This is a genomic window from Streptomyces sp. NPDC044571 (assembly GCF_040647115.1).
In the GTDB taxonomy this organism is placed as follows: Bacteria; Actinomycetota; Actinomycetes; order Streptomycetales; family Streptomycetaceae; genus Streptomyces.
This window is the reverse complement of record NZ_JBEZBN010000050.1, coordinates 1-47,017: the sequence shown is the minus strand read 5'-3', so window position 1 is coordinate 47,017 and position 47,017 is coordinate 1. Positions and strand designations below refer to the sequence as shown.

The 47,017-nt window shown below is 72.6% G+C and carries 40 protein-coding genes; 18 read left to right on the top strand and 22 right to left on the bottom strand.

Annotated elements, in window-relative coordinates:
* Positions 1 to 91 precede the first annotated feature (91 nt).
* The 3 genes from AB0B01_RS24130 to AB0B01_RS24120 form a co-directional block, all read right to left on the bottom strand.
* Entirely contained in the window at positions 92 to 376 is a 285-nt protein-coding gene (locus tag AB0B01_RS24130; protein ID WP_361722719.1) for a transposase, read from the bottom strand.
* Positions 377 to 694: 318 nt separating this feature from the next.
* Positions 695 to 952: a hypothetical protein gene (locus AB0B01_RS24125; protein ID WP_361722716.1), complete on the bottom strand. Its 258-nt coding sequence runs from the start codon at positions 950 to 952 to the stop codon at positions 695 to 697.
* A gap of 234 nt (positions 953 to 1,186) precedes the next feature.
* Positions 1,187 to 1,840, bottom strand: coding sequence for a TetR/AcrR family transcriptional regulator (locus AB0B01_RS24120; protein ID WP_361722713.1), 654 nt, complete (start codon positions 1,838 to 1,840; stop codon positions 1,187 to 1,189).
* 125 nt (positions 1,841 to 1,965) lie between these two features.
* On the opposite strand from AB0B01_RS24120, the gene AB0B01_RS24115 reads away from it, so the two are divergent.
* Positions 1,966 to 2,916 (top strand): alpha/beta hydrolase, encoded by a 951-nt coding sequence (locus AB0B01_RS24115; protein WP_361722710.1) that lies wholly within the window; start codon positions 1,966 to 1,968, stop codon positions 2,914 to 2,916.
* Between the two features lie 75 nt (positions 2,917 to 2,991).
* Positions 2,992 to 4,101, top strand: coding sequence for a DUF5954 family protein (locus AB0B01_RS24110; protein ID WP_361722707.1), 1,110 nt, complete (start codon positions 2,992 to 2,994; stop codon positions 4,099 to 4,101).
* A gap of 22 nt (positions 4,102 to 4,123) precedes the next feature.
* Here AB0B01_RS24110 and AB0B01_RS24105 read toward each other — a convergent pair whose 3' ends face one another.
* Together AB0B01_RS24105 and AB0B01_RS24100 are read right to left on the bottom strand one after the other, a co-directional pair.
* Complete coding sequence (locus AB0B01_RS24105) at positions 4,124 to 4,987, bottom strand: class I SAM-dependent methyltransferase (protein ID WP_361722704.1); 864 nt, start codon at positions 4,985 to 4,987, stop codon at positions 4,124 to 4,126.
* Positions 4,988 to 5,006: 19 nt separating this feature from the next.
* A complete protein-coding gene (locus AB0B01_RS24100; RefSeq protein WP_361722701.1) occupies positions 5,007 to 5,510 on the bottom strand; it encodes a DUF3887 domain-containing protein in 504 nt (167 codons plus the stop codon).
* A 204-nt stretch (positions 5,511 to 5,714) separates the two neighbouring features.
* On the opposite strand from AB0B01_RS24100, the gene AB0B01_RS24095 reads away from it, so the two are divergent.
* Positions 5,715 to 7,268, top strand: coding sequence for a hypothetical protein (locus AB0B01_RS24095; protein WP_361722698.1), 1,554 nt, complete (start codon positions 5,715 to 5,717; stop codon positions 7,266 to 7,268).
* 65 nt (positions 7,269 to 7,333) lie between these two features.
* Here the strand turns inward: AB0B01_RS24095 and katG are convergent, their stop codons facing one another.
* The 9 genes from katG to AB0B01_RS24050 form a co-directional block, all read right to left on the bottom strand.
* Positions 7,334 to 9,523 (bottom strand): catalase/peroxidase HPI, encoded by a 2,190-nt coding sequence (katG, locus tag AB0B01_RS24090; protein ID WP_361722695.1) that lies wholly within the window; start codon positions 9,521 to 9,523, stop codon positions 7,334 to 7,336.
* Between the two features lie 274 nt (positions 9,524 to 9,797).
* Complete coding sequence (locus AB0B01_RS24085) at positions 9,798 to 10,232, bottom strand: hypothetical protein (protein ID WP_361722692.1); 435 nt, start codon at positions 10,230 to 10,232, stop codon at positions 9,798 to 9,800.
* 245 nt (positions 10,233 to 10,477) lie between these two features.
* A complete protein-coding gene (locus AB0B01_RS24080; RefSeq protein WP_361722689.1) occupies positions 10,478 to 10,837 on the bottom strand; it encodes a hypothetical protein in 360 nt (119 codons plus the stop codon).
* 232 nt (positions 10,838 to 11,069) lie between these two features.
* Positions 11,070 to 11,504, bottom strand: a complete 435-nt coding sequence (locus AB0B01_RS24075) for a hypothetical protein (RefSeq protein ID WP_361722686.1) — start codon at positions 11,502 to 11,504, stop codon at positions 11,070 to 11,072.
* Positions 11,505 to 11,721: 217 nt separating this feature from the next.
* On the bottom strand, positions 11,722 to 12,876 hold the full coding sequence (locus AB0B01_RS24070) for a substrate-binding domain-containing protein (protein WP_361722684.1): 1,155 nt from the start codon (positions 12,874 to 12,876) through the stop codon (positions 11,722 to 11,724).
* Positions 12,877 to 12,887: 11 nt separating this feature from the next.
* Positions 12,888 to 13,961, bottom strand: a complete 1,074-nt coding sequence (locus tag AB0B01_RS24065) for an ABC transporter permease (RefSeq protein WP_361722681.1) — start codon at positions 13,959 to 13,961, stop codon at positions 12,888 to 12,890.
* Complete coding sequence (locus AB0B01_RS24060; protein WP_361722678.1) at positions 13,958 to 15,481, bottom strand: sugar ABC transporter ATP-binding protein; 1,524 nt, start codon at positions 15,479 to 15,481, stop codon at positions 13,958 to 13,960. The genes AB0B01_RS24065 and AB0B01_RS24060 overlap by 4 nt, the downstream gene beginning before the upstream one ends.
* Before the next feature lie 169 nt (positions 15,482 to 15,650).
* Positions 15,651 to 18,422 (bottom strand): SpoIIE family protein phosphatase, encoded by a 2,772-nt coding sequence (locus tag AB0B01_RS24055; protein ID WP_361722725.1) that lies wholly within the window; start codon positions 18,420 to 18,422, stop codon positions 15,651 to 15,653.
* A 118-nt stretch (positions 18,423 to 18,540) separates the two neighbouring features.
* Positions 18,541 to 19,476, bottom strand: coding sequence for a cyclase family protein (locus AB0B01_RS24050; RefSeq protein ID WP_361722675.1), 936 nt, complete (start codon positions 19,474 to 19,476; stop codon positions 18,541 to 18,543).
* A gap of 193 nt (positions 19,477 to 19,669) precedes the next feature.
* Between AB0B01_RS24050 and AB0B01_RS24045 the strand changes: the two genes are divergently transcribed.
* On the top strand, positions 19,670 to 20,824 hold the full coding sequence (locus AB0B01_RS24045; RefSeq protein ID WP_361722672.1) for a PP2C family protein-serine/threonine phosphatase: 1,155 nt from the start codon (positions 19,670 to 19,672) through the stop codon (positions 20,822 to 20,824).
* 541 nt (positions 20,825 to 21,365) lie between these two features.
* Here the strand turns inward: AB0B01_RS24045 and AB0B01_RS24040 are convergent.
* On the bottom strand, positions 21,366 to 21,800 hold the full coding sequence (locus AB0B01_RS24040) for a hypothetical protein (RefSeq protein WP_361722669.1): 435 nt from the start codon (positions 21,798 to 21,800) through the stop codon (positions 21,366 to 21,368).
* A gap of 291 nt (positions 21,801 to 22,091) precedes the next feature.
* Positions 22,092 to 22,802: a GNAT family N-acetyltransferase gene (locus AB0B01_RS24035; RefSeq protein WP_361722666.1), complete on the bottom strand. Its 711-nt coding sequence runs from the start codon at positions 22,800 to 22,802 to the stop codon at positions 22,092 to 22,094.
* Positions 22,803 to 22,989: 187 nt separating this feature from the next.
* Here AB0B01_RS24035 and AB0B01_RS24030 point away from each other — a divergent pair, with 187 nt between their 5' ends.
* From AB0B01_RS24030 to AB0B01_RS24015, 4 genes are all read left to right on the top strand, one after another.
* Entirely contained in the window at positions 22,990 to 23,673 is a 684-nt protein-coding gene (locus AB0B01_RS24030; RefSeq protein WP_361722663.1) for a DUF6215 domain-containing protein, read from the top strand.
* Positions 23,674 to 24,167: 494 nt separating this feature from the next.
* On the top strand, positions 24,168 to 24,947 hold the full coding sequence (locus AB0B01_RS24025; RefSeq protein WP_361722660.1) for a CAP domain-containing protein: 780 nt from the start codon (positions 24,168 to 24,170) through the stop codon (positions 24,945 to 24,947).
* Between the two features lie 524 nt (positions 24,948 to 25,471).
* Complete coding sequence (locus AB0B01_RS24020) at positions 25,472 to 27,592, top strand: PIG-L family deacetylase (RefSeq protein WP_361722657.1); 2,121 nt, start codon at positions 25,472 to 25,474, stop codon at positions 27,590 to 27,592.
* Positions 27,593 to 27,828: 236 nt separating this feature from the next.
* Positions 27,829 to 28,263, top strand: coding sequence for a hypothetical protein (locus AB0B01_RS24015; protein ID WP_361722654.1), 435 nt, complete (start codon positions 27,829 to 27,831; stop codon positions 28,261 to 28,263).
* A 55-nt stretch (positions 28,264 to 28,318) separates the two neighbouring features.
* Here AB0B01_RS24015 and AB0B01_RS24010 read toward each other — a convergent pair whose 3' ends face one another.
* Positions 28,319 to 29,797, bottom strand: coding sequence for a hypothetical protein (locus AB0B01_RS24010; RefSeq protein WP_361722651.1), 1,479 nt, complete (start codon positions 29,795 to 29,797; stop codon positions 28,319 to 28,321).
* Positions 29,798 to 30,071: 274 nt separating this feature from the next.
* On the opposite strand from AB0B01_RS24010, the gene AB0B01_RS24005 reads away from it, so the two are divergent.
* Together AB0B01_RS24005 and AB0B01_RS24000 are read left to right on the top strand one after the other, a co-directional pair.
* On the top strand, positions 30,072 to 31,616 hold the full coding sequence (locus AB0B01_RS24005; protein ID WP_361722648.1) for a hypothetical protein: 1,545 nt from the start codon (positions 30,072 to 30,074) through the stop codon (positions 31,614 to 31,616).
* A gap of 93 nt (positions 31,617 to 31,709) precedes the next feature.
* Positions 31,710 to 32,111, top strand: coding sequence for a RidA family protein (locus tag AB0B01_RS24000; protein WP_361722645.1), 402 nt, complete (start codon positions 31,710 to 31,712; stop codon positions 32,109 to 32,111).
* Between the two features lie 42 nt (positions 32,112 to 32,153).
* Here AB0B01_RS24000 and AB0B01_RS23995 read toward each other — a convergent pair whose 3' ends face one another.
* Positions 32,154 to 32,483: a hypothetical protein gene (locus tag AB0B01_RS23995; RefSeq protein ID WP_361722642.1), complete on the bottom strand. Its 330-nt coding sequence runs from the start codon at positions 32,481 to 32,483 to the stop codon at positions 32,154 to 32,156.
* A 322-nt stretch (positions 32,484 to 32,805) separates the two neighbouring features.
* Positions 32,806 to 32,913 (bottom strand): hypothetical protein, encoded by a 108-nt coding sequence (locus AB0B01_RS23990; RefSeq protein WP_361722722.1) that lies wholly within the window; start codon positions 32,911 to 32,913, stop codon positions 32,806 to 32,808.
* Positions 32,914 to 33,253: 340 nt separating this feature from the next.
* On the opposite strand from AB0B01_RS23990, the gene AB0B01_RS23985 reads away from it, so the two are divergent.
* Positions 33,254 to 34,381, top strand: a complete 1,128-nt coding sequence (locus AB0B01_RS23985; protein ID WP_361722639.1) for a hypothetical protein — start codon at positions 33,254 to 33,256, stop codon at positions 34,379 to 34,381.
* A gap of 161 nt (positions 34,382 to 34,542) precedes the next feature.
* On the opposite strand, the gene AB0B01_RS23980 is transcribed toward AB0B01_RS23985, so the two are convergent.
* Positions 34,543 to 35,100 carry a pyridoxamine 5'-phosphate oxidase family protein gene (locus AB0B01_RS23980; protein ID WP_361722636.1) on the bottom strand — a complete coding sequence of 186 codons (558 nt, stop codon included), beginning with the start codon at positions 35,098 to 35,100 and terminating at the stop codon, positions 34,543 to 34,545.
* 240 nt (positions 35,101 to 35,340) lie between these two features.
* Here AB0B01_RS23980 and AB0B01_RS23975 point away from each other — a divergent pair, with 240 nt between their 5' ends.
* The 5 genes from AB0B01_RS23975 to AB0B01_RS23955 all read left to right on the top strand — a co-directional run bounded on the left by AB0B01_RS23975 (position 35,341) and on the right by AB0B01_RS23955 (position 39,600).
* Complete coding sequence (locus AB0B01_RS23975; protein ID WP_361722633.1) at positions 35,341 to 36,573, top strand: cytochrome P450; 1,233 nt, start codon at positions 35,341 to 35,343, stop codon at positions 36,571 to 36,573.
* Between the two features lie 22 nt (positions 36,574 to 36,595).
* On the top strand, positions 36,596 to 36,898 hold the full coding sequence (locus AB0B01_RS23970) for a hypothetical protein (RefSeq protein WP_361722630.1): 303 nt from the start codon (positions 36,596 to 36,598) through the stop codon (positions 36,896 to 36,898).
* Between the two features lie 167 nt (positions 36,899 to 37,065).
* Complete coding sequence (locus AB0B01_RS23965; RefSeq protein ID WP_361722627.1) at positions 37,066 to 38,280, top strand: glycosyltransferase; 1,215 nt, start codon at positions 37,066 to 37,068, stop codon at positions 38,278 to 38,280.
* A 164-nt stretch (positions 38,281 to 38,444) separates the two neighbouring features.
* A complete protein-coding gene (locus tag AB0B01_RS23960; protein WP_361722625.1) occupies positions 38,445 to 38,879 on the top strand; it encodes an ester cyclase in 435 nt (144 codons plus the stop codon).
* Positions 38,880 to 38,964: 85 nt separating this feature from the next.
* A complete protein-coding gene (locus AB0B01_RS23955; RefSeq protein WP_361722622.1) occupies positions 38,965 to 39,600 on the top strand; it encodes a hypothetical protein in 636 nt (211 codons plus the stop codon).
* A gap of 236 nt (positions 39,601 to 39,836) precedes the next feature.
* Here the strand turns inward: AB0B01_RS23955 and AB0B01_RS23950 are convergent, their stop codons facing one another.
* Complete coding sequence (locus tag AB0B01_RS23950; RefSeq protein WP_361722619.1) at positions 39,837 to 41,063, bottom strand: M20 family metallopeptidase; 1,227 nt, start codon at positions 41,061 to 41,063, stop codon at positions 39,837 to 39,839.
* A 237-nt stretch (positions 41,064 to 41,300) separates the two neighbouring features.
* Positions 41,301 to 42,395: a glutamate--cysteine ligase gene (locus tag AB0B01_RS23945; protein WP_361722616.1), complete on the bottom strand. Its 1,095-nt coding sequence runs from the start codon at positions 42,393 to 42,395 to the stop codon at positions 41,301 to 41,303.
* A gap of 301 nt (positions 42,396 to 42,696) precedes the next feature.
* On the opposite strand from AB0B01_RS23945, the gene AB0B01_RS23940 reads away from it, so the two are divergent.
* A complete protein-coding gene (locus tag AB0B01_RS23940; RefSeq protein WP_361722613.1) occupies positions 42,697 to 44,478 on the top strand; it encodes an N-acetylglutaminylglutamine amidotransferase in 1,782 nt (593 codons plus the stop codon).
* Between the two features lie 70 nt (positions 44,479 to 44,548).
* On the top strand, positions 44,549 to 46,903 hold the full coding sequence (locus tag AB0B01_RS23935; RefSeq protein ID WP_361722610.1) for a prolyl oligopeptidase family serine peptidase: 2,355 nt from the start codon (positions 44,549 to 44,551) through the stop codon (positions 46,901 to 46,903).
* The last annotated feature ends 114 nt before the right edge of the window (positions 46,904 to 47,017 follow it).

Sequence of the window (47,017 nt, the reverse complement as noted above, 5' to 3'; positions counted from 1 at the left end):
CAGGCACAAGATCATCCGACACATCCAGAACCTTGCCGCCCGTCAGCCCAACTGCCAAGCCCCTGAGCCAAACTCATTCTGAAATGATCAGTTAGGACTTGTCCGGCCGATCATGTGACAACGGGCGTTGTGGCAGGTGGCGGGAGCACGGGCAGGACCAGCCCGTTCTCGCGCCAGCGGCGGAAGAAGGCGTGGACCCGGGCCCAGTCGGGCAATCCGCGGGCATCGCCCGCCAGGAAATCCCGTCCGCCATCAGGTAGCGGATCGCGTCGCGCATCTGGCGGTGGCAGTAGGCCTCGGGCTGCCCGCCCCGGCCCTCCAGCCAGGACGGCGTGGGTAGCAAGGGCCGCACCGCCGCCCATTCCGCGTCCGTCATGTCCGACGGATACCGACGCTGCCGACCGGGATGATCGGCGGCGTTGCCGTACGCGTGCGCGAGGCAATCGCACGACCAGGCGAGTTGAAGTCGACAGGCGCAACCGCGTGCACATGGGACAACAGGACCTCCTGGTACTGCTCGGTCGGATTCGCATCCCCGAGCTACCGAGAGGCCCTGCCCTCATGCGCGTACAGCCGGAAGATCACCCCTGAGGGAGCCTGTTCGACCCGCATGGCCCATGATCGGTTGCGATAAAGCTACTGAGACGGGCGCCGAAGGCGGCGGCGACGCCGGAGTGGGCGGTCGGGTACTCGGTTACTCGGGCGTGGGCTTTCCGGTCAGGGCCTTGGTGACGGTCTGCGAGCTGAGCCCGGTGGCCCGGACCAACTCGCCGCGGTCGATGCCGCAGCGGTGCGCTGCCCGCATAGCCGCGTTGCGCAGGGCCACGTCCGGGCGGAAGCGGTGCTGGGCGAGTCTGCTCTGCACGGCGCCGGCGAACCAGACCAGGAACCGGCCCTGCCAGGCGGTGAACGGACTGCGGGAGGTGGGGGTGGGTGTTGCCGGTGCTGCCAACGGGCGTCCCTTCGGTCGGTGTCTGCCCTTCGACGGTGACGGCAGGGGCGGCTCTCGGCCAGAGCGAGAACGAGCCGCCTGCGATGGGGCACCAGGCAGTCGTGGGGCAGTGGCGCACCTCAAGGGGTGCCCGTTGGTGCCCCTCGTCCCACGAGCCGTGGCTCTACGTGCATCTCAGCCTCGCTGCGCTCGGCCTCGCCGTGCGGGTCGGCGAGGCGCCCGGTCCCGCCGTGGTCACGCAGGCGGTGCGGCGTGGGCGCAGGGGGCGCGGTGGGCTGGGCGGTCGGTGGCGGTGAAGATCCGGTCCAGGTGGTGGTGCAGGACCCTGACGGCCGACTCCGGCTCCCGTTGCCCCACGAGGATGCTGGTGCCCATGGTCGCCGTCATGGCGAGCAGGCTGATGGCTTCGGTGCGCGCGTCGACGTCGGGGTCGGCCGCGCCGGTTTCCTGGGCCTGCCGGAGCAGGCCGGTCAGGGCGTCCTCGGCGGCCTCGGGGTTGTCGATGAAGGGCTGCGCCGCGAGTGCCTCGTCGGTGACGGAGAGGATCGCGTACGAGCTGTAGAGGAGGTGGAAGGTGCGGCTCTCCTCGTCGGTGGGGAGGGAGGCGAGGAGGAGCGCCTCGACCGTCGCGCGCTGACCGGGATCCTCCCCGGCGGCTCGCAGCCGGGCGCCGACGCGTGCGGTGAAGCGGTCGGTGAGGTGCTGGAGCCCGTAGAAGAGCAGTTTCTCCTTGGTCTGGAAGTAGTACTGGACGAGGCGGAGTGACACGCCTGCTTCGGCTGCGACATCGCGCATGCCGACGGCGTGCAGTCCGCGCCGCCCGGCGACCCGGATGAGTGCCTCGGCGATCTGGGTGCGCCGTTCCTCGTGGTCCACGCGCTTCGGCATGTGCCGTGCCTCCGCCTGTCGGTGCCGCCTTTGCGTCCGGCCGGTCCGGACCTCCTTATGGTACCGCCGTACCATCATTATGGTACGGTCGTATCACGACGAACGGATCTTCCCGGAGGTGCCCCGTGCCCGAGAACACGACCCGAGTGCGCCGCGACATCGGCCACTATGTGAGCGACGAGCTGCGCGACCGCTACTTCGCAGCCTGCGACGCGCTCTTCGCGAAAGGTGCACCGATCCGCTCCGAGACGGACGTCGAGACGAGCTTCGGCACCACGCACGTCTACCGCTACGGCCCCACCGACGCGGCAGCCGAGTCGCGCACGCCCGTGGTCCTGATCCACGGTTCGGGAGGCTGCTCCGCGCAGTGGTACCCCAACACCCGTGCGCTCAGCGCCGACCGCCCCGTCTACGCGCTCGACACCCCCGGCGACCCCGGCCGCAGCGTCCACCGCGAACCGATGTGGCAGCCCGAGCGCGCGGCCCAGTGGATGGACGAGGCCCTCGACGCCCTCGGCCTCGACAAGGTCCACCTCGTCGGCTCCTCCTACGGGGGCTGGCTGGTCATCAACCAGGCCCACCGCCGGCCCGGTCGGCTCGCCTCGGTCACCGCCCTCGACCCGGGCGGCCTGGAAAAGGTGGGACTGCGCTTCTTCGTCTGGATCTTCGCCAGTCTCTTCGCCACCTACGCCCCCAAGGCCTGGCGCCCGCGCCTCGCCAAGTGGCTGGAACAGCCGGTGATCACCGTCCCCGAGCTGCGCGCATGGATCCAGGCGGGCGTGCGGGCCTTCCGGATCCGCCGTCCCGCGCCGCTGCCGCTCACGGACGCCGAACTGGGCTCCATCCGGACGCCGTTCTACCTGATCATGGGCAAGCGCAGCCTGCTCGTGCACCCGAAGCGGCAGCTGGAGCGCGTACCGCGCGTGATCTCCGGTGCCCGCGCCGAGATCATCGCCCAGACCGGCCACGGCCCCCAGATCGACCACCCCGACCTGGTCAACGCCCGGATGCTGAGCTTCATGGAGGACATCGACTCCCTCGACCCGGCCGCGGCCCAGGGTGCCGTCGGCTCGTAACACCTGCGGGCCGGAAGCGTCGGTGGAATCGGCGAATCCGGAGCGATGCCGTGCCGTGATCGGCAGGATGGGGGCATGGACCGTGGGGATGTGGGGCCGGGCAGGTCGCGGCCGGTGGTGGTGCGGGTGCCGGTGGAGCCGGTGGAAGCCGCAGTGGAAGCCGACGCGGTCGACGCCGTGTCGCGCGCGGGCGATGTGGTGGTGCGCGGCCCGCTGTTCGGGGTGGCGGCGCAGAGTGCCGGGGACGCGCCGAGGTGGCGGGTGATGGTCGCCGTGACGGCGGGTTGCCCGCAACAGGCGCGCGACGGGCTGAACTCGCTCTTGTGGTTCCGCGCGAAGGACGACGCGCACGACAGGGCGGAGCGGCGCGCTCTGCTGGCGGCGGTCGCCCGGCTGGAGAGCGAGCGGGTCGACGAACTCGACGTGGCCGGGACCCGGTACCGGGTCGTACGCGCCGAGGAGTACGCGGGCGCGGGCGCAGGCGGCATGGAGGAGCCCCGGCCGACCGACCCGGAGCCCCCCGTCCCCGACTGGGACCGCGCCGCCAAGGGACCGGAGATCGATGACGGCCTGGTCCTGGACCCGGACGCGCCGGTCACCCCGACCCAGGCCCTGGAACAGCTGGCGCTGCGCGGCCTGTGCTACACCGGCGCGCGGTTCCCGGAAGACGTGCGCGCCGACGCACGGCGGGCGCTGGAGACCCACCCGGACGTCCTGCTCCTGCCGCCGACGTTCACGGTCGTCGAGCAGGCCGCGAGCAGTTGGGCGCCGGTCAGCGGACCCCACGCGACCGCGCACGCCGCCCGCAAGTCGCTGGACTTCGCGCTGACCTGGATGTGGCCCCGTATGCGCGGCCACATCCCCGAGGGAGCCGACCCGCACGCCGACGCGCGTACCTGGGCCGCAGGCGGCGGAAGGGGCGGTGCAACGGGAGGCGGCGCCGCGGCGGACCGGCGGGCCGCCGAGCTGGCCGCGTACGCCCATGCCGCCGACACGCTCCGGGCCGGGCGCGTCAACCAGCTGGAATTCCAGGGCGCCGTGTACCAGATCGCCCGCACCCGGCGCCTGCTGCGCTGGGGCCCCGACGGACCCGAGGGCCCGCGCCCGTCCGATGCCAACAGCCAGGACCCCACACGCATCCACCTTCCGCTCGACGAAGACGGCCGCGTCCTCCCCGAAGACTGATCGAGCACTCGACCGGTGTCCGCTATGCGTCGGCGGGAACGTCGGGGCCCTCCGCCCCGGGCCGGCGGCACCAGGCCGTGATCATCCCGGGTGACAGGTCTGCGCAGTCGGGAGAATCGAGGTACCGGATCGCCTCGTCGATGTCCGCGTCGTCCACCAGCCCGGTCGCGTTCATCGCCTCTCTCCCGCGGTTCCACGTCTCCACCCAGAAACGGCTGATGGCGCTCCCCGGGAGGAGGGGCGGCACATGGATCTCGGCGGCCACGGACACCAGACCGAGGTCGTGCATCAGCTGCGGGTAGCGCGGGGTCCAGGAGATGTCGGTGCCGATGGTGTCGCGCAGCCCCTGCCACAGGGCCTGCATGGCCCGGGTGTACGGGCTCGTGGGCGCGAGGTCGGTGGTCAGGTCGACCGCATCGCCGAGCACCAGGACTCCGCCGGGTACGAGCAGCTCGCCGAGGCGCGCCATCAGCTGCCGGCGGGCGGGCAGGTGCATCAGTACGAAACGAGCGTGGACCAGGTGGAACCGCCCGGGGTCGAACCCGGGGGCGCTGATGTCCGCCTCCAGGACGTCGAGTCCGGGCTGCGGACGGCCTGAAAGGAAGCGGACGTCGCGGTCCACCGCCAGGACACGCGTGACGCCGAGCTCCCCCAGCAGCCGGCGGGCGATGCTGCCGGTGCCCGCTCCCACGTCGAGGCTGCTCCATCCGGGCCCCGCGCCCAGCTCGCGCAGCCGGGCGATCGTGACGTCGTCGTAGGCGAGGGCGCCGAGGTCGATGCGCTCGTCCTCGCCGGCCTGGTCGGGCGGGAACACCGTCTCGCCGTACTGCCCTGGCGTGGAGGCGCTCCCGGGCGCTTCACCGCCGGTCGGAACAGGTGGGTACATCGGTCGGCCACCGCCTCCGCTACGGGATCGGCACTCCGGTCTTGAGGAACCACAGACCGGCGATGCTTCCGTTCTTGTGGAAGTTCAGGCGGAACTCGCCGGCCTGGCTTTCCATCCGCAGCGGCACGTTGACCACGGTGGAGTCGCCGCGTGCGACGTCCTCGGGATCCCCGTGCGACTGGTAGCGCCCGAACGTGGCCTGGTACGTCTTCCAGGCCGCCGCGAGGGCCTCTGGCGTCAGCAGCTTGCGTACCGTCGGGTCGAAGTGGGCTGTGGCCGCAGTGAAGTCGCCGCTCACGATGGCGTCGAGCGTCTGAACGGCGATCCGGTCGTACGGGGTCTGAGCCGGGGACACCGCCCCGGCGGGGCGCGTGACCGCCGTGACCGCCGCGGGTGCGCGGCTCCGTACCGCGGCGGACGCGGAACCGCCGGCCGGCAGCAGCACACAGGCGGCCAGCGTGGCCGTGGCCATCGCCTGGAGGAGTGCCCGCTTGCTGTGGGGCGTCGGGCCGTTGTCGGGCATCGGGACCACGACCTTCTCCCGCGGAGGGTCCGGACAGGTCCATCTTGCTCCGCTCACTCCGCCCCCGCACGCCGGGGAACAGGCCCGCCGGCCGCCCGCTCGCGACGGCGTCTCCACGCGTGCCCCCCGGCGTCGGCCGCCCGGCTACTGACAGCTGCCCGAAGTGAGGAGGACAATAGGGGTAGTTGACGTCAGGGGGGTCTGATGGGCCGGGCAGTGCGGTGGGGGACGGCAGTACTTCTGGCAGGTCTGGCTGTCTGGTACGGCTCGTACTACACCACGATCGTGGTCTGGGAGCTACGGAAGATCTTCGCCTGGTTGTCCGCGCCGCTGTTGGCCGCCGCGTCCGCCGCGGCCCTGTGGACGGCAGTGCACCTGCTCCGCAGGAAGCGGCGCGGCGCCGGTGCGGGCGGGGGCGGGGCCGGGGGTGGCGCGGCGGTGGCCCTCGGCTGGCTGGGCGGCCTCCTGGGGCTGGGCATCGCGGTCTGGTGGCTGGTGTACGGCGCGTACCTCCAGGACCGGGTGTACATGCGCGACGTGCAGATCGTCTCCGAGGCGGTCCCCGAACTGGTGCCCCGCGCGCCGTACCTGGTCGGAAAGGCACAGGCCGCCCCGCATCTGGGCGATGTGACCGGCGAGATCGCCGACGTCACGTACCTGCCCGACGCCGACCGGTTCGCGACCATGGTCGAGCGGCGCGGCTGGCTGTCCGGATACGAAGTCGGCCTCGTGCAGGAGATCCCGCTCGGAGGCAACAGCCGCAACCAGGAGCGGTGCGCGTTCGACGTGGAGAGGGCCGACGCACGGATCGGCGGCTGGTTCACCCACAACCTCGGCCGCAGGATCTCGGCCCAGAAGCGCTGGGTACGCTTCGAGGCGTCGGACGCCTACGTGACCTGCACGGGCGATACCCCGATCGTGGTCGTCCCCCTCAAGCGCCAGACCGGCTTCCTGCTGGTGACCGAACGCCCGGCCGGAGTCGCGCTCTACAACGGGCGGACCGGGCAAGTGACGGTCACCACCGACACGGCAGCGGTGCCCGGCCCCTCCTATCCGATGAGCCTCGCGTCCCGGCAGCGCGAGGGGACCGCCGCGGTCGGCAGCTTCAGCGACTGGTGGTTCGAGCGCAGTGGCTGGGACGCGTCGGAGGACGGCGCCAACGAAGGCAACGAATCGGAGTTCACGCTGCGGTACCGCGACCAGGCCGGCGGCAGCGCGTACGTCACCCCCCTCACCCCGCAGGGGGAGGCCAGTTCCGTCGTGGCCGTGTCGACCGTACCGACCCGTCATCAGGGCGGGGGCCTCGCCCCGATGACCGTCCACCGGCTCAGTCCGACCTGGTCGTCGCCGAAGGCGCTCGTCGAGCTGGTCAAGGCGGAGTACCGGGACGTCTGCTGCTACAACGAGGACCGGGTCTTCGAGGTCGTTCCCACCGGCGGCAGTACGTGGACCGCCACCATCGGCAGCGAGCAGAACATCCGCTACCGGGTGGAGGGCCGGGGCCAGGTCGCCGGCCGGGAGGCGACCTGCCTGAAGACGGCTGAGGGAGCACTCATCAGCTGTGCGTTCGCGGCGCCCGGGTCCCCGGAGGAAGCGGAACTCAAACGCAGGGAGCAGGAGAAACAGAAACCGAAGGGCGAGGGCGCCGCGCCCCCCGGGGACGTCGACCTCCACGGGTACACCCCCGAGCAGCTCGCCGAACTGCAACGGCGCCTGTCCGAGGAGGTCGTGCGCCGGCTGAAGAACGGCGGGACCTGACGCCCGGCGGCGGGCGCCCGCCCGGGTCCGGGTCGGCCGGTCAGCGGCCGACCCGGACAACGTGCTCAGGCAAGGTCGAACCGGTCGAGGTTCATGACCTTGTCCCACGCCGCCACGAAGTCACGCACGAACTTCCCGCTCGCATCCTGGCACGCGTACACCTCCGAGATGGCGCGGAGCTGGGAGTGCGAACCGAAGACGAGGTCGACGGCGGTGGCGGTCCACTTGACCTCGCCCTTGGCGCGGTCCCGGCCTTCGAATACGCCCTCGATCGACTCGGACACCTTCCACTCCAGGCCCGAGTCGAGCAGATTGACGAAGAAGTCATTGGTCAACGTCTCGGGCCGGTCGGTGAAGACGCCGTGTGCGGACCGCCCGAAGTTCGTGTTCAGCGCCCGCATACCGCCGATCAGAACCGTCATCTCGGGCGCGGTCAGGTCCAACAGGTTGGCCCGGTCGAGCAGGAGGGTCTCCGCGGCCAACTTCTCCCCGGTCCGGAGGTAGTTGCGGAAACCGTCTGCGGTCGGTTCGAGCACGGCGAACGACTCCACGTCGGTCTGCTCCTGCGAGGCGTCCGTGCGCCCCGGTGCGAAGGGGACCGTGATGTCGTGCCCGGCGCTCTTCGCCGCTTGCTCCACGGCCGCGCACCCGCCCAGGACGATCAGGTCGGCGAGCGAAACCCGCTTCCCGTCCGACTGCGAGCGATTGAACTCCTGCTGGATCCGCTCAAGGCCCTGGACCACCTCGACCACTTCGGGCCGGTCGTTCACCTCCCAGTCCTTTTGCGGCGCGAGCCGGATCCGCGCCCCGTTGGCCCCGCCGCGCTTGTCGGTGGCGCGGAAGCTGGCCGCCGAGGCCCAGGCCGTGGTGACCAGTTGGGAGACGGACAGTCCCGATGCGAGGATCTGGCGCTTGAGGGCGGTGATGTCCTCCTTCGCGACCAGCTCGTGATCGACCTTGGGGACCGGGTCCTGCCACAGCTGCGGCTCGGGAATCCAGGGGCCGAGGTAGCGCGAGACGGGCCCCATGTCGCGGTGCAACAGCTTGTACCACGCCTTGGCGAACTTGTCCGCGAGCTCGGCGGGATTCTCGTGGAAGCGCTTCGAGATCGGCCCGTAGACGGGGTCCACCTTCAGCGCGAGGTCCGTCGTCAGCATCATGGGGGCGTGCCGCTTCGAGGGATCGTGAGCGTCGGGCACGGTGCCCTGGGCCGCGGGATCCTTGGGAGTCCACTGCTTCGCACCGGCGGGGCTCGTCGTCAGCTCCCAGTCGTACGTGAACAGGTTGTCCAGGTAACCGTTGTCCCAAGTCGTCGGCGCGGTGGTCCATGCGCCTTCCAGCCCGCTGGTGAGCGCGTGGGGGCCCACGCCGCTGCCGTAGGTGTTCTTCCAGCCGAGGCCCTGCTGCTCGACGGGGGCGGCCTCGGGTTCCGGACCGATGTACTCGGCCTGGACCGCACCATGGCACTTGCCGAACGTGTGGCCGCCGATGATGAGCGCGACCGTCTCCTCGTCGTTCATCGCCATGCGCCCGAACGTCTCGCGAATGTCCCTGGCGGCGGCCATCGGGTCCGGGTTGCCGTTGGGGCCCTCCGGGTTCACGTAGATCAGGCCCATCTGCACGGCGCCGAAAGGACCGGTGAGTTCCCTCTCGCCGCTGTAGCGCTCGTCTCCGAGCCACGTGTCCTCGGGTCCCCAGAAGATTTCCTCCGGTTCCCAGATGTCCTCCCGGCCGAAGCCGAACCCGAACGTTTTGAACCCCATCGATTCCATGGCGCAATTGCCGGCGAAGACCAGGAGGTCGGCCCAGGAGATCTTCCGGCCGTACTTCTGCTTGACCGGCCAGAGCAGGCGGCGCGCCTTGTCGAGGCTCGCGTTGTCCGGCCAGCTGTTGAGGGGCGCGAAACGCTGGGCACCGGATCCGCCACCGCCCCGGCCGTCGGCAATGCGGTAGGTGCCCGCGGCATGCCAGCTCATCCGGATGAACAGCGGACCGTAGTGGCCGTAGTCGGCGGGCCACCAGTCCTGCGACGTCGTCATCACCTCGAAGACGTCCTGCTTCAGCGCGTCGACGTCGAGGTTCCTGAACTCGTCCGCATAAGTGAAGTCCTCGCCCATCGGATTGGACCGGGGCGAGTGCTGGTGGAGAACCTGAAGGTCCAGCTGGTTCGGCCACCAGTCCCGATTCGTCTTCGGCCGGGTAGCCGTGGGGGTCGGGGAGGGGATTACCGGGTTCTCGCTCTCGCTGCCAGACACGTCGGTCCTTCTTCCTGTCTCACTGATTCCTCTGCTGGCCTGCTTGCCCTTGTGCCCATGGTTGCGCACCGGTGTCTCCCCGCTGAGAGAACACGCAGGGCGACTCGCGCAACGACACTCGAAGTTATTGTCTTAAGTAAGCAGGGTTTGGCGGGGAAATCCGGCGCCCGGCATGCGGACGCCGGAGAGGCTGTGGGCCTCTCCGGCGTCCGCTGTGTCGGGTGGTTTACGGGAATTGACTCCTCGGGGGGCGCAGGGTCCGGGCCGGCGGCCGTCACTTGCCGAACTGGGCCTTCAGGGCGTCCTTGAGCTGCTTCTTGACGAGCCCCTTGTTGGTCTTGTTCACGGTGCCGCCGGTGCCCTTGCCGTCGCCGCCCACGGAGGTGGCGTCGCCCTGGTTGATGGCGTCGGCGCTGGCGCTGCCGCCGGTGGCGGCGCCGGTGGTGATGGTGCACTTGCCCTTGCAGATGCCGACACCGGAGTTGGCGGTGCCACCGGTGGCCGTGCCGCCGACCGTGGTGTTCTCGGCGTTGGAGCCGCCGCCCGTGCCGATGCCGTCGGCGCTGTCGTCCTGGACCAGGGCGACCGCGTGCTGCGGGGCGGCGACCGGGGCGGCCATCGCGGTTGCGGGGAGGGCGATGCCGCCGCCCAGCAGCGCCACGGAAGCTCCGGCCAGGACGATACGACGGGTCGAGAAACGCTGGAACATGGGAATTCTCCATTCGGTGTAAAAAGAGGGTCTGGACACCGTCCCGGGAAGGGTCGGCGGCAATTTTCGTCCTCGTTTTCTCCGGTGGTTTCTCCCGGTGAGGGCGTACTTCAAATAAACCCTGTGGGCCGACATGCGTCACGCCACTCGAATACGTGGCTTGACGCCGAGAATCGATCTTGGTAAAGCGAGCGTCCCGGCAGTTCGCCCGGCGGTGCCGGGCGATGCCGAAGGCGGGCAACCGGTCACCCCGGACCAGTGCGGCCGAGCGGCGCAGCGCGGTGGCCGCAGACGCCTCCTCCAGGGCCACGGCGGCCGGGGCCAGGCCGTCCCGGGTGCCGAGCCATACGGCCGGCGGCACGGCGGTCGGCAGCAGCACCGGCAAGAGGGCGAGCGGCGCGGCCGCGCTCTCCCGTCACGGCCTCCTTGAGGACCGCCTGGCAGAGCGCGGCCGGCGCCGCCATGCCCGACATGCCCATGGCGAGAAGCAGAACGAACAGCGTGCAGGCCGCGACGATGAGCACGACGTGTTCGGACGCCGGGTCCTCGCCGTACGGCGGATCGAAGGCGGCCTCGATGTCCCGGTACACCGCGGCCACGGCCATGCCCACGGCCATGCCCACGGGGAGGGCCGGCGAGGGCCGGGCCCGCCAGGGTGATGGCCTGCACGGCCGTCATGACACCGGCCGGCTGCTTTCGGTGGCGGCGGATGGTCGCGAACGCGCCGGGAAGTCGTGGCCCGGCTGGGGATGCCGGGGCGTGCGGATGCCGGAGAGGCCATGGCCTCTCCGGCATCGTCGCGGTGTGTAGGGGCTCAGCGGGTGGTCGGCTCAGCCGTCACTTGCCGAGCTTGGCCTTCAGGTTCTCCTTGACCTGGTCCTTGATGACCTGGGCCTCGGTCTTGCTCACGATGCCGCCGGTGCCCGTGCCGTCGCCGCCCACGGAGGTGGCGTCGCCCTGGTTGATGGCGTCGGCGCTGGCGCTGCCGCCCGTGGCGGCGCCGGTGGTGATGTCACATCCGCCCTCACAGTTGGAGACACCGGAGTTGGCGCTGCCGCCCTTGGCCTCGCCACCGACGGTGGTGTTCTCGGCGTTGGAGTCTCCGCCGGTACCGATGCCGTCGGCGCTGTCCGCGGGGGCGAGGGTGACGACGTGCTGCGGGGCGGCGACCGGCGCGGCCATGGCGGTCGCCGGCAGTGCGATGCCGCCGCCCAGCAGCGCCACGGAAGCTCCGGCCAGGACGATACGACGGGTCGAGAAACGCTGGAACATGGGAATTCTCCATTCGGTATGAGAAAAGGGGGTTTCGTGAAATTTCCCGGGGAAAGGGCCGGGCTATCGGTTCGGCCTCGTTGTCTCCGGTGGTTTGTCCCGGTGAGGGCGTACTTCAAATAAACCCTGTGGCGGGACGTGCGTCATGCCCCTCAAGTACGTGGCTTGACGCCGAAAATCGATCTTGCTAAAAGCCCCCGGTCCCCTGCCCCGCCGGCTACTCCCCGCGCCAGATCCGCTCGTACGCCTCTCGGTAGCCCTTCGGGTCCCAGGACGTGGCCCCGCCGCTGTTCTCGGCCGTCACCACGTGCACGGGTGCGACGTACCCGCTGGCGGGACGGCCGGCGAAGGCGCGGTTGAACTCGTCGATGATCTGCCAGCCCTGCTGGTTCAGGGGCTCGGGGACGGTGGCCGCCTGGTGGCGCCGGCTGTTGATGCGCTGGAAGGCGGAGGGGTCGCCGTCGCCCGCGCCGATGTTGAAGGGCGGCCCCTCGCCGGGGCGCCCGGCGGCACGCAGCGCCGGGGCGGCGTCGGCGAAGTAGAGGTCGTTGATCGCGATGGAGTGGGTCCACCGGTTCCGGAAGCGGGACACCAGGGAGGAGACCTGCTGCGGGGTGCGCTGGCTCGCGTCCGGGATGGGGATGTTCTCCGTGGCCAGCAGCCTCACCCCGGGGCACTCGGCGAGCGCCTGCTTGATCAGCTCGGACTTGTTGCGGGCGAAGGGGATGGAGTCGTCGGTGAAGACGACGACCCCGGCGCCGCCGTCGGACCCGGCGATGACCCAGTCCGCGCTGATCCCAGCCACCTCCGCCACCTTCGTGGTGATGTTGGTGAAGAGCCGGGGGCGGCTGCTCGGTCCGGGGGAGGTGACCGCGTGCCAACCGACCAGCGGAATGCCCGCGGCCTCGGCCCGTGCCGTCTGCTGCGCCGTGAGCAGGGGGTCGAAGCCGCCGATGGCGATGCCCGAGGGCTTGAGGGTGACGGCTTGGCTGAGCGCGGCCTGGATGCCCGCCGGGGTGCCCTCCCCGTCGATCACCCGGACCTGCCAGCCCATGGCCGCCGCGGCTTCCCGGATGCCCTGGGCGACTCCGGCGACACCGGGGTTGGTCATGGTCTGGGCCACGTAGACGACGCTCTTGCCGGGAACCGCCGCCGGGCCGGTCGTGGGGCCGTTCCAGGAGAGGTCGGCACGCTCGGCCTGCCCCACGGCCTCCTTGGCCTTGGCGAGTACGGCCGGGCAGCCGGCGCCCGAGGGCGCGGTCGGGGGAGACGCCGAGGTCTGCGAGGGGCCGCCTCCGCAGCCGGCGAGGAGAGCGGTGGCGGCCGCCCACAGGGCCGCGGCCGCGAGGACGCTGGTGCGGTTCGGGTACACGGTGCTCCTGACTAGGGGTGCGCTGGTGGCTGGGGGGCGCCGTCGTCCGCCTCCGGCGCCGACGGCCCGCCCGGCCGGCCGGGCGGGTCCCGGTCCGGGGTGGCCTGCGCCCGCAGCCGCCGCCGCGCCGTGTAGCCGGCCAGGCCGACCGCCACCAGGAGCGTGCCGCCGTTGAACAGCGGGGTGGCCCAGAACCGGGCACCGAGTTGGCCGATACCGGCGAGTCCGACGGCGAGCACGCTGACGGCCACGAGGGTGCCGAGCGCGTTGGCGCGCCCGGGCTTGATCGTGGTGGAGCCGAGCAGCGCGCCGACGAAGGCGGGCAGCAGGTAGTCCAGGCCGACACTCGGGTTGCCGATCTGCTGCTGCGCGGCGAGCAGCACCCCGGCGATGCCCACGACCAGCCCCGATCCGGCGAAGGCGTAGACGGAGTACCTGCGGGTGGGGATGCCGAGGATGTCCGCGGCGCGGGGGTTGGAGCCGATGACGTACAGGTACCGGCCGAGCGGCAGCCGTTCCAGCACCACCCACAGGACGAGGACGGCGGCGAGCACGTAGAAGGCGGGCACCGGCAGGCCGAGGAACCGTGCGTCGTACAGGCCGGTGAAGGCGGCCGGCAGGCCGTCCGGGCCGGGCACGATCCGGCTGCCGTCCGTGAGCCATCCGGTGAGGGCGTACATGACGCTGCCGGTGCCGAGCGTGGCGATGAAGGAGTCGATCCGGGCGAATTCGACGACGAGCCCGTTCAGGGTGCCGACCAGCGCCCCTCCGGCGATGACGGCGAGGCAGGCGAGCGGCCAGGGCGTCCCCTCCTCGACGACGAGGTGCATCACCAGGACGTGCGCCAGGCCCAGCCCGTAGCCGATGGACAGGTCGAACTTGCCGGCGGCGATGGGGATCGTCGCACCGAGCGCGAGGAGCGCGGGGATCGACTGGTTGGAGAGGATCGAGGACACGTTGTCCCGCGTGGGGAAGGTGTCCGGCAGGGCCGCGGAGAAGACCAGGAAGAGCAGGGCGGTCAGGCCCAGCAGCCCGTAGCTCCCGAGGATGTGATGCCCGCGCCCGCGCGGGGACCGGTGGGTCACGGGGCCGTCGTGCTTCCGGTGATCGCGGGCATGGCCGAGGCGGCGCGGGTGAGTTCGGCAGGCGTCAGGGCGGCACCCGCCGGTTCGGCCGCCACGGATCCGCGTACGAAGACCAGGGTGCGGTGGCAGAGGTCCGCGACCTCCTCGAAGTCGGTGGACACCAGCAGGATCGCGAGGCCCTCGGTTGCCGCGTCGTCGAGCAGCCGGTGGATCGCCGCCTTGGCGCCGACGTCCACGCTCGCGGTCGGCTCTTCGAGGATCAGCAGCCGCAGACCGCCCCGGAGCCACCGGCCGAGGACGACTTTCTGCTGGTGGCCGCCCGACAGGGTGGCGAGGGGCGCCTCGCTGTCGCGGGGGCGCACCGAGAACCGTGCGATCAGGTCGGCGGCCTCACGCCGCTCCCGCCGGGGACCGAGCCAGCGCCACGCCGGGACACCGGACGCCCGGGGGTTGGCCAGGAAGTTCTCCCGGACCGTCAGATCGGGGAGGCAGCCCTCCTCCTGGCGGTTGGCGGCGACGAATCCGACTCCCCGGCCGAGGGCGGCGGCCACCGAACGGGGACGGTAGGGGCGGCCGTCGAGCAGTGCCCGCCCCCCGAGCAGCGGCAGCGCACCGGCGAGGGCGCGCCCCAGGTGCATGTGGCCGGCGCCGGTCAACCCCACCATGCCGAGGATCTCCCCGGGCGCCAGCTCCAGGCTGACGGGCCCGGTGTGCCGGGTCGTCACGGCGTCGAGACGCAGCACGGGAGTACGGTCGCGGGGCACGGCAGTGCCCGGCCCGCGCCCGGCCGGTGCGGCAGCGCCAGGCTCACGCCCGGCCGGTGCGGCGCCCGCGATGTCATGGACCAGACGGGCAGGGCCGTACCCGGCGAGTGGCCCCTGGCTGACCAGGCGGCCGTCGCGCAGGACGGCGAACGCGTCGGCGACCCGGTACACCTCGTCGAACCGGTGGCTGACATACAGGATGCCGTGCCCCCGGTCGCGCAACGTGTGCAGGACGTCGAAGAGCCGGGCGCAGTCCGCGGCGGGCAGCGTGGCGGTCGGCTCGTCGAGGACGAACAGCTCCGCCCGTCGCGCGAGGGCGCGGGCGATGGCCACCAGGGAACGCTCGGCCGGCGCGAGGTCAGCGATGCGGGCCTCGGCGTCCAGGTGTCCGGCGACGATCCCGAGGGCCTCGGCGCAGCGCTCCCGGGTCTGCCGCCAGGAGATCAGGCCGAGGCGGCGCGGGTAGCCCGTCCCCAGGGCGATGTTCTCGGCGACCGTCATCGACTCGACCAGGCCGAGGTCCTGGTGGATGAAGGACATCTTCCCGGTGGCGGCCTCGGACCCGAGCCGGTGCCCGGCCACCGTCACCTCGCCCTCGTCGGCCTGGTGTACCCCGGCGAGCACCTTGATGAGCGTGGACTTCCCGGCCCCGTTGGGGCCGAGGAGGGCGAGGACGCTGCCCCTGTGGAGGTCGAGGCCGACGTCGTCCAGCGCGACGGTTCCGCCGAACCGCTTGCCGAGGCCTTGTATCCGCACGAGCGGTTCACCGCCGGAACTCCGGGGCGGGAGGCCCGTCGAGGTGTCGGAAGGGTCATGGGCGTCATGCACGGACGTCTCCGGGGGCGACCTCGGATCTCCCTCACGGGAGGGTGGGACAGAAAGGATGCTACTGGGAGTCAAGGGACATTCATGGATGTGGCGGATATCAGGCCGCGTCCAGGGCGCATTCGGCCCAGATGACCTTGCCCTGGGGGGTGTAGCGGGTGCCCCAGGCCTGGGCCAGCTGCGCGACGAGGAACAGGCCGCGTCCGCCCTCGTCCGTGCTGGCCGCCCTCCGCAGGTGCGGGGCGGTACTGCTGCCGTCGGAGACCTCGCAGATCAGGACGCGGTCGCGGATCAGGCGCACCTGGATCGGCTCGGTGCCGTAGCGGACCGCGTTGGTGACCAGCTCGCTCAGCATCAGCTCGGCGGAGAACGCGAGTTCGTCCAGTCCCCAGTGCGCCAGCTGGCGTGTGGCGGCGGTGCGGACGTCGGAGACCCGCGCGGGATCGGCCGGCAGGTCCCATACGGCGATCCGGTCGGCGGGCAGGGTGTGGGTACGGGCGACGAGCAGGGCGATGTCGTCGGAGGGGTGCTCGGGCGCCATGGCGTCGATGACCGCCTGACAGGTTTCCTCGGGGCTCCGGCCCGGGTGGGCCAGGGCCCGCTGCAGCTGGTCGAGGGCGACGTCGATGTCGCGGTGGCGGTCCTCGACGAGCCCGTCGGTGTACAGGATGAGCGTGCTGTCCCGGGGGAGCTCTATCTCGGCCGTTTCGAAGGGCAGGCCGCCCAGGCCCAGCGGGGGCCCGGCGGGCAGTTCGGGGAAGGTCACGCTGCCGTCGGGGTGGACCAGCGCCGGCGGGAGGTGGCCGGCCCGGGCCATGGTGCACTGCCGCGAGATGGGGTCGTAGATGGCGTACAGACAGGTGGCGCCCACGATGCCGCTGCTGCCGGTGGCCTCGTCGCCGCCCTCCTCCCGGTCCAGGCGCACCAGCAGGTTGTCCAGGTGGGTGAGGAGCTCGTCGGGCGCGAGTTCCAGTTCGGCGAAGTTGCGTGCGGCGGTCCGCAGTCGCCCCATGGTGGCCGCCGCATGCAGGCCGTGGCCCACGACGTCGCCGACGAGGAGGGCGACGCGGGTGCCGGACAGGGGGATGACGTCGAACCAGTCGCCGCCCACTTCGAATTCGGCGGGCAGATAGCGGTGGGCGACCTCGACGGCGCCCTGCTCGGGCAGGCCGCGCGGGAGCAGGCTGCGCTGCAGGGCCAGGGCCAGCGTGTGCTCCCGGGTGTAGCGGCGGGCGTTGTCGATGCACAGGGCCGCGCGGGCGGCGAGCTCCTGGGCCAGCCGGCTGTCGTCGTCCCCGAAGGGGGCGGGGTCCTGTGCGCGGTAGAAGCTCGCGATGCCGAGCAGGACGCCCCGGGCGAGCAGCGGGACGGCAATGAGCGAGTGCACGCCGTGCCCGAGGATCCGGCGGGCGCGCTCGGGGCTCTGGGCGATCCAGCCGGCCGAGGACTGCAGCTCGGCTTCCAGAACCGCGTGCCCGCCGGTCAGACAGCGCATGTGGGGAGTTCCCGGGAGGAGCTCCACGTGCTGTCCGGCCGGGTAGAAGGGGCAGTCCTCGCGGATGCCGTGGACCACCGTGCGGTGCAGCTCGGTCCCCGGATCGGCGGGCTCGTCCCCGCGCAGCACCGCATCGGGCAGGTCGACGGTCACGTAGTCGGCCAGGCGCGGGACCGCCGTCTCGGCGAGTTCCCAGGCGGTGCGGCTCACGTCCAGGGTGGTGCCGATACGGCTGCTGGCCTCGGCCAGCAGCTCCAGGCGGCGCCGTGCCTCGATGGCGTACTTCCCGACTTCCGGCTCGCCCACCAGCACCAGGCCCCGGACCGTGCCGGGCCGGGGCTCGGGCGGCTCGGCCGGCCCCGGCAGGGGTTGGACGGGCGGGTGCTGGGCGGGCGGCGGTCCGGAGCGGGGCGAGAGGGGGAGGTGGTGCACCGGCGGCGTGTCGCTGCTGAGCACCGCCTCGACGACCATGCCCGCCACCCCGGAACGGCTCGTGACCGGGCGGCTCAGCAAGGTGGCCTCCCGGCCGTGGGGGAGCGCCACCTCGACGGCGGCCCGCCGTGAGGCGGAGATGAGCTCGGTCGCCTTCTCCTTGAGGACCGTCTGGTCGTGCTGGTCCAGCTCAAGATCGACCAGTCGGTCCAGCTCGGGCGGCCCGGCCGGGGCGGTCGGCCCGGTGTGGTGCCCGTCGCCGGCGGCCCGGCCGGCCCGGGCACGCCGTTCGGCGTCGAGGTACGTGCGCAGCAGCCCGCGCTCACGCGCCGAGCTCTGCTCCATCAGCCGTCGCTCGATCGTCTCCGCCGCCCGGCGGACCAGCACCGTCAAGGCCGCGCGCTCGTAGGCGTGCGGGTACCCGAAGCAGAGCACGCCCACGATGCGCCCGCTGAGCTGGTCGCGGATGGGGACGGCGCAGCAGGCGTTCGCCTGGGAGCGTTCGGCGAAGTGCTCGGCGCCGTAGACCTGGATGAGGCGCCGCTCGGCCAGCGCGAGGCCGATGCCGTTGGTCCCGGCGTAGCGCTCGGCGAAGACGAAGCCGGGCACGCTCTGGATCGGGGGCAGGCTCCGGGCGAGGGAGGGATCACCGAAGCGGCGTTGCAGCACCGCGCCGTTCGCGTCGGCGACCGAGATGTTCATCTGGCTGCCCGAGAACCGGGACTGCAGCTGGTCGAGCACGGGTCCGGCCGCACGGACGAGCCGGCTGTCCGGATCGAAGTCGTCCGTGAAGGGGAGCTCCGTCTGGTCCGGGGACAGTCCCAGCAGCCGGCAGCGCAACCACGAGTTCAGGATGGGACTCCTGACCCCGGTCCCGACCGACTCGCCCACGAGGAATCGCTCACGGGAGCGTGCGGGGCCGATCTGTCCTCCCGTGACCGCCATCTGCATCACTTCCCCTTGCCGGTGCGCCTCGGCCGTATCGGCATGATCGCTCGGGTCCGTGTTGTGAAGTCGAATATGCGCGTTCCGAGTATATTCCTGGCGATTTGCCGCTTCACGGTCACAGGAGGGCGACCGGATTGACGGGCGACCCCGTCCCGCCGGGCACGTTCAGGGGCGTCACGACGATCATGAACTCGTACCGTCCGGCTTCGGCGCACGCGGCGGACAGCGCCTCCAGATCCAGGTTGTCCAGCAGCGGCACCCCCATGGCCGCGACGGCGAGCGTGTGGACGGGGGAGTGGAGGCCCTCCACCGGGGAGGGGCGTACGTCGCTGTCCCCGTCCGCACCGAGCAGACCGATCTCCCGCTCGGCCAGCAGGGGCAGCGCGTCCACGTGGAAGCCCGCGCTCGCCGCGTCGACGTCCCACGGTCCCAGCTCGCGGCGGCGCCGGAACCGGCCGGAGCGCAGCAGCACCGCGCACCCGTCGTCGATCCCGACGCCGAGGGCCCGCTCGGCGGCGAGGACGTCACGCGCGTGGACCGCCTGCCCGGGCTCCAGCCAGTCGACGCCGAGGACGGCGGGCAGGTCGAGGAGCACGCCCTTGGCGGCGAGCGGACCGAGCGCCGCCACCGAACCGAAGTGGGCGCCGCCGGAGCCGATGACCTCGCGTGCCGGGTGCCCTTCGTAGAGCCTGCCCCGGTAGGCGATGTGGGACAGCGCGTCGAGGTGGGTGACGCCCTTGCCGTGGTAGTCGACGGCGAGGAAGTCCTTGTGGGTGGCCGGTTCCGGGGGCTCCACGTCGCCGAGGTCGGACATGTAGTGCAGGGCGGGCCTGGTGTTGTCGGGGCCGGGCCGGGTGTTCCAGGGCAGCCCCAGGGGCACTGCCGTACCGTCCCGGACCAGCGTGGCGGCCCGCCGCACGTGGTCCGGGGTGACCCGGTTCCAGGCGCCCCGGTCGGCCGGGGCCCAGCGGCCCCACGTACGGAGCGAGGCGAAGAGGGCGTCGAATTCCTGACGGGAGACCCGGGGGGCCTCCGCCGGCTGGCTGCTCATGGGGATGCGGCGCTCCAGTCGTGAAAGGCGTCGGCGGGCCGGCCCGCCGTTTCCGCATCCCTACCCGGTCGGGGCGGCGGCCGGTCGCCCGCACCCGGACCGGTGAACCGGTGAGGGGTGACCGCGTCGGGGGAGGGGCGGCCGTCTGTCCGGTGAGTGGCGGCCGTGCGCCCCGGCGAGGCAGGCTGTACTCATGAGAGCGCCCTTGCGCTCGCCCCCGGGACCGGGAGCCGGCGGCGACCGCCAGCTCCTTTACCTCCTCGCGGAGTGCGTGCCCTTCGCGGTCGCCCTGCTGGTGCTCCTCATCGAGCTGACGCCCGCGCACGTGCTGTACACCGGCCCCTTGCTGGTCGCGACGCCCGCTCTGGCAGCCGTGACGATGGGTCCCAAGGGCACGCTCGCGGCGGCCGGGGTGGCCGTCGTCGTCAGCGCGATCACGGCCACCCACAACAACGCCTGGGGCGGCCAGCAGGTCTACACGAACTTCCTCGCCCTGTTCCTGGTGTCGGTGGCGAGCTTCATGACGAGCAGCGCCGCCCGCACGCGTCAGGAGAACGAGCTCAACCAGCTCCGCCGTATCGCCGTGGCTGCCCAGGAGGTCCTGCTGCGGCCCGTGCCGGCCCGCCTGGGCCCCGTACGGGCAGCCAGCATGTACATGGCGGCCGAGCAGGGGGCGCAGATCGGCGGCGATCTGTACGACGCGGTCCAGACCCGTTACGGGATCCGGATGATCGTCGGGGACGTTCGGGGCAAGGGGCTGCCCGCCGTACGGGCCGCCGCGGTCGTGCTCGGTGCGTTCAGGGAGGCCGTGCACTACGAGGAAGACCTGGTGGAGGTCATCAACCACTGCGGAGCGGCCCTGCGGCGGGACGCCGTCATCGCGGGCACGCGCGGCGGTGAGGACGCCCTCAGGGAGGCCTTCGTCACCGCGCTCGTGGCACAGATGTCGGACGGCCCCGCCATCGAAGTGATCAACCGCGGTCATCCGCCGCCGCTCCTGCTGAGCGACGGCACCGTGCGGCCCTTGATGCCCACCACCCCGCTGCCGCCGCTCGGTCTTGAGGAGTTCATCAGCGGTCCTCCCGGGCAGCTGGACAGCTATCCGTTCACGCCGGGGGACCGGCTGCTGCTGCACACCGACGGCGTCATCGAGGCCCGTGACCGCGACAACGCCTTCTTCGACCTGCCCGCCGCCATGGCGGCGATGGGGGACCACAGCAGGCGGGCGTTCCTGGAGGGGTTGCGGCAGGCTCTGCTCGGCCATACGCAGGGCTGTCTGGTGGACGACGTGGCGGTCATCCTGGTCGACCGGATCGCAAGCGAGGACGAAGCGGAGGCGCCCTACTAGGGGGGTTCGGCCCGGCGTCTTCCGGTAGCGCGGCGGGAGTGGACGCCCTGGCGACGGGCGCTCTGGGTGACTCGGCGCTCAGGACGGCGTCCCGGGCTGGGCACGGCCCTGGATGGGCACGGCGTCCTCGATCGGCCCGAACGGGCTCGGAACGCGAAACGACCTACGAAACGGGCTCCCTGCGCCGGTATTGTCCGGATCAGGTGGTGGGGGTCGCCTTCGGGTCTTCCGACCGTCTGGCCTCTCAGCCCTACCGGTGACGTCGGCCACGGCGGAGAACCTACTTCCGCCCCAGTCGGCTACTCCGGTCGAACTCCCTCGCTCGCCTCGTAGGCCTATGGCAAGCATAGCCCGCCGACGGCGGATGAAACCTCCTCTACCGGGATTTTTCAGACATCTTTGGCCGTGGTCCACGGGTTGGGTGATCCACGGCCACGGCCACGGCGGCGCGCGGAGGCCGGAGAGGCTGTGGGCCTCTCCGGCATCCGCTGTGCGGTGGGCTCGCCGGGACGTCGGCGGGGAGTCAGGGGGGTGTCGGCCCTCACTTGCCGAGCTTGGCCTTCAGCTGCTCCTTGACCTGGGCCTTGAGGACCTTTGCGTCGGTCTTGTTCACGATGCCGCCGGTGCCCGTGCCGTCGCCGCCCACGGAGGTGGCGTCGCCCTGGTTGATGGCGTCGGCGCTGGCGCTGCCGCCGGTGGCGGCGCCGGTGGTGATGGTGCACTTGCCCTTGCAGATGCCGACGCCTGAGTTGGCGCTGCCACCGGTGGCCGTGCCGCCGGCCGTGGTGTTCTCGGCGTTGGAGCCGCCGCCCGTGCCGATGCCGTCGGCGCTGTCGTCCTGGACCAGGGCGACCGCGTGCTGCGGTGCGGCGACCGGGGCGGCCATCGCGGTTGCGGGGAGGGCGATGCCGCCACCCAGCAGCGCCACGGAAGCTCCGGCCAGAACGATACGACGGGTCGAGAAACGCTGGAACATGGGAATTCTCCATTCGGGATAAGAAAAAGGGGGTTTGTGTGACGTCCCGGGGAAAGGGCCGGGCTATTGGTTCGGCCTCGTTGTCTCCGGGGGGTTTGTCCCGGTGAGGGCGTACTTCAAATAAACCCTGCGGCGAGACGTGCGTCATGCCCCTCGAATACGTGGCTTGACCCCGAAAGCCGATCTTGGTAAAAGGCCGTGCCCGCGACGCCGCCGACGGTCTCGGGGCTGCGGCAGCTCGCGCTCACGCCCATGCCGAAAGCCGCGAAAGCCTTCACGGCGAGGGTGCTGCTACTGCGCCAGGCCGTTGCCGGGCCGGCGGTCCTCGCGACCAGTGCGCTCACCGGCCGACGGGCCGGGCCGCGGGGCCGGGTCGCGCCACATGGGCCAGAGGGGCGGTCCGCCGTCCGGGAGCCGGATCTCCCGTGTGACGCGGAAGCCGAGCCGTTCGTAGAAGGGAACGTTCGAGGCCTTGCTGGACTCCAGGTACGCGGGCTGCCCGAGCCGGTCGCAGTGGGCCGGCTGTTCCTGCACCAAGGCCGAGCCGACCCCTGCTCCCTGCACCGCCAGATCGGTCCCCAGGGCCGGCAGATACCAGTGCGGGGCGTCCGGATGGGCCTCGTGCAGGGTGTTCTGCACCTCGGCCGCCCGTCCCATCCGCCGTACGCCGAAGACGCGGGCGTACCGCGGCAGCGCCGCCAGCGCCTGGAGCGCGGAGGCCGCCCAGCGACCCGGACCCGACCACAGGGCGGCCGCCGGCAGCCGTCCGTCGGCGGTCGCGGCCACACGCACCGCGCCGGCCCGCGGCCGCTGCTGCCGCTGGGCCAGCTCGAAGTACAGGGCGACTCTGTGCACCCGGTCGGACGGGTCCGGGATCATCCACCCCATGACCGGGTCATCGGCGAAAGCGCACGCCAGGAGCGCGGCGACCGTGCTCGACTCGGCCGGACGCGCGCGCCGGATCCCGTATCCGTCGGCCGGCAGCGCTGCGCGTGCGTACATGCGGCCACGGTAGGCAGCGCGACCGGGCCGGGGCTGGCGCCCGCCGGTGGACACGCCGTACGGGTCGTCCTTCCGTCGCCACCCTCGGGTCCGGCAACCCCGTGACGACCCGAATCTCTTTGTCCGCCCGATGATCACGGGTTAGTGTCCCCGGGCACGTATCGGGGGATCACGGCAGGCGGGGGACATGGCCGAGGGCGGGGACGGACGTACGACGAGCGCCGGGGCGTGGGGTCAGGCCGTCGCGGCCGTGGTGATGGTCGCGGCGCTCGGGGCCGGCCTGTGGACCTTCCAGCAGGCGTCGATGTCGGCGGGGGCCTCGCCTGCCGCATGCACCGGCGGACGGCCCGAGCAGGCGTCCGGGCGCCTCTCGGGCGCCCAGCTCTGCGCGGCGCTGAACCGCCCCGACCTCGCAGGACTGCTGGGAACGCCCGGTCAGGCCGTGCAGAGTGCCGAAGGCGGCGACGGCTCCTTCAGGCCTGCCGGCGGGGAGGAGATCGCCGCTCCGTCGGCCCGGGTCGAGTTCGCGACCTACACCGTCGAGCTGACGGCCACCTACGACGACCTCCCGGTGGCCGCGTCCGCCTCGTCCCTGGGAGACGGCGGGCAGCGTACGGTCCTGGGCCGCCCGGCCGCCTTCTCCTCGGACCGCACCACCAGAATCACCTTCCGCCTCGACGGAAGCGATGCCGCCGGCCGTCCCGGGGTCCCGACCCGTACCCTCACCGTGGCGAGGGACCCCCAGGACAGCGGCGGTTCCTTCGACATGACCCTCTGGCGCGCGGACGGCGTCGTGCCGGACGACGCGGTGCTGCTCCGCGTCGCGGAGGCCGTGCTCCCCACGGTGCCGGGGTGGGTCGCCGAAGGCTGACCCCCTGCCAGGGAGCCGGCGGGTCGGGCAGGTCGCCCGCTGCGCGGGTACGCCGCCCGCCGCGGCCTGGGATGCGGCGCCCGGTGCCACTCGGCACGACCGTGCCCCCGCGGGAAACAGTGACATGCATCACGGCCCCCCAGAAGATCACGGAAGCATCACGTCCATGAACACCTCGCCGACATGTCGAGATTTGTCCGATTGGAATCGGGCATTCCCGTCTCCGCCGAAATGGGCGTCTCACTTGGCGGGACGCCTTGGGTCAACTTTCCACATCACGGGTGTTTCTGATGGCCGATCATTCGTCTCACGCAAACCGGCGATCGTACGGTCAGCATGACTCTCCGCCCATTTCAAGCCTGGCTTCCGGTGCTGCCCCGCGGGCCGGCGGCGAAACTTGCCAGCCCGTTCCCGGCCTTCTCACAATGGCGGCCCGCTCGGCGCTCCGGCAGTTCAGCCGCAGGGGCGCTCGCAGAAACCAAGTGAGGTCACGCATGCGGAAGCACCGTAAGAGGACGCAGCACAAGAAGAAGATATTCATCGCCGCCGCCGCCCTGGGCATCGTGGGCATACCCACGGCCGCCATGGCGTGCCTGGGCCCTCAGGGGTCGGGTGCGGCGACGGCCGACGGCAAGCAGTACAAGCGCCCCTCCTACAGCGCACCTTCCTCCAGCGCCTCCTTCCCCAGCGCGCCGATCCAGAACCTGACGGGCAGCGCAGGCACCCCGGTCGAGACGACCCCGCCGGCCGCGCAGCCCACCCGGGCTCCGCAGGAGGCGCAGCCGTCCACCGAGCCGACGAAGCGCCCCACGGCGGCGACCCCGGCGAAGCCGGCCCCGGTCCGGCCGGCGACCCCGGTCGGCCCGCCCAAGACTGCCACCCCGACCGAGGCGCCCTCGGGTCCGGCCGCCGAAGTGGTGGCCCTCGTCAATCAGGAACGCGCCAAGGCCGGCTGCCCGGCGCTCACCGTGAACGCGAAGCTGACGAGTGCCGCGCTGAACCACAGCAAGGACATGGCCGCGCACGCCAACATGTCGCACACCGGCTCCGACGGCTCCGACCCGGGCGAGCGCATCACCCGGGCCGGCTACGCCTGGATGACCTACGGCGAGAACGTCGCCTACGGCTACAGCACGCCCCAGCAGGTCATGACCGGCTGGATGAACAGCCCCGGGCACAGGGAGAACATCCTGAACTGTGCCTTCAAGGAGATCGGTGTCGGCCTCGCAGGGCCGAACTCCTACTGGACGCAGGACTTCGGCGCGACCCGCTGACGCCGCCCGGCCGGGCCCGCGGAGCCCACGGCACCGCCCCGCGGGCCCGGGTTCACCGCCCGCCCCGGGTGCGCGGCCCCACGGGCCCCGGTGCGCCGACCGGCGGACGACCGGGTGCCCCCGGCAGCACGCCGGGGGCACGCCGTCCGCCCCTTGTCGCCTCCGCCGAGTACTCACCCGCCGCCGGTCACATCGCGCCCCGGGCCTCGTGGACTGCATCACACCGGGGCGGACGCCCCGCCGTCGGCCGCTGCCCCGCACGACCACTTGAAGCGCAGGCCAGGCGGCTCACGCCAGCCGTGTGGAGCCCCTCGGGCCGAACCGCCCAAGCGTCGAAAAATAGGACAACAACCCCATAAGCCGTATTCACTTCGGTTTCCCGTCATATACCACTTGATGGTGTGTCAGCCGCAAACGCGCGAGGCATAATCGGGCCCGGTCGTCTCCGGAAGCGGTAGAGCCATCGGGGCGCCGACTGACCCCTCGTCGGAATTCCGCACGGACCGATCCCCAAGGCGTTGTAGATGTCCCTGGCCAGCCGCACCCGCCTCGCGGCACTGCTCGCCACGCTCGGCGTCGGCGTCGTCGGTGTGACGAGCTGGGCCTACGGGTACGCGACCGCCCAGCAGTCGGCGGCCCCCGAGGCGATCGTCCGCCCGAGCGTGACCGAGGGCTCCGTCCTCCAGGTCGTCGCACATCCCGATGACGACCTCTTCTTCCTGAACCCCGACCTGAGCCGCTCGATAGCAACCGGCATCAAGGTCGCCACCGTCTACCTGACCTCCGGCGAGTCCGACGGCAGGAACGAAGCCCACAGCCCGCACCTGGACGACCCCGCCGGCCCCGCCGACCGCGCCGCCTACGCGGAGGCCCGGCAGAACGGCATCCGGGCCGCCTACGCGGAGATGGCCACCGGCAAGCGCACCAGTGCCTGGCAGCGCACTTCCGTACCCACCGTCGGCGGGGGGAGCGCGGAGGTGGACGTCCTCGTCGCCCGGCCCGAGGTCAACCTGGTGTGGATGCAGCTGCGGGAGGCGCGGAGCATCTCCGACGACAACCCGGAGAGCCTGCGGGGTCTGTGGGACGCCAAGGTCCCCTCCCTCGGCGCCCAGCTGACCTCCGGGACGCCGGTCAAGCCCTGGTTCTCGTACACCAAGGACCAGGTCATAGACGCCATCGCGAAGGTGTTCGCGATGTACAAGCCGACCACGATACGGACGCAGGATCCGACGCCCGGCAGGTCGGAGGGCAGCGGCGTCTTCCTCGACCACCAGGACCACGTCTACGGCGCCCGCTTCGTGCAGGCCGCGGCCGAACGCTACGCGAAGTCCACGGACCGGCCGCACTTCTCGGTCCAGAACTACGTGAGCTACCCCAACACCTCCCTGCCCCCGACGCTCGACCCGCAGACGGCCGAGGAGAAGCTCGGCTACCTCAAGACCTACGCCTGGCTGGACCACCAGGACTGGTGCGGCAGCCCCGCCGGCTGCGGCGACCGCAAGACCGCGACCCGGCCCGCCGGCGCCGGCTGGAGCCAGACCATCCGCTACGGCCGGGGCGACGGCACCTCCTGGATGGCCGAGGGTGTCGCCGGCAGGCTGTGGGCCTTCGCCGTCCTGGACGGCCGTATGGCGTACTGGTCGCGCAGCGGGCCCCAGGCGCCCTGGCAGGGACCCCGGCTCCTTTCCGGCGCGGGCATCGACGCGGGTGCGACGGCGGTCCGGCTCCCCGACGGCCGGATCGCCGTGTTCGGCACCCGCACCACCCTGGGCTCGACGGCCCGGGAGTACGGACGGGACCTCGTGTACGCCGTCCAGGCCGCACCCGACGGCGCCTTCGGCCCGTGGCAGTCGCTGGGCACCCCCGACAAGGTGGACATATCCGGGACCTCGGCGATCAGTGCACCGTCCGTCTCCGTGGACCCCACCGGCCGGATGACGGTGTACGTACGGGACTCCCGGCGCACTCTGCGCGCCCGTGCGCAGGAGACCCCCGACGGCGCCTTCGGTGCGTGGCAGGCCCTGGGCGGCACCGGTCTGCTGGGTGATCCGGTCACCGCGACCGACGCGTCGGGGCGGCGCCACGTGTACGCGGCGACGGCCGGGACGGTACTGGCCTGGGTCCAGCCGGCACCGGACGCCCCGCACAGCGGACCCTTCCGGACCGGGCTGCCGGCGACCACGGGCCCGCTGTCGGTGAGCCCGCAGGGAGACGGCGTCCGCCTGTACTTCCGCCGGCCCGGTACGGGCGCCGTCGCCACGAGCCTGGCCACCGCGGCGGGCGAGGGCGCGCCGGAGTTCTCCCCGGTCACCGAGGTGGGCGGCCAGGGCGGCTACGGCGCCGTCGGCGTCGCGGGCCGCCTGCTCGCGGGGCGCGCGGGCGAGGGCACGGTCAGCGTGTCGGACGCGGACGGCACGCAGTCCTGGTACGAGTCCCAGATGTTCTACACGGGCGCGCCGGCGGCCGTGGCCGAGCCGGACGGCACGGCCCTTGCGGCGGCGCTCGGCCTGGACGCCGGTCTGCACGTCACGACGGCTCCCTCGGCCGGATCCGAGCCGCTCGGCAGCCGACCGCCCTCCCCGTGGCACCGGGCGGTCCAGCCCTCGACGGTCGCGCAGGCCGGCGCAGCCCCCTCCCGGGGGTAGCTGCCGCGGGGCCCCGCCCCGCGGGCGCGTCGCGCTGCTCCGGCCCTTCAGGTGGCAGCGCTGATCGGCGCGGGCGAGGATGGCGGACAGACCACGTCGCGGCCCGACGGAGGTCGGCTCCTGACCAAAGTCGTGGCCAAGGCTCGTGGCCAAGGTCCTGACCACCGGCGATTGGGGCTCCCATGACCCCTTGCTCCACAGGGTGCGGGCGCGCGATACCGGGAACGGTTCGCGCCGTGGCCTCCTTCGCCGTGCTGGCGGCCTTCGCGACGGGATGCAGGAACGATTCCGCGCCGGCGTGGGGGTACCCGGAGCTCAGAACGACCCTGGGCTCGTTGTCCCGGGCCCTCGAAGAAGGCTGCGACGACACGACCCCCGAGAGCTGCGTCGCCGAGCTCGACCGGCTCGGCGAGCTGGCGGACCGGGCCTTCGGCGAGGTGCTCGATCACCGGCTCCTCGACAGCCGCTACGTCGACGCCAAGAACGAGCTGGACCGGGCGCGAGAGCTCCGCGCCGCCGCCGCGGAAGAAGCCCGGGCGCGGCGCGATCCGCACTACCTCCCGTTCAGGCGCGCGGTGGCGGCGGAAAGGCTCGCCTGCCGGCGCCTCCTGGCCGCGCTGGAGAGCGTCCGTACCGCTCCACCGCCGGGTGACGGGACGGAGCCCGTCTGAGGACTTGCCCCCGGAGCGCCTGAGAGTCCTGCCGCAAGGCCGGGACCGCGTGGGACTACGGCCGCAAGGGCGGGGTGGGGAGTGGCGTGCCGTCGAGCGCCACGAGGGAGAGCACGACGATCGAGTCCGTCCACGCGAGCGGGGCGACCGATGCGGGCCTGCCCTCCTTGTCCACCTTCTCCGGCAGTTCGCCGAGCGAGTTCCGCTTGGCGAGGACCCAGTCCAGGACCTGACCGGCCTTCGCCGGCCTCCCCGTACCGGCCCACGCCAGCGCGAAGAACGAGGTACTCGGCGTCCAGGCGTTGCCACCCCAGGGCGCCGCGGGGTCGCTACCGGGAGTCAGGCCCCCATTGGGAAGGAGCAGGGCCTTGTACGTGGCATCGAGCGCCCGGGGCAGGCCGGCGGGGGCCGCGTTGAAGGGAGGAGCCATGAACGCCACCGCGCTGTCGTGTCCGTGCTGCCCGTCCACGGTGCGCTGATAGCCCAGGGGAGCGAACTTCGCGGAGATCCCGGAGGAGAGCCGCCTCGCGGCACTCGCCCAGCGCGCCGCGTCGTCGGTCCGGTTCACCTCCCGGGCGAGGTCCGCGGAGGCGTTGAGCCCGGCGAGCAGGGGCGCGGCCGTGCCGATGTTCGCCGTGGTCGTCGTCAGCTCCCAGTAGTCCGGTGACGCCGGGGGCAGCCCGTCCGCCCGCAAGGAGCCCGCCGCGTGGTCGGCCGCCTTGCGGACCATCGGGTAGAGGGCGGCCAGCCGGATGTGGCGGGTGGCCCGAGGAGCTGCCTGGTACCACTGCCAGGTCGCCCAGGGAACCCAGCCGTTGGCGTCGAGCTGCCACGGTCTGCCGTCCGGCGGGCCGGATCCGTCGAGCTTGGTCCGCGCCTCCCACGTGCCGTCCTTCCGCTGGGTCGCGGCGCTGAAGCGGAGGATCCGGTAGGCCTCGGCGTCATGGCCGGTGTGCGCGAAGGCGGCGGAGACGAAGCTGGAGTCACGCGGCCAGGAGTAGGTCCAGCCAGGAGTCCATCCCGCCGCCAGGGCGCCGTTCGGCCGGAGCAGGGCGCGCATGGCCAAGAGGGCCCGTTCGGCCGCCGCGCGCTGTGCCGGGGACCTGCCGGGGACCCTCCCGGCGGCCAGCCAGGCGCGGCTCTGCCCGATCTGCTCGCGCGCGGCCGGATGACCGAAGGCGACCACGACCGACGCCGTCCTGGCGGCGGGGAGGTACTTCCACCGGCCGGAGGGCAACCGCAGGACGTTGCTCCGCTCGACGTACCGTGCGCCCTTTGCGGTGGACGGCGGGACCCCTTCGGCGGCGGTCGTGTTGGAGAGGAGTCCGACGGTGGGGGCGGCGAGCATCGACCGGGGTGCGTAGCTGCCCTCGGCGTCACCGCGCCCCTGGTGCCCCACCGGGCTGACGAGGAACACCGGCCGCGCTTCTCCGGCGTGCCGCCGGGCATGGTCCCCCGCGGTGCACAGGGGAAGGGCGATGCACACCAGGGACGCCGTGACGACCGCCCATCGAAGGAGCGGGAGACCGGGCATCACCGCTCCCTCCGCCGGGCTCTGCGTCCGTGGATCCGGATTCCCCATCCTGGAAGAGCCGTACGGAGGCCGCCACGGCAGGCCCGCCGCCCGGGTGAGCCCGGGCCACCGTGAGGCCCCGTGACCGACGCGGCTCGGTACCCGTCCTGGCGTGCCCGGGATGCCGGGGGCCGTGAACGGTGCACATCATGGGTGTTCGCGGGCCTGCGGGTCACCGGAACCGGCGGGCGGATCCGCCGCCCGTCCGACCGGGCCTCCTGCACAGGGGTGGTGAATGAGCACGGCTTCGATCGAGGGCGAAAACCTCGGCAGACGCCCCCGGGCGGCGGACCGGGCAACCGGCCGCCCCGTGTGGAAAGGGCTCCTGCCGGGAGCCGCCGGGACCCTCGTCGCGGCGGCCGGCGCCCTGATCGCCGTCGGGTGCTTCCTCGGGCTGTACGTACGGCCCACGTCCGATGACTGGTGCGCCGCCTGGAAATCCCGTGACCTCGGCGTCCTCGGCATCACGTCCGACTTCTACCGGACCCAGAACGGCAGGGTCGCCAATGCCTTCCTGAGCGGTGTGTTCTACGGTGACGGACTGGCCGGAATCAAGATCCTTCCGACCGTCATCGCCGTCACCTTCACGGCAGGTCTGGTCCTGCTGGGGCGCGAGTTCGTCCGACTCATCGGCGGGAGACCCCGGCTGCTGATCCTGACCGCCTGCTCCTTGGTCGTCCAGGCACTGCTCTACTACGCGGGCACCCGCAGCTATCAGGTGCTGCTGTGGGCCCCTGCGACGATTTCCCACACCGTTCCGAGCGTCATCGGAGTGTGGGCGCTCCTCCTGGGCATACGGACCGTCCGCCACCGCCGTGCCGCCGTCCGTGCGGGCGGCTTCGCCGCCGCGTTCTTCATCGGATTCGCGCTCGGCACCCTGAGCGAGCCCTTCGCACTCGTCAGCGGCCTGCTCGCGGCCGGGGCCGGGCTGCTGAGCCTGCCCCGCCTCGGGCTGGCGCGGAACCGGCGCCCGTCCACCTGGTGCCTGCTCTGGTGCGCCGGCCTGGTGTGCGGGCTGGTCGTGCTGTACACGTCCCCCGGCGCACGGTGGCGCCGCGCCCAGCAGCCGGACAAGGAGTCCCCGCTCGCCGCGAGCGAACTCAGGGGCGCTTTCGAGGACTGGCTGCACATGTGGCACTCGGTCACCGGCCAGTGGGCCTACCTCGGAGCCGTCGCCGTCGGTGTCCTCCTGGGGCTGGGCAGCAGACTCCACGGCCCGCTGGGCCCTGCGGCCGCGGGGCGGGAACCACGGCGGGCCGTCCCGCGGCACATGCTGGTCATGCTGCTGCTGCTTCCCGTGCCCGTGGTGGTGCTGGGGTCGTTCGCGGTGGTGGTCGGCCTGCGCAGCGGCTACGGCCCCAGCGGGTGGACGTACGCCCGTACCTGGACGAGCTACCTCGTCCCGATGGAACTGGCGCTGTGCGGCTACGGCGCCCTGTGGGGAGTACGGGGCGGCCGGTGGTCGGCGGGCCGCCGCAACAGCGGCACGCTCCTCGGGGCCTGCACCGTGGCGGCGGCCTGCCTGGGGCTGGCGTCGGTGGCCGCGCTCGTCCCGAACGTCCGGCAGCTCACGACCGTCACGGTCGCCCGCGCCGTGGCCTGGGACGCCCAGAACTCCCGCATCCGCGCCGAGGCCGCGCAGGGCGCTGCGGCCGTGGGCTACAGGCCCCTGTACATCGGGGGTCTCGCCGAGCCCTTCTTCACGGCGGACTACGAACGCGACTGGGTCGCCGCCTGCGTGTCGAAGTGGTACCGCGTCGACCGGATCCACCGCCGCTGAGCCGTTGGACTGCGTCACGGGCCGGCGTCACCGGCCGGCGTCCCCCGGTGCACCCGTGGTCGGTCCGCGCGCACCCTCTGGCAGCATGACGGGATGGGAAATCGACAGACCGTCAGATCCGGATCCCCGTTGGAACCGCAGATCGGCTTCTCCCGGGCCGTTCGCGTGGGCAACCACGTAGCCGTCGCCGGCACGGCCCCCATCGGGGACGACGGCTCCACCGTGGGGCCGGGCGACGTATATGCGCAGACGGTGCGGTGTCTGGACATCGCCGAGCGTGCGCTGGAGGCAGCCGGAGCATCGCCGGCGGACGTCACACGGACGCGGATCATGCTGACCGACGTGACGCAGTGGAAGGAAGCCGCCCGAGCGCACGGCGAACGGTTCGCATCCATCCGGCCTGCGACCACGTTCGTCGAGGTGTCCCGCTTCATCGACCCGGACTGGCCCGTCGAGGTGGAAGTGGACGCCGTGGTCGATGGGGCGTCCACGTGACGCGCGCCGTGCAGACGTCGCCGACCTGCGGGCTCGGCGCGGTCAGTGGCTGTGTCGCGCTCCGTGTTCGAGCCGCTGGGAACGGGTTGCGGCGGCCGGGTCGCCGACGGGGAGCCGCCGCGGCTGCCCGCCGGGCCCGATCGCGGTGAGGGGGATGCCGAGGCTCTGGCACATCCGGTGGGTACGGGCCAGGGCACTGAGGGTCATGGGTGAGGGGTCCTGCGTCGGCAGCTCGATGGTGACCTGACCGGGGCGCTGGGTGTGGATGAGGGCCTCGATCTGGAGGGCGGCCGCGGCTCTGTTGTCGATGTCCAGATCCCTGAGGACCTTCACGTGCAGGGTGTCTTCGGTGATGTGGTGGGTGATGACCATGGTCCGCCTCCCGCTCACCCGGATCCGGGGCGGCACCGCCCGGCACGGGGGTGCCCGCTACCAGTGTGGGACACCTGCCCGGTACGGGCGAGCTCGTCCCGCCCCGGCCCCCCCACGCACCGGGTCCCGGCCTGGCGGAGCCGAGCGGGAGGGGCTCTACGGTGCGGCTTGTGCGGGGCGCGCAGCCCACGACCGTCGCCGGCCCGGCACCGGCCAGGGGCTACGCCCGTACGGCGGTCTCGGGTGCCAGGGGCGTCTTGAGGAGGCCGAGAGGGACCCGCCGGTCCGGGTCGGACCGTCGTGCGCCGCCCCGATGCCCAGGTCAGTCACCGGCCGGCGAAACACGGCCGGGCGCCCCCTGGGGCACCGCCACCTGAGGCGCACCGTCCCGGGGGGCGGTCGCCGTCGTGCGCGGGCCACCGCGGTGCACGACGGTGGCGGCCCGGCGGAACAGCGCGTGCAGGGGAATGACGCCGTAGCCCACGTACACCGAGGGTGGCCCGGCATCCGGGAGCCGTCAGCTCGGCCGGGAGCGGGCGATCGTCCGGCAGGAGCCGCGCACGGTGCCCACGCGCGCACCGATTGCCCGGTCGGCACCGGCTCCCCACCGGCCCCGGCCGGCCGCTTCGCGAACTCCCGTCGGCGGCACGCACACCCGTACGGGGGCGCCGAGTAGGCCTCCTCTACAGTGATCCGCCGGATCGGCCCTGCAGGCCGCGCCGGCCATCACCCCGTACAGCGGATGAGGAGTTCCCATGCCATCGCCAGGAGTGTCCCGACGTCGACTGATGTTCGCCGGAGCAGGGGTCGCCGCGGCCGCGGCGACGCCCGTCGCGGCGGCCGGCACCGCGCGCGCGGACACCGCGGTGAACCCCGCCGACATTCCCGACGGGGCACCGCTCATCGCGGTGAACCACCCGTCGACCCGGTGGAATTCCGCCCCCATCGTCAACCAGGACACCTCGACCACGCTGCAGGGCATCGCGTACGACTCCGTCAACGGGCACCTCTACACCCTGCAGATAGCCGGGGCGAGCCAGGTCGCCTACCTCAAGGCGGGCAGCCAGGCCGCCATCACGCCGTCCATCGGCGGCAACCAGCACGACACCTCCGGCGATCTGTGCCTCACCCGGCACGACCTGGACGGCAACGTCCTGGGTTACATGTACCTGCTCGGCTTCGGGCACGGCGTGTCGCTCGGCATCGAGCCGGCCACCGCGAGCACCCCGGCCTACGTGTGGACCGAGGCGAACGCGGCCAGGAGCGGCTACGGCCAGGAGATCGTTCGGTTCCCGTTCGCGGACCGGACCGTGCTGTGGACCAGCCACCCCTCGGTCCAGCGGCTGGCCTCCCCGGACCCGGCCGCCACCGCGATGACCCCGTACGTCGACGCGGCCCGCGGCATCCTCCTGCTGCGCTACGCACTCGGCGGCGAGCACTGGTTCGCCGCCTACGACCTGGCGGCGGCACGGACGGCAGCCGTCGGCGGCTCCGCCCTGCCGACCCCGCTGGCCCGGATCCAGCAGCCGTTCCTGCCCAAGGCGGACGCCAACGGCGCGCCCACGACCACGGCCGCCACGTTCCAGGGCTTCGCGTCGCACGGCCGGTACGTCTACATGCTGGACGGCGACCCCCGCACCAGCGACCCCTCGCAGCCGCTGTCCGGCGTGGACAAGTGGACCATCCACACGACGTCGATGGACCTCAACGGAGTGCTCAACGACCCGGCCACCGGCTACATCCTGCGCACGCACTCGGAGGCCGACGCGAGCGCCGACCCCCGCGAACCGGAGGGCATGGCCGTGTACACCGGCTCCCAGGGGCTGCGCCTCTGCTTCGGCATCACCAACAACTCCGTCGGCGGAACGCGTCAGTTCGACCTCTACTACAAGGTCTGACGCCGCCGTCGGACGCCGGTGACCGCAACCGGGCGCCCCGGGCCGTCGCCGTACGGGGCCGCCCGGCCACGGCGAAGGCCCGGGGCGCCGGAACGCCCGGCCCGCGCGGCCGCAAGGACGGCCCGTACGCAGGCCGACACGGCGAGACGGCACGCGGAGCGTCAGAAGGCCCACCGCGTGTGCGTGTACACGCCGTCGTCCCGACCGAAGCCGTACGCCGTGGCCGGAGCCACCGCGAACACCACCACGTCCCCCTTCCGGAAGGCGTCCCCGATCCCGTGGAAGGGGCCCTCGGGCGAGGTGATGTGCGACCCGTACTTCGCCTCGTACGCCGCGATCACCTCCTCCAGCACCGCCGCATCGGCAACCGGCTCCGCCGTGCCCTCGACCACGAGGTCGAGCCCTTCGGTGAGCGAGTTCCCCCCGGTGGTCAGCGCACAGTGACCGTCATGAGCGAGGTTCCTCGCCTTCTGTTCCCCCACGCCGGTCGAGAAGTACAGCACCCCCTCGTGCCAGGCGGCGATCACGGGCGTGACGTGCAGCCGGCCGTCGGGCCGCACCGTGGACACCCAGAAGATCTCGGCAGCCTCCAGCTGCCGCTGTGCCTCGGCCCACTCCGTGGCGGTGACGTCCGCGGCACCCGGACGGGGCCGGAGCGCGGAACTGTAGCGGGCGTCGAGCTCGGTCGTGGGCTGCTTCGCGGATCCCTGTGCCGGCATGGCAGATCTCCTTCCTCGCCCCATGGTGACCGGCTGCCCGCGCGGGAAACGTCGCCACGCCCATGGGTGCCCGTCGGCACGCCCGATCGGGGAGGGTCGGAAAGGCCCCAGGTGCCGCGCGCCCTGCCGCGGCTTCAGTCGTGCCCAACCGGCATCAAAGCAGCAATCCACCCCATAGCGGATTCCGGCGTATAGCCTCGCTCTGCAGAGCGACGAGGACGACGTACTCCGGGAGGCATCGTGAGTGAGCGACCGGTCCTTCTGCCCTACGCGGACCCGGCCTTCGTCGCGGATCCGTTCCCGCTGTACCGGCAGCTGCGCGAGGACGGCCCCGTGCGCCGCGTCGTCCTCGCGGGCGGCTTGGACGCCTGGCTCGTCACCCGCTACGAGGACGGACTCGAAGCCCTGTCCGACTCCCGCCTCAGCAGCGACGTCCGCGACGCCTCGGACACCCGGCTCCTGCGGCAGCTTCCCGAATCCGATCGCGAATCGATGCTGAGCACCATGCTCCGCAGCGACCCGCCCGATCACACCCGCCTGCGCCGCCTGGTCTCGAAGGCGTTCACCGCCCGCAGAGTGGCCGGCATGCGGCCCCGGATCCAGTCCCTCACCGACCGGCTGCTGGATGCGATCGTCCCGTCCGGCCATGCCGATCTCGTAGCGGACTTCGCGCTGCCGCTCCCGGTCACGGTGATCAGCGAACTGCTCGGGGTGCCGGTGGACGACCGTCACGACTTCCAGCGCTGGACCGACCGCATGATCATGCGGGGCAGCGAGCCGCCGGACCCCGTGGTGGTGAGCGAGGCGTGGCACCACATGCGCGCCTACGTGGCCGAGCTCATCCGGGCCAAACGGGAACACCCCGGTGACGACCTGCTCAGCGGCCTCATCGCCGCCCGCGACGAGGAACAGCAGCTGACCGAGGACGAGCTGATCGCCATGGTGTTCCTGCTGCTGGCCGCCGGCTACATCACCACCGTCAACCTGATCGCCGGCGGCATCGCCGCGCTGATCGCCCACCCCGCCCAGCTGGACCTCCTGCGCTCCGACCCCGAGCTGCTGCCCGGCGCGATCGAGGAGCTCCTGCGCTACGACGGCCCGGTCAGCCCCGGCATCGCCCGGTTCGCCCGGGAGGACGTCCAGATCGCGGGCGTGTCCGTTCCGCGCGGCGCGACCGTGCTGATCGCCTCGGCCATCGCCGACCGCGACCCCGCGCGGTTCCCCGACCCCGACCGCCTGGACATCACCCGGCAGGACAACGCCCACCTCGCCTTCGGGCACGGCATCCACTACTGCCTGGGCGCACCGCTGGCCCGGCTGGAGGGCCAGATCGCCATCGGTACCGCCCTGCGCCGACTCCCCGGTCTCGCCCTCGCCGTACCGCCGGAGGAGATCCGCTGGCGCCCCGGCGGCCTGCGCGGCCCTGAAAGCCTGCCGGTGACCTTCACCCCCGCCGGCCGGCAGCGCGATTGACGGAGAAAGGGAGCTCACCAAGATGGGCCATGCCCTGCAACGTGAGCTCCTGTTGTCGGACCTCGGGCTGGAAGAGGACGCCGCCGACGGGTTCGCACCCTTCTACACCGTCAACGAGGCGGGGCCGGAGCCGTCGCTGGCGGCCGCGCTCCTCTTCGACGAGCTCGCCCGCACGGAGGGCAAGCTGACCCTGGAGCTCAAGGCGCATTTCCGCGGGGCGTTCAAGGACCGGGGCGACGAGAACCAGGAGAACGCGCGCGACCAACTGATCGCGGAGAGGAAGGCTTTCGCCGAACAGCTCGACAAGCTCCGCCGCGGGCCATGAGCATGCAGGGCCACCGGCCCGTGCCGGGTGCGTGAGGAGCGCCGCTTCGGCCGTACGGTCACTCTTCCATGATCAACTTATAGCCCACCGGGGGGCTTGCGGCAAGGCCCGGGTCGTGCCGCAGAATCGCCGACCGGAGCCAGGAGCTGCTGACATGGGGAGCCGTAATGCGAGTGTTGTTGTCGACGTACGGGGCGCGCGGGAGCGTCGAACCGATGGTGGGACTCGCGGTGCGGTTGCGGGAACTCGGCGCGGAGGTGCGGGTGTGCGCGCCGCCGGACGAGGAGTACGCGGAGCTGCTGGCCGGTGCCGGTGTGCCGTTGGTACCGGCCGGTGCGCCGGTGCGCCCGCTGGTGACCACGGTCGTGCCGGGCTCGGCAGTGGGCCTGGCGCAGCGTGCGGCCGATCTGATGGCCGCCCAGTTCGGCACGGTCGCCGCGGCGGCCGAGGGGTGTGACGCGCTGGTGGCGACCGGACCGCTGCCGGTCACGGCCGGCGGACGGTCGGTGGCCGAGAAGCTGGGCATCCGCTACGTGCACGCGAGTCACACGCCGGTCAGCATGCCCTCGCCCCACCAGCCTCCGCCCGCTCGGCGGGGCCGGCCGATGCCGCCGGGGGTGGCCGACAACCGGGAGTTGTGGGACCTGGACGCCCGCAACGCGAACGAGATGTTCGGCGAGACCCTCAACGCCCACCGGGCGGCGATCGGCCTGCCCCCGGTGGACAACGTGCGCGACTACGCTTTCACCGAGAGCCCGTGGCTGGCGACGGACCCCTGCCTGAGCCCGTGGCAGCCGACGGACCTCGGCGTCGTACAGACCGGCGCGTGGATCCGGCCGGACGAACGCCCGCTCCCGCCCGAGCTGGTGGCGTTCCTGGACGGCGGCACACCGCCGGTGTACGTGGGCTTCGGCAGCATGCCCCTCGGCGACGCGAAGGGCGTCGCCCGGGCGGCCGTCGAGGCGGTCCGGGCCCAGGGCCGCCGGGCGGTCCTCTCCCGCGGCTGGGCCGAGTTGGTGCTGGTCGACGACCAGGACGACTGCTTCGTCGTCGGCGAGACCAACCACGCGGCGCTGTTCGCCCGGGTGGCCGCCGTCGTGCACCACGGCAGCGCGGGCACCACGACGACGGCCGCCCGCATCGGCGTACCCCAGGTGGTGGTGCCCCAGGGGGCGGACCAGCCGTACTGGGCCGACCGGGTGGCCGACCTGCGCATCGGCGGGGCACACGAGGGTCCGGCCCCGACCGTCGAGTCCCTGTCCGCCGCGCTGGAGACGGCCCTGGCCCCCGAGACCCGCGCCCGCGCGGCCGCCGTGGCCGACACGGTCCGCACGGACGGAGCGACGGTGGCCGCGAAGCTGCTGCTCGGCACGGTCGGCTGAGAAGGGCCGAGCCGGTCCGCGCCCCCCGACCCCTCACCCGGCCGGCAGGCGTTCCCCGGAGTGAACGCGGCGGACCGCCGGTGCGTCGAGAACGGGGGGAACAACCGCGGGGCGACCATGGGCGTGTCCTGCGGGCAGCGTCATCCGGTCGAAAGGAAACAGCCGTGTCCCCCGAGGAGAACAAGAGACTGGTCCGCCGCTTCTACCAGGAGATCGACGCGGGAAATGTCGACGCCATGGACGAACTGGTCGCCGAGGACTACAAGGACCACTCGCCGCCTCCGTTCCCGGGGCTCGGGGCGCCGGGCAGGGAGGGGCTCAAACAAGCCTTCCGGTTGTTCTGGGAGAGCACCCCTGGGGCCCACGACATCGAGGACCAGATCGCGGAGGGCGACAAGGTCGTGACCCGCCTCACCGCTCACGGCGTCTTCGAGAAGGACCTCCCCGGAATCCCCGCCACGGGCAAGCCGATCACCATGACGGGCACGGTCATCCACCGGATCGAGAACGGGAAGCTCGCCGAGAAGTGGTCCGACAAGGATCTGCTCGGATTCCTCCAACAGATCGGCGTCATCCCACCGCCGGACGGAACGGCCTGACGGCTCGACGTCCCGTCCCCGTTCCGCGCAGGGAGGGGGCCCTTCAGGCCTGCATACGCTCCGGCGGCCGGGGTAGCCCCCCGGGGTGGAACGTGAGCGGCTGACGTTCGACGGGTGGATCGCGGCCGTCGGAACGGAGTCCGGTACGCGCGTGGTCGTCGGGCACTGGCCGTGCTCGCCCCTGGGGCCGTTCAGCGACGTGATGCTGGAGCGTGCCGACGGACGGCGCATCCTCCTCGCGCCCACCGCCCGTATCGCGGCGTGCGTCGCGGACATCTACCACTTCGACGAGGTCCGCACCGTGCCCGTCAGCGTGCGGAGGCGGGACACCGCGTGGGACGTTGCGGCTGGGCCGTTGGTCCTGCACTTCACCGTCGGCGGACGGGGAGCGCTCGGCCTCGCGCTGCGCGCCGTCCCGCAGGCGCTCGCCCGGCGGCCGGGCTGGGCGGCGCTGGCCGACGTGCCCGCGCGCCTGCTGCCCGGCGTACGGACCCGGGGCAGCTCGCGCCCCGGATGCCGCCAGTGGTACGCGGCACGCGACCTCCGGCCGATCACGGGCGCCGCTGCGTCCTTCGACGGGGTCGACCTCGGTCCGCTCGCCGCCGTCGTCCCGCCCGTGCGGTTCGGTTTCGGGTCGGCCCCCGCAAGGCCGGCACTGGTGCGGGTGGTCTCCACCGTCGAACGCACCCGTGCAAGACCACCCCGGGCCCCACCGCCCTGACACCACCCCGCCTCCCTGGCCGCCCCGGCCCGGATCCGCTGCGAGTTCGGCGGCGTGCTCCACACCGTCCTGGCGCTGCGCATCGACGACGGCCTCGTCACCGGCCGCTGCGCCGTGCGCCATCCCCCAGAGGCTGGCGCACATGCGTCGGGAGACCGCCCTGCGCCGCTGAGCGGTCCGGCCACCGGGGAACCGGCCGTCGGTCCGCCCACACGACGGGGCGCGCCCGGTCCGGTCTACTCACGGCACAGGGCCGCGGCCGCGTGGAGGGCCGACCCCGTGGCCAGTGCCTCCTCGTCGAAGACGACGCGGTTGGAGTGGAAGTCGGGGGCTTCCTCGGGCGCAACCCCGGGCGGGCGGGCGCCGAGGAAGGCCATCGTGCCCGGCACCTGCTGGAGGACGTAGGAGAAGTCCTCCGCGCCCATGAACGGCTGGGGCAGTCGGTGGACCCGGTCGGGGCCGAGGAGCACGGCCGCGGTGTCGTGCAGGGCCGCAGTGCGGGCGTCGTCGTTGACTACGGGCGGGTAGCCCTCGGTCAGCTCCACCTCGACGCGGGCTCCGTGCGCGGCGGCGACGTGATGGGCGACGCGGGTGATGCCCTCGCGCACGAGCTGCCGCGTGGCGGGGGAGAGGGTGCGGAAGGTGCCGCGTAGCTCTGCCGTTTCGGGGATGACGTTGCCCGCCGTACCGGCGTGGAGGGAGGCGATGGTGACCACGGCCGGATCGAAGATGTAGACGGTCCGGGTGACCATGCTCTGCACGGCCTGGACGATCTCGCACGCGACGGGGACCGGATCCAGGGCGAGGTGCGGGGCGGAGGCGTGCCCGCCGCGGCCGCGGACGGTGACGTGCAGCCGGTCGGAGGCGGCGAAGGTCGGACCGGACCGCAGATGGACGGTGCCGCTGTCGAAGCGGGTCGTGACGTGCAGGGCGAACGCGGACCGCACGCCGCGGCCGTCGGCGGTCTCCAGTACGCCCTCGTCGATCATGTGCCGGGCGCCGCCGTCGGATTCCTCCGCGGGCTGGAACATGAACACGACACGCCCGGCCAGCTGCGAGCGCCGGGCCGACAGGAGCCGGGCAGCCGTGACGAGCATGGCGGTGTGCATGTCGTGTCCGCAGGCGTGCATGGCCCCCGGCACCCGGGAGGCGAAGTCCAGGCCGGTCTCCTCGTCCAGGGGCAGGGCGTCCATGTCGGCGCGCAGCAGGACCGCGGGGCCGGGCCGGGCGCCTTCGAGGGTGGCCGTGACGGAACTGAGGCCGGAGCCGGTGGCCACGTCCAGACCCAGCCCGTCCAGCGCCTCCAGGACGGCGCGCTGGGTGCGGGGCAGGTGCAGGCCCAGCTCGGGGAAGCGGTGGATGCTCCGGCGCAGGGCGACCGTGTCGGGCAGGAGGGCGTGCGCCTCGGCGAGCAGTCCCCGGAGTGCTTCCCGGGACGCGGTGGCCGGGTCTGCCGCGCTCACCGGACCACCTCCACCCCACGCCCGTCCGGGATGGTCATCTCCGCGCACGCATGCCGCCGCTCCAGGACCCCGGCCGGCAGGACGATACGCACGACAACTCCTTCAGCTGCACGGGACGGACGGGTCCTACGTCACATGTCATGAATGCCCTCCCATCGCGGCCGCCACGCCGACGGCGGTCCACGCGGCAGGCACCCCCGGTTTTGCGAGGTCCGCCCGCAGGCCGTCGTCAGGCCCTCAGGGCGCGGTGCTCTGGGTGGTGATCAGCTCGATCAGAGCCGGCAGCCCGCCCTCCGCCATCGCCCGGCGCTGCCGGTCGGCCGGCGCGCCGTCCCGGAGGAGCCGGTGGACGAGGGCGGTCACCTCGCGGGAATCACCGGCCTCATCCAGAGCCGGCCGTACGTGTCGCATGAGCAGGCCCACGGCGTCGCGGGCGCTGTGGCGCCCCCCTTCGCACCCCACCAGCGGGCCGCTCACGCCGTATCGGGCGGCCTGCCAGGTCGCGGCCTGCAGCAGTTCCTGGGGGCAATCCGGCAGCGGCGCCCCCGACTTCGCGTCCTGGACGGCGGTGGCGACGAGCGCGCGTACGAGGCCTGCGAACATCACCGCGTCGTCGGCCCGCAGCTGGACGTCGGTGCACCTGATCTCGACGGTCGGGTACTTCTCCGAGAGTCGGGCCTGCCAGTACAGCTGGCCTGCGTCCGTGATGACGCCCGAGTTCACGAGCCCGGCCACGCGCCGGTCGTAATCCGCGACACCGGCGAAGACCGGCGGGGGACCGCTGACCGCCCAGCGCCCGTAGACGAGGGTGCGCCAGCTGGCGAAACCGGTGTCGCGCCCCTCCCACAGGGGGGAGTTCGCCGACATCGCCAGCAGCGTGGGGAGCCAGACGCGGATCCGGTTGAGCACCTCGATGCCCATGTCCCGGTCCTGGACGCCCGCGTGGACGTGCATGCCGTTGATCAGTTGCTCGTCCACCAGGCGGCGTGCCTGGCAGCGCATCTCCAGGTAGCGCGCCTTGGGGGTGACGGGCACCGGCTCGGCGGCCATGACCGGTGCGGTCCCCGTCAGGGCCGCCCGGCAGCCGATCTGCTCGGCGGCTGAGCCGATGGCGTGCCGCAGGCGCAACAGGTGGCCGCCGACCTCGTCGAGCTCGGTGCACACCGGAGTGGCGATCTCGACCTGCGCCTGGAGGAGCTCGGCCTGGACCTCGTCCTCCTCGCTGACCGGATCCAGGCCTGCGGCCGCGCGGACCGCATCCGCCCGGGGCACCGGGAGCCCGGTGTCCGGATCCACCAGCAAGTACTCTTCCTCGACCCCGACAGTGATCACCTGGACGAGTATTCCAGCCGATGTCCGATGAGGGAATTTTGCCCGTTTCTCAGGGTGGCGTGGCGGGCCAGGGTCCGTCCGGCCCCTGCACCGAGAGTCAGAGATCGAACACAGGGGCTTAAGAGGCGTGTGTGCGGGCAGTCGCCCAGCATGTCGATCGCCTGTTCGGTCCAGGTCGCACGGCGTGGGCCGGCAGAGCACGGGAGTGAATGCACATGCTGGAGGAGGCGTCCGAGGCCTGCGTGAGACAGGCGCCCACAGGGCGGCGGTCCCGAGGTGCGAACCGACCTGGAGGTGCCGCATGTGTGGCCTGAGCGGAGAAGTACGTTTCGACGGCGGACGGCCGGACCTGGCCGCGGTCGAGCGCATGACCGACGAAATGGAGCAGCGGGGCCCTGACGGCAGGGGTCTGTGGTCCCAGGGGGCGGTGGCGCTGGGCCACCGGAGACTGAAGATCATCGACCTGTCGGAGAACGGCGCACAGCCCATGACCGACGCGCAGCTCGGCGTGACGGCCGTCTTCAACGGCTGCATCTACAACTACCGCGAGCTGCGCGGACGCCTCCAAGGGCTGGGGCACCGCTTCTACTCCGACTCCGACACCGAGGTCCTCCTCAGGGCTTACGGGCAGTGGGGTCGGGAGTGCGTCGAGTTCCTCGTCGGGATGTTCGCCTTCGCCCTGGTGGAGCACCGCACGGGCCGCGTGGTGCTGGGCCGTGACCGGCTCGGCATCAAGCCGCTGTACCTCACCGAGGACGGCGACCGCCTCCGCTTCGCCTCGTCCCTGCCCGCCCTGCTGGCGGGCGGCGGCGTCGACACGTCCCTCGACGCGGTGGCGCTGCACCAGTACCTGAGCTGGCACGGCACCGTGGCGGCGCCCCGGACCGTGCTGTCCGGCGTACGCAAACTGCCGCAGGCGACCGTCCGCGTCATCGAACGGGACGGCACGCACCGCGACCACTGCTACTGGCAGCCGTCGTACACCCGCCGCGCCGAGTTCGGCCGCGATCCGGCGCTCTGGCAGGAAGCCGTGCACGAGGCCCTCCGCACGGCCGTGAAGCGCCGCACCGTCGCCGACGTGCCGGTGGGCGTGCTGCTGTCCGGCGGACTGGACTCCAGCCTCATCGTGGCACTGCTCGCCGAACAGGGGCAGAGCGACCTGGCCACCTTCGCGATGGGCTTCGAGTCGGAGAGCGGGGAGGAAGGGGACGAGTTCCCGTACTCGGACCTGGTCGCGCGGCGGTACTCCACGGAGCACCACCAGTTCCTGATCCCCTCCGACCGGCTCCCCGCCGCACTGGAGTCGGCGATCGGCGCCATGAGCGAGCCGATGGTCAGCCACGACGCCGTGGCGTTCCACCTGCTGGCGGAACAGGTCGCCAAGGACGTCAAGGTCGTCCTGTGCGGGCAGGGCGCGGACGAGGTGTTCGCGGGGTACCACTGGTACCCGCGGATCGCCGCGGCCGGGCGCACCGATGCGCCGGACGCGTACGCGGAGGCCTACTTCGACCGCACGCACGACGACGTGACCGCCCTGCTGCACGAGGACGCGGCCCCCGACCACGACGCCTCGCGCGAGTTCGTCCGCGCGGACATGGCAGCCCCGGGCGCGGAGAGCGCGCTCGATGCCACCCTCCGCCTGGACATCCACAAGCTGATGACCGACGACCCGGTCAAACGGGTCGACAACATGACGATGGCCTGGGGTCTGGAGGCGCGGGTGCCGTTCCTGGACCAGGAGCTCGTCGAACTGGCCGCCGCCTGCCCTCCGGGGCTGAAGCTGGCCCAGGGCGGCAAGGGGGTGCTGAAGGACATCGGCCGGCAGATCCTGCCCCGGAAGGTCGTCGACCGCCCCAAGGGCTACTTCCCCGTGCCGGCGGTGCGGCACATGGCCGAGCCGGTGCTGAACCGGGTACGGGAGGCCCTGACCGCTCCGGAAGCGCGCCGACGAGGCCTCTTCGACCAGGACCGCGTGGCCGAGATGCTCGCGGACCCGGCCGGGCACCGGACGAAGCGCGGGGCCAGCACCCTCTGGCAGGTGGCCTCGCTGGAGATCTGGCTGCAGACCCACGGCATAACCTGACACTGAACCCCCGACGCCGAACCCCGAGACTGAACGGTGAGAGTCCCCGGAAGCCCTCGAAGAGGCCCCCATGCCCCTGGATCGCTCCGCACGCCGGCACCGTTTTCGGCCCGACGGCGCGGCGGCGCCCGGTCGGATCGCACGGCCCGACCCGGGCCCCGCCGCTCCGCCGGGCCCCGCCGCTCCGCCAGGCGCCGCGTCCGCGCCCGCAGCCGCGTCCCCGCCGGGCCCGGCCCTGGCGCCCGTCCCCGTCCACCTGGCCGACTCGGGCGCGGTGGACCCGCCGCCGGTGCTCGCCGCCCACGGGTGCTGGTACCCCTCGGCTGACCCCACCGGCGAGCACGTGGCGTACATCTGCGACCGGGCCGGTGTGCCGCAGCTGTGGAGCGGGCCTGCCCGCGGCGGCGAGGCCCACGTCCTCGACGCCGACCCCGACCCGGTGACGGAGGTGTCCTGGTCGCCCGACGGCCGGTGGATCGCGTACACCGCGGCGCCGGGAGGCGGCGAGCACACCCGGGTCCTGGTCGTACGCCCGGACGGGACCGGCCGCCGGGTGCTCGCCGGAGCCGAGCCGGGGGCTTCCGCCCACCTGGGCTGCTGGACCCGTGACGGCGCGGCGCTGGCCGTCACCGTCGCCCAGCCGTCGGGGGTGGCCGGAGCGCACAGCGGCGCGGGGCACCTGCCGCAGGACGCCGACCCGGCCGTCCCCGCCGGCCCTTCAGGGGAGGCGTGGACCGAACGCGACGGCCATGCGACCCTGCTCGATCCGCCGGCCCGGGCTGCGGGCTCCCGCGAGGGCGCGGCATACGGGGCGACAGCGCTACCGATCCTGGCACCTGTGGGGACGGCCCTGCCGATCCTGGCACCGGCGGCCCCGGGCGCGCCCGCCACGGCCCCTGGCGACGCCCACGCCCCCGTCGAGGCCCACGCCGGAGCGACGATGAGCGGGGGCCTGGCCGCCTACCTCCTCGACCCGGACGGCACCCGGGCGCCCGCCCTGCTCTACAGCGAAGCGGGCGCCGCCTCGCTGCGCGTGTGCGACATCGGCTCCGAAGGCCGGTTCGCGCTGCTGCGCCGGGGACCGCGCGGACGCCGCGAGGCACTCGTGCTGGACACGGCCTCGGCGGGTCGCATCACGATCAGGCTCCCCGTCGCCGACGGCGACCCGTGGATCGGCCGGCTCTCCGCCGACTCGCGGGTCCTGTGGCTGCGCAGCGACGCCGACCGCGAGTTCGCCGCCCTCCTCAGGGCCCGGCTGGACCAGGAGGGCGCCCTCCAGGACCTGGTCGTGGCCGCCGAACGGGAGGAAACCCCGCTCGACCTGCTGAGCCTTCCCGACCACGGCCGGTGGGCCCTGCTGGCCTGGAACGTACACGGCGCGAGCGAACTGGAGACCGTGGGCCTGCCCGCCACGCACGCGGACGAGCCCGTCGGCCCGCACCACCGGTCGGACCTGCCGCACGAGGTGGTGACCCGTATGGCTCCGGTCGGACGGGGCGGGTTGTTCGCCGCGCTCTCCGGCTCCCGGCGCAGGCCCGGCATCTGGGACCTGACCGGCGATTTCGCCCCGGTGCGCACCGGTTGGTCGGCGAGTGACGAGGACGCGAGGCCACCGGGACGGCCCCCGGCCACCCCGGTTCCGCTGCGGTGCCGTGCCCGGGACGGGCTCATGCTGGGCGGCTGGTACTACCGGGCGCCGGAACGCGACCCGGGGCGGCCGGGGCCGTGCGTGATCCACCTGCACGGCGGCCCGGAAGAGCAGGAACGGCCGGTGTTCAGCCCGCTCTACCACGAGCTGCTGGGCCGCGGCATGGACGTGTTCGCCCCCGACGTCCGCGGCTCCTCGGGCTGGGGACGGTCCTTCGTGGACGCCGACCTCGGTACCGGCCGGTTCGCGGCGATCAACGACGTGGCGGACTGCGCCGCGCACGTGGTCTCCCTCGGGTACGCCGATCCGCTGCGCCTGGCCGTGATGGGCCGCTCGTACGGCGGCTACCTCACCATGGCCTCGCTGGTCTGGCACCCCGACCTCTTCCGCACGGGCGTCGCCGTCTGCGGAATGTCGGACCTGGCCACCTTCTTCACCGGCACCGAGCCGTGGATCGCCCAGTCGGCCGCGGCCAAGTACGGCCACCCCGAGCGCGACCGGGACCTGCTGCGGGCCCTGTCCCCGATGAGCCGCATCGACCAGCTGCGCGCCCCGGTGATGGCCGTTCACGGAGAGCACGACACCAATGTGCCCCCGACGGAGTCGGAGCAGTTCGTCCGGGCCGCCCGTGAGCGGGGGGTACCGGCCGAACTGCTGACCCTGCGGAACGAGGGACACGAGTTCCTGCGGGCGGACAACCGCCGCCTGTACCGGCGGGCCGCCGCCGACTGGATGGAACAACACCTCGGCAGCGCCACGGCCGCGGCCCCCCGGTGACGGCCGGGGGGGGGGGGGGGGGGCGCCCCCCCCCCCCCCAGGCCCCCCGCCCCCACCCCCCCCCCCCCCCGACCGCGGAAATAGAAATGATAGTGGGGGAGCACAGCCACCCCC

Bases quoted from the DNA above. Each gene is read 5' to 3' on its own strand.
- AB0B01_RS24030 (WP_361722663.1), top strand. From the start codon at position 22,990: ATGGCCGAGGGCGGGGACGGACGTACGACGAGCGCCGGGGCGTGGGGT.
- AB0B01_RS24110 (WP_361722707.1), top strand. From the start codon at position 2,992: ATGGACCGTGGGGATGTGGGGCCGGGCAGGTCGCGGCCGGTGGTGGTG.
- AB0B01_RS24000 (WP_361722645.1), top strand. From the start codon at position 31,710: ATGGGAAATCGACAGACCGTCAGATCCGGATCCCCGTTGGAACCGCAG.
- AB0B01_RS23940 (WP_361722613.1), top strand. From the start codon at position 42,697: ATGTGTGGCCTGAGCGGAGAAGTACGTTTCGACGGCGGACGGCCGGAC.
- AB0B01_RS24105 (WP_361722704.1), bottom strand. From the start codon at position 4,987: ATGTACCCACCTGTTCCGACCGGCGGTGAAGCGCCCGGGAGCGCCTCC.
- AB0B01_RS24095 (WP_361722698.1), top strand. From the start codon at position 5,715: ATGGGCCGGGCAGTGCGGTGGGGGACGGCAGTACTTCTGGCAGGTCTG.
- AB0B01_RS24040 (WP_361722669.1), bottom strand. From the start codon at position 21,800: ATGTTCCAGCGTTTCTCGACCCGTCGTATCGTTCTGGCCGGAGCTTCC.
- AB0B01_RS24005 (WP_361722648.1), top strand. From the start codon at position 30,072: ATGAGCACGGCTTCGATCGAGGGCGAAAACCTCGGCAGACGCCCCCGG.
- AB0B01_RS24100 (WP_361722701.1), bottom strand. From the start codon at position 5,510: ATGCCCGACAACGGCCCGACGCCCCACAGCAAGCGGGCACTCCTCCAG.
- AB0B01_RS23965 (WP_361722627.1), top strand. From the start codon at position 37,066: ATGCGAGTGTTGTTGTCGACGTACGGGGCGCGCGGGAGCGTCGAACCG.
- AB0B01_RS24080 (WP_361722689.1), bottom strand. From the start codon at position 10,837: ATGGCCGTGGCCGCGGTGTACCGGGACATCGAGGCCGCCTTCGATCCG.
- AB0B01_RS24020 (WP_361722657.1), top strand. From the start codon at position 25,472: ATGTCCCTGGCCAGCCGCACCCGCCTCGCGGCACTGCTCGCCACGCTC.
- AB0B01_RS24025 (WP_361722660.1), top strand. From the start codon at position 24,168: ATGCGGAAGCACCGTAAGAGGACGCAGCACAAGAAGAAGATATTCATC.
- AB0B01_RS23935 (WP_361722610.1), top strand. From the start codon at position 44,549: ATGCCCCTGGATCGCTCCGCACGCCGGCACCGTTTTCGGCCCGACGGC.
- AB0B01_RS23970 (WP_361722630.1), top strand. From the start codon at position 36,596: ATGGGCCATGCCCTGCAACGTGAGCTCCTGTTGTCGGACCTCGGGCTG.
- AB0B01_RS24120 (WP_361722713.1), bottom strand. From the start codon at position 1,840: ATGCCGAAGCGCGTGGACCACGAGGAACGGCGCACCCAGATCGCCGAG.
- AB0B01_RS24085 (WP_361722692.1), bottom strand. From the start codon at position 10,232: ATGTTCCAGCGTTTCTCGACCCGTCGTATCGTCCTGGCCGGAGCTTCC.
- AB0B01_RS24055 (WP_361722725.1), bottom strand. From the start codon at position 18,422: ATGGCGGTCACGGGAGGACAGATCGGCCCCGCACGCTCCCGTGAGCGA.
- AB0B01_RS23995 (WP_361722642.1), bottom strand. From the start codon at position 32,483: ATGGTCATCACCCACCACATCACCGAAGACACCCTGCACGTGAAGGTC.
- AB0B01_RS24035 (WP_361722666.1), bottom strand. From the start codon at position 22,802: ATGTACGCACGCGCAGCGCTGCCGGCCGACGGATACGGGATCCGGCGC.
- AB0B01_RS24045 (WP_361722672.1), top strand. From the start codon at position 19,670: ATGAGAGCGCCCTTGCGCTCGCCCCCGGGACCGGGAGCCGGCGGCGAC.
- AB0B01_RS24050 (WP_361722675.1), bottom strand. From the start codon at position 19,476: ATGAGCAGCCAGCCGGCGGAGGCCCCCCGGGTCTCCCGTCAGGAATTC.
- AB0B01_RS23980 (WP_361722636.1), bottom strand. From the start codon at position 35,100: ATGCCGGCACAGGGATCCGCGAAGCAGCCCACGACCGAGCTCGACGCC.
- AB0B01_RS24010 (WP_361722651.1), bottom strand. From the start codon at position 29,797: ATGCCCGGTCTCCCGCTCCTTCGATGGGCGGTCGTCACGGCGTCCCTG.
- AB0B01_RS24130 (WP_361722719.1), bottom strand. From the start codon at position 376: ATGACGGACGCGGAATGGGCGGCGGTGCGGCCCTTGCTACCCACGCCG.
- AB0B01_RS24075 (WP_361722686.1), bottom strand. From the start codon at position 11,504: ATGTTCCAGCGTTTCTCGACCCGTCGTATCGTCCTGGCCGGAGCTTCC.